The sequence below is a fragment of the Paenarthrobacter sp. NPDC092416 genome, from assembly GCF_044755025.1.
Lineage (GTDB): Bacteria > Actinomycetota > Actinomycetes > Actinomycetales > Micrococcaceae > Arthrobacter.
This window is the reverse complement of the sequence record NZ_JBIVQG010000001.1, coordinates 402,060-458,576: the sequence shown is the minus strand read 5'-3', so window position 1 is coordinate 458,576 and position 56,517 is coordinate 402,060. Positions and strand designations below refer to the sequence as shown.

The following is a 56,517-nucleotide window of genomic DNA, read 5'->3' as shown; positions in this document are numbered from 1 at the left end:
ACGGGTTGATGCGGCCGTAGGAAGCCAGCGAACCGATCAGACCAATGTTCGGGCCTTCAGGGGTTTCGATGGGGCACATACGTCCGTAGTGGGACGGGTGAACGTCTCGAACTTCCATGCCTGCACGGTCACGGGACAGACCACCCGGACCAAGGGCCGAGAGGCGGCGCTTGTGGGTCAGACCCGAAAGCGGGTTGTTCTGGTCCATGAACTGCGACAGCTGGGACGTTCCGAAGAACTCCTTGATGGCTGCCACAACAGGGCGGATGTTGATCAGTGTCTGCGGCGTGATGGCCTCGACGTCCTGCGTGGTCATGCGTTCGCGAACAACGCGCTCCATGCGGGACAGACCCGTGCGGACCTGGTTCTCGATCAGTTCGCCAACGGCGCGGATGCGACGGTTGCCGAAGTGGTCGATGTCGTCGATCTCGACACGGAGCTCGTGGTCTTCACCATCGCGCTTGCCCATGAGTGTCTTCTCGCCGGCGTGGAGCGCAACGAGGAACTTGATCATGGCAACGATGTCTTCAACGTGCAGGACCGAAGCTTCCTTGTCACCAAGGGAGCGGTCGATGCCCAGCTTGCGGTTGATCTTGTAACGGCCAACCTTGGCCAGATCGTAGCGCTTGGCGTTGAAGTACAGGTTGTCCAGCAGGGACTGGGCAGCCTCGACTGTGGGCGGCTCGCCCGGACGCAGCTTGCGGTAGATGTCCAGAAGCGCGTCTTCGCGGGTCTCGGTGGCGTCCTTCTCCAGCGTTGCGCGCATGGAGTCGTACTGGCCGAACTCTTCCAGAATCTGGCCTTCGGTCCAGCCGAGGGCCTTCAGCAGAACGGTGACCGACTGCTTGCGCTTGCGGTCAAGGCGAACGCCGACCTGGTCACGCTTGTCAATTTCCAGTTCGAACCATGCACCACGGGACGGGATGATCTTCGCAGTGAAGATGTCCTTGTCACTGGTCTTGTCAGCGGTGCGCTCAAAGTAGGCACCCGGCGAACGGACCAGCTGGGAGACAACAACACGCTCGGTGCCGTTGACGACGAACGTTCCCTTTTCGGTCATGAGGGGGAAGTCGCCCATGAACACGGTCTGCTGCTTGATTTCGCCCGTGTTGTTGTTCATGAACTCGGCCTTGACGTACAGCGGGGCCGAGTAGGTGGCGTCACGGTCTTTGCATTCGGCCATGGTGTACTTCGGGTCAGCGAACTCCGGCTCGGAGAAGCTCAGGGACATGGTGCCCTGGAAGTCTTCGATGGGGGAGATCTCTTCGAAGATGTCGGCAAGTCCGGAGGTAGTTGCGACGCTCAGGTCGCCCTCCTCGACAGCCTTCGCTACCCGCGCCTGCCAGCGTTCGTTACCGACGAGCCAGTCAAAGCTGTCAGTCTGCAGGGCGAGAAGATTCGGAACATCAAGGGGTTCGTGAATCTTTGCGAATGAGAGGCGGCGGGTGGCACCATCGGTGCTTGCCGTATTAGCGGTTTCGTTATTAGAGGTGCTCGAGGCGACCAAGAGGGATCCTTCCACAGACCTTCAGGCGTTTTCAGATCTCCCCCGTTTGCATCCCGCGGAGTGCTCCGCGGGATACTTATTCCGGTTCCGCTATATGACCCGGACCCAGCATTGCCACGACGCATTCGCGTAGTGAACGGCACGCCAATTGACGCAGCTGAGAGGTAAAGCCCACCGCTATATGAAGGCTGAAGGTTAACAGGGAAGACGCAAATATCTACGATACGGCAAAGCAGCCTTCCTGTCTACCCCACATCGCCGCTGAATGCAAGCACCGTTGCCATAGGCACCTATGCCAAGGAATGCCGGACACGGCACAATCGTTGGAAGAGATAGGCTGGCGCACGCTCCGCGATAGCCTAGGCACACCAACCCCGGATCGGAAGAGAGACCATGAGCAACTCCGCTGACAACAATGACGTTGTCATCCTTGCCGCTGCACGTACCCCACAAGGTCGCCTCAATGGGCAGCTGGCCGGCTTCACCGCCGTCGAACTTGGCGCGCATGCCATTACCTCCGCTCTCAAGGCAAGCGGCGTCAAAGCCGAGCAAGTGGACGCCGTCATCATGGGCCAGGTCCTGCAGGCCGGCGCCGGGCAGAATCCGGCCCGGCAAAGCGCGATCGCCGCCGGGGTGGGGTGGAACATTCCGGCGGTCACCATCAACAAGGTGTGCCTTTCCGGACTGACGGCCGTCATCGATGCCGCCCGCATGATCCGCAGCGGCGATGCCACCGTGGTTGTCGCCGGAGGCCAGGAATCAATGACCCGCGCCCCGCACCTCTTGCCCGGTTCCCGGCAAGGGTGGACCTATGGAGCCATCCAGGCTCTCGACGTCGCCGCGCACGACGGCCTGACCGACGCCTTCGACGGCCAGTCGATGGGTCTGTCCACCGAATCCAAGAACGTCACGCTGGGCATCGACCGCCGGTCACAGGACGAAATCGCAGCCGCGTCCCACCAGCGCGCCGCTGCCGCAGCAGAAAGCGGCGTGTTCGACGTCGAAATTGCCCCGCTCAGCGTCAAGCAACGCAAGGGCGACCCCGTAGTCCTCCGCTCAGATGAAGGAATCCGGCCGAACACGACGCTCGAAACGCTGGCCCCCCTGAAGGCCGCTTTCGCCACGGACGGAACCATCACGGCGGGGAATTCCTCTCCCCTGTCCGACGGCGCCTCCGCCCTTGTCCTGGCGAGTCGCCGCTTTGCCGAGGACAACGGGCTCGACTACCTTGCCGTCGTCGGCAAGCCCGGGCAAGTGGCGGGCCCCGACAACTCCCTGCACTCGCAGCCGTCCAACGCCATAGCCCAGGCACTCAAGCGCGCCGGGTGGACCGCGGAAGAACTGGACTTCATTGAGATCAACGAGGCTTTCGGCTCCGTGGCCGTGCAGTCCCTCAAGGACCTCAGCTATCCGCTGGAAAAGTGCAACATCCATGGCGGCGCGATTGCTCTTGGCCACCCTATTGGCGCTTCCGGGGCGAGGCTGGCTCTGCACGCAGCCCACGAGCTCAAGCGCCGCGGCACCGGCAAAGCTGCGGTGTCCCTGTGCGGCGGCGGCGGGCAGGGCGAGGCGCTCCTGCTGTACCGCGACTAGAGAACCCGCGACCTGAGGACTTGATACCAATTGACTCGACGGCAAGGGAAGGATGGCGCATGGCTAACGTGGAAATGAATGGTGCCGAACGGTTCTTGTCCGACGCTGCCGCACGCGGTCTGGACGTCGACGTCGTCGAACGTCCTGCAGCCCGGAGCCTCGAAGAGGCGGCCGGGATCCTGGGAATCAGGCCTGCGGACATCGTGAAGTCGTTGGTAGTCAAACACCGGGACGGGACGTTCCTGTTCGCGCTCATTCCGGGTGACCGGCAGATTTCCTGGCCCAAGCTCCGGGCACTTGTGGGCGTGAACAAACTGTCGCTGCCACATGCTGATGTCGCCTTGGCGGCCACCGGCTATGAGCGCGGCACCATCACTCCCCTGGGCAGCACCACGCCGTGGCCCGTCTACGCAGATGCCACTATTAGGGGGCGCCGGATCTCGATGGGTGCAGGCGCCCACGGTCGCAGCGCATTCGTCGACGCCGATGCCCTCACCTCCGCCCTGGGCGCCGTGGTGGCCGACATCAGCGAACCCGCTTAAGGCAACGCGGGGTCACTTACGGCCGGTAATTCCCCATGGGATGGGCCGTAAGTGACCCCGCGTTGCTTGTTTAAAGCAGGAAGCCCCGCCCGGCGAACCGGACGGGGCTTCCACAAGCAAGACGAGTTACTTGAGGGTAACCGTTGCGCCAGCTTCTTCGAGCTGAGCCTTTGCCTTCTCTGCGGCTTCCTTGGTGGCGCCTTCGAGAACAGCCTTCGGTGCGCTGTCAACCAGGTCCTTGGCTTCCTTGAGGCCGAGGGAGGTGATGGCGCGAACTTCCTTGATCACTGCGATCTTCTTGTCGCCAGCAGCCTCGAGGATGACGTCGAAGTCAGTCTTCTCTTCAGCAGCTTCAGCAGCACCGCCGGCAGCGGGGCCAGCAACTGCAACAGCAGCAGCCGTAACTTCGAAGGTCTCTTCGAAGAGCTTGACGAACTCGGAGAGCTCGATGATGGTCAGTTCCTTGAAAGCTTCAATGAGCTCTTCGTTGCTGAGCTTCGCCATGGTGGCGTCCTTCCATTAGTTGGTGCAGACCCGGCCTAAGCCGCTCCATGCACCGGAGTTTGATTGGGGGGAGAACTTAGTTCTCTTCGGTTGCAGCTTCAGCGGCTTCGGCCGGAGCCGCAACCTCTTCAGCAGCAGCCTCAACAGCTGCTTCTTCAGCCGGAGCTTCTTCAGCGGCCGGTGCAGATGCGCCGCCCTCTTCTTCAAGCTTGAGGCGCAGAGCGTCGATGATGCGTGCAGCAGCGGATGCGGGAGCCTTAAGGACACCAGCAACACGTGCAAGCTGCAGCTCGCGGGACTCGAGGGCTGCCAGTGCGGCAACTCCTGCTGCGTCCAATGCCTTGCCTTCGAAGTAACCGGTCTTGATAACCAGCTGCTTGTTGGTCTTGGCAAAGTCCGTCAGGCTCTTGGCAGCAGCAACAGCGTCGCCCTTGATGAAGGCGATTGCAGTGGGGCCGGCAAGCTGATCGTTGAATGCTTCAACACCAGCTTCCTTGGCTGCAATGGCGCTCAGGGTGTTCTTGACGACCGAGAACTTGGTGTCCTGGCCGAGCGCAACACGCAGTTCCTTGAGCTGTGCAACAGTGAGCCCGCGGTATTCGGTCAGGACAGCCGCGTTCGATTCCTTGAAATCGTTGGTGATCTCTGCAACTGCGGAGATCTTGCTAGGCGTTGTCATAACCCTCCTTCCGGGGAATAAAGCCGGTCTTCCGGGTCCCCGCTCATCAGAGCTAAAACTAAAAACGCCCCGCGCAGATGCACGGGGCTTGGCTCAACACAGTTCAACTGCGGAGTCTTGCTTCGTTCACCTGCGCCGGCCGCCCTATGTTCAGGGTCCTTCGTCAAGGAATGCACTTTTGTCTTAGGGGCGTCGCTGCAGTATTGAGCTGCGCTCGAAAGAGTGGATTCCCATCAACCGACGGTCTTTGGTACTTCAAGGTTACGGGAGGTTGTTCGGCAAACCAAATCGCGGCGGGTCAACCGGTCCACACTACTCCGACGACGTCACCTTCGGTCCCCTGTCCGGAAGTTCCTTTTGCCACAACCCAGTAACGCCGGCCGTGGTGAATCCCAGTTGCCTGTTCACCGTCAAAAGGTAGCGGTTCTCTGGAGCATTCCAGGTGTAGATCACGCGCGCATCCGGGAACTGCTCACTCAGGCGCTGCATATTGGCCACCTTGATCAGCAGCCCCAGTTTGTTGCCGCGGTGTTCCTGGAGAACCAAAGTGTCGTCCTGGAACACAACGTCCTGCCGCTGAGCCAAGACGCTGATGGTGGTCAGGCCCACGAGCCGGCCGCTGGCGACATGCTCGACGGCGGTCACCACCGTCCGCCGTCCCTGCGCCAAGGCTGCGTCTTCAGTTTCTCGAAGCACCTCCGCGTCGAAGACGATCCCCGTCGCCTCCACCGCTCCCGGCCTCTCTTCGTCGTCCTCGCCGCGAACAACCTCGCCCGCAGCGTTTTCCAACGTGGCAATGGCTTCCAGCCATTGGTCGGGGCATCGGTCCGTCCAATGGTGCAGCGTGTAGCGACCGCCGTTGGCATCTTCGGCTTCAAGCTGCAAGTCGGCCACGAGCCTGGAGTCAAGGGGAAGGACACACGAGCTGAACTGTTCAATGTGCTGCAGGGTGTACCCGGACCGTTGGGCGAAATCCACTTCCCTGCTGCTGACGGGAATGAAGCCGGCACCGCTTCCGGGAATCAGCTGATCGTCCGGGACCTCGGTGAGGGAGGTTGCAGGGTGGTTTGTGTCCACGAGGATCATGGTGCGGCCTTCGGCCCGGGCCAACTGTTCCGCAGCCTCCAGAAGTTGCCGTCCTACGCCCTGCCGCTGGTATTCCGGCAGGATGTCCAAGGTGAACTCGGCGAGGTCCATGTTGTCCGCCAAGGGCAGGGCAATATCCACCGTACCCACGATTGCCCCGTCCACCTTGGCCACAAGGATGATCTGACGCTCATAAGGATCGGAGAGCTCCAGCAGCTTCTCCAGAGGTGTGTACGCGAGGTCATCACTCCCCCACGTCTCCATCCGGACCCGCCGCCCTACTTCCACGGCATCCAGGAAATCGGCGGCATCCGGGCTGTCCAGATTGTCAGGCACCCATAGCTGCTCGACTTGAACAGTCCGTGTCTCGTCTACAGTCATCCCAGCCGTTTCTGCCATTCGCCCTCGAACCCCGAAGGCCGGAATCCAAGGGCGATATTTATGGCCAGCATATGCCGGTTTTCACTGGCGTTCCATGTCATGACGGACTTCGCCTCGGGCCAGAGTGCCGCCGCACGACGCAGATTGGCAATCTTCACGATCATGCCGAGTCCGTGTCCCCGGTGCTCTGGAGCCACCAACGTGTCCTCCTGGTTGACGATTCCGGGCATGGCCTCCCGGTGCGAAAGCACCGTGTAGGCAGCAAGCTCCCCCGAAGCATCGTGGCGGGCCACGGCCACGATGAACTCAATACCGCTCGCCTGCCAGGTGGACTCCTCCTGCCGCACCCGGGCATTGTCCCATCGTTCGCCTTCCCAGTTCAGGCCGGCGATGGGCACCTCGGTGCTCATCAGACTCTTCAAGTCTGCGAACGCGCCCACGAGCTTGTCGGGGCATCGATCGGTCCATTCAATAAGGCTGTATGCCGTGGCCTTCCGAAGCGCCTGCACCTCCAGCTCCACCAAGTGCGCTTCGTCAACCGGCAGCGACAGGAGGCTGCTGGTCTCCACCTGTTCCAGGGAATAGCCGTGATGCACTGCGAAGCGGGTGGAAGCGTTGTCCAGCGGCACGCCGCCCGTACCGGATTTAGCTTCGAGAACAGGAACTCCGGCCAAGACCGGCGCTATTGGTCCGCCGCAATAGCCGTCGAATGAGTTCCTGTCCCTTTCACGGGCCACCCGTTCCAAATATTCCAGGATCTGCGTCCCGAACCCTCGCCGACGGTAGTCCGCGTCCACCAGGACGTCCATGCCCGCCGTCGTGAGGTTCTCACTGAGCGGCAGCATCAGCGAACCGCTGCCCACAACCTTTCCCTCCAAGCGTGCGAGGAACACCTGCCGTTCCTCGTAGTCGTTGCCCTGCCAGAACAGCACAGCCTCGGGCAACGTGGCAGCACGGTCGAGGTTTCCCCAGACCTCAAGCTCGTAAGCGTGCCGCAGTTTGTGGAAGGCGAGGAAGTCCGGCGATCCGCCGGCGTCCGGTCTCTTCGGGACAGGGATCTGCTGGATGGTCAGTCCGCCGTTGGCGGACGCGTTCGACGTCGGTGCCACGCATCACAGCCTAGCGCCGCCACGACGACGCACAATAGACGGACAAAAAGAAGGACCGTCCGGCAAAAGCCGGACGGTCCTTCTTCAGAGCCAATGCTCCCGGAGCTTACGCCTCGGTGAGAACCTTGGTGACGTTCGGGTCAACGGTGATGCCCGGGCCGAACGTGGTAGCCAGAGTAGCCTTCTGGATGTAGCGGCCCTTGGAAGCAGACGGCTTCAGACGAAGCACCTCTTCCAGAGCAGCTGCGTAGTTCTCGGCCAGCTTCACAGCGTCGAAGGAAACCTTGCCGATGATGAAGTGCAGGTTCGAGTGCTTGTCGACGCGGAAATCGATCTTGCCACCCTTGATGTCGTTGACAGCCTTGGTGACATCCGGGGTAACCGTACCGGTCTTCGGGTTCGGCATGAGGTTACGCGGGCCGAGGACCTTACCGAGGCGGCCAACCTTGCCCATGAGGTCAGGGGTTGCCACTGCGGCGTCGAAGTCGGTCCAGCCGCCGGCGATCTTTTCGATCAGGTCATCGGAACCAACGAAGTCGGCGCCGGCAGCGATTGCTGCTTCTGCCTTGTCACCGGTTGCGAAAACGAGGACGCGGGCGGTCTTACCGGTGCCGTGCGGCAGGTTGACGGTGCCACGAACCATCTGGTCGGCCTTACGCGGGTCAACGCCCAAACGGAAAGCGACCTCAACGGTTGCGTCGAACTTGGAAGGGTTGGTGTCCTTCGCGAGGGTGATGGCCTCGAACGGGGCGTAGACCTTGTCTGCCTCGATCTTGGCTACGGCTGCCTCATATGCTTTGCTGCGCTTTGCCATGCTGCTTATTCTCCTTGTGCAGTTGTGGTCTGCGGACCGCGCTGGGCCCTGCCACAGTCGGGGATCCGGCAAGGATCCTGCGACATTTCATTGATTCAAGTGCCGGTTGCCCGGCGGGTGAAAGCTGTATTTAGCCTTCGACCGTGATGCCCATGGAACGGGCGGTGCCTGCGATGATCTTGGCAGCTGCCGCGATGTCGTTGGCGTTGAGGTCTTCCATCTTGGTGGAAGCGATCTCTTCGACCTGGGCCTGGGTCAGCTTGGCAACCTTGACGGTGTGCGGGGTAGCCGAACCCTTGGCGACGCCTGCAGCCTTCTTGATGAGCTCTGCAGCCGGCGGGGTCTTGGTGATGAAGGTGAAGGAACGGTCTTCGTAGACCGTGATTTCAACCGGGATAACGTTTCCGCGCTGGGATTCCGTAGCAGCGTTGTACGCCTTGCAGAATTCCATGATGTTGACACCGTGCTGGCCGAGCGCAGGACCGATCGGCGGGGCCGGGTTAGCGGCACCTGCCTGGATCTGCAGCTTGATGAGGCCGGTGACCTTCTTCTTGGGAGCCAATGTAGGGTCCTTCTCTCAATAGCTTCCTGGGACACAGGAGCGCGTCTCAGGTTGGTGGCCGCCATGGCGAGGCGACCGGCCGCTCCCGTCCTGCTAAGCAGGCAGAACCGGAGCGAAATCTTTGGGTTCAGTTAGATCTTGGTGACCTGGTTGAACGCGAGCGTTACCGGGGTTTCGCGCTCGAAGATCGAAACGAGAACCACCAGGGTCTGGGATTCCGGCTTGATCTCGGAGATCGTGGCCGGAAGGGTCTCGAACGGACCTTCCTTGACGATGACGGACTCGCCAACCTCGAAGTCGATATCCACGGGAGCCTGGTGCTGCTTGTTGACCGGCTTGCCCTTCTCGGCCTGCTCTTCTTCGAAGACCGGGGCAAGCATGGAGAAGACCTCGTCCAAACGCAACGGCACAGGGTTGTGGGCGTTGCCCACGAAGCCGGTGACGCCAGGCGTGTGGCGGACTGCGCCCCACGAGGCATCCGTCAGGTCCATGCGGACCAGGACGTAGCCGGGGATGCGAACGCGGTTGATCACCTTGCGCTGCGCGTTCTTGATCTCGACGACCTCTTCCATCGGGACCTGGATTTCGAAGATGTAATCTTCCATGTCCAAGGTCTGGATGCGGGTCTCAAGGTTGGCCTTCACACGGTTTTCGTACCCGGCGTAGGAGTGGATGACGTACCAGTCACCCTCCTGGCGGCGAAGCTTGGCTTTGAACTCATCAGCCGGATCGGCGGGCGCTGCAGCAGCAGCGGCGGCCAGGTCGTCGTCGGACGCTTCGGCGTCATCCTCGTCGGACTCACCAGCGTCGTCGTCGGACTCGTCATCAGACTCGTCGTCTACGTCAGATTCGAAGGCTTCCTCGGAATCGTCGGCGTCGACATCGGCAGATTCGGGCGCAGCAGAATCGACCTCGGACTCTTCCGCGGCGTGGTCCGCGTTTTCAGCGGCCCCATCCAGCTCAGTCTCAGTTACCTCGAGCTCCTGCTCAGACACTTGGTCTCCTGCTTCCTCATTGCCTAACATGCCTATTTAAATGGCTCAATTCCGCAAACCCCGCAAAATCCCTGAATTTCAAGGGATTCCGCGCAGTTTGCGGACAGATCCGCTTAGCTGTCCGTAGCGCCTGACCCGCCGAAGACCCAGCTGACACCTGTTCCGAAGGCAAGGTCCAGGAGGGTGACGATGAGCATCATGATGGCTACGAACACCAGCACCACGAGCGTGTAGTTGATCAGTTCCTTGCGGGTCGGTGCGACGACCTTCTTCAGTTCGCCGATTACCTGGCGGACAAAGAGTGCAATTCGGGCAAAAAAGCCGGAATCGGCCTTCTTGGCGGGACGGCCCTTCGAGCTGCTAGCAGCCGTTTCGGTCACCTGGTCCTCACTCACCTTGCAAACGTCGTTGACCCGACTCTGATCAGAGCCATGGTTGCTGCGCATGCCCCGGCGTTTCCGCCGGAACAGCTTGCGCAGGGCAGACAGGACTCGAACCTGCAACCTGCGGTTTTGGAGACCGCTGCGCTACCAATTGCGCCACTACCCTATGGAATGAATCCATGTTTCAGGCCGCACTTCAGCCTGTGGTGCTTTTCAACACCGGTGAACCAGTCTACGCAAGAATTTCGCGATAGTCGAACCGGCTCAATTCCGGACCTTCCAGCCCCTCACGAAACAGTGTGAGCAGCATTATCAGTCACATTGTTCAGCAGGCGCCCGGGAGCTCCGCAGAACAGCATAAGGTAGTTTACGTCGAATCCCATCATCCAGCCCACGAGCTGCCTGCGAAGAACGGTACATAGATGTCTGCCGGAACAACTGCCGCCCGCATTTCACAGCGAATCTCCGCCATTGCCGAGTCCGCCACCCTTGCCGTTGATGCCAAGGCCAAGGCACTGAAGGCCGCGGGGCGCCCCGTGATTGGTTTCGGTGCCGGCGAACCTGATTTCCCAACCCCCGACTACATCGTGAAGGCTGCGATCGAAGCCGCTGCCCAGCCGAAGTATCACCGCTACTCCCCCGCCGCCGGACTTCCCGAGCTGAAGAAGGCCATTGCGGACAAGACCTTCCGGGACTCCGGCTACAAGGTGGACCCTTCCCAGGTCCTGGTGACCAATGGCGGCAAGCAGGCCGTCTACAACACTTTCGCCACCCTGGTTGATCCGGGCGACGAGGTCATCATCCCCACACCGTTCTGGACCACTTACCCGGAGGCCATCCGTCTTGCCGGCGGCGTTCCCGTTGAGGTCTTTGCCGGTCCTGAGCAGGGCTACCTGGTGACCATCGAGCAGCTTGAAGCCGCTGTCACGGACAAGACCAAGATCCTGTTGTTCGTTTCCCCGTCCAACCCCACGGGCGCTGTGTACAGCCCCGAGCAGGTTGCAGAAATCGGCAAGTGGGCTGCGTCCAAGGGCCTCTGGGTTGTCACCGACGAAATCTATGAACACCTCACGTACGACGGCGTCGAGTTCACCTCCATCGCCACCGCCGCGCCGGAACTGGGAGACAAGGTAGTCATCCTGAACGGCGTAGCCAAGACCTATGCCATGACCGGGTGGCGCGTTGGCTGGATGATCGGCCCGGCTGACGTCATCAAGGCGGCCACCAACCTGCAGTCGCACGCAACATCGAACGTCTCCAACATCATGCAGATCGCAGCTGCCGCCGCCCTCACAGGCCCGCTGACCGCCGTCGACGAGATGAAGGTTGCTTTCGACCGCCGTCGTAAGGCGATCGTGGCAGGGTTGAACGCGATTGAAGGCGTGGAATGCCCGACGCCGACAGGCGCCTTCTATGTGTACGCGGACGTCCGCGGACTGCTGGGCAAGGAATTTGAGACTTCCAACGGTCCGGTTCGTCCGAGCACATCGGCCGAGCTCGCCACGCTGATCCTCGACGAGGTTGAAGTTGCCGTGGTTCCCGGTGAGGCCTTCGGCCCGTCCGGTTACGTGCGGCTGTCCTACGCCCTCGGCGACGACGACCTCGCTGAAGGCGTCCGCCGCATCCAGGAATTCCTGGGCAAGGCCAAGTAACCGCCGGCCCAACCTAAAACGCTCTGTCACCTTGGTTGGTGACGGAGCGTTTTTTGTTATGTGTCGGGCCATGAGGGAGCGAACCGGAAAACCCCGCGGGACATGAGGGAGCGAACCGGAAAACCCTGCGGGACATGAGAGAGCGAACCGGAAAACCCCGCGGGACATGAGGGAGCGTCAGAGGAGGCGGCGCTCCGCAGCCCACTTGGTCAGCTCGTGGCGGCTGGATAGCTGGAGCTTGCGGAGGACCGCTGACACGTGGGTCTCCACTGTCTTGATGGAGATGAAGAGCTCCTTCGCCACCTCTTTGTAGCTGTAACCGCGGGCAATGAGCCGCATGACTTCGAGTTCCCGCGCGGACAAACGGTCAAGCTCGTCGTCAGCGATGTCGGCGGGCGCTGTGCCGAACGCGTCCAGGACGAAACCGGCGAGACGGGGCGAGAACACGGCGTCGCCGTCGGCCACCCGAATGACCGCATCAGAAATCTCCGAGCCCGAAATGGTCTTGGTAACGTAGCCGCGGGCACCTGCCCGAATGACGGCCACCACGTCTTCGGCGGCATCGGACACACTCAAGGCCAAGAAGCTGGTGGTGCCCAGCAGCCCCACAGACCCGGCGATGACCTCACGGCCACCCCCGCCCATTCCACCGGGCAGGTGCACATCGAGGAGCACCACCTCCGGACGGGTTTCGGCGATCACTGCGATCGCCTGTTCCACGGTCCCGGCCTCCCCGACCACGTCCATGCGGGCGTCGAGGTCAGCCTTCAGCCCGGATCGGAAGATCGTGTGGTCATCGACGATCACCACACGGACCGTCCGCCCAGCGGAACCTCCGGGGATGCCGCTCGCCGGATTACCGGCTACCGGGATGTTGTTCATGGTCTTGCTTCTCCGTTCCGTGCTTCGCCGCCGTCGGCATTAACCGAGGGCAAGGCCAGACGGACTTCCGTACCGTCGCTGCTGCTGTTGATGACGGCCGTGCCGCCATGCCGCTTCATGCGGCCAATGATCGATTCCTTGACGCCGAGCCTGTCGTCCGGGACAGCGTCCAAGTCGAAGCCGGGCCCACGGTCCTTGATGAAGATCTCCGTGCCGCCATCAGTGCTCTCAACGTAGACGGACACTGTCCCGCCGCCATGTCTCGCGGCGTTGAGCATTGCTTCGCGGGCTGCCTGGACCAAGGCCTCGTGTCGGTCGGTCATGGGGGTATCGCCCACCGTGACCACTTCCACGGCGTGGCCGTGGGAGTCCTCCACCTCGGCAGCCACCGACTTGATCCGCTCGGCCAACAGCCCGGCTTCCTTGGCAGCATCACTGAACAACCACGTGCGCAGCTCCCGTTCCTGTGCCCTGGCCAGCCGGATGACATCCTGTTCAGAGCCGGCGCGGCGCTGAATCAAAGCCAACGTCTGCAGGACGGAGTCGTGGAGGTGAGCTGCGATCTCGGCGCGCTCAGTTTCCCGCACCCGCCCCGCACGCTCGGTTTCGAGGTCCTTCCAGAACTTCAGCCCCCAGGGCAGCAAGACCAAGGCCACCCCGCCCAGGACAGCGACGGAAGCCAGCAGCGCCAGCCACGTTTGCTCCCAGGAGCCCGAGCCGGACACCATGACCAGGACGCCCGCGGCAACGAGTGCCAGCCCTGCCGCCAGCCGGACCCACCCGCCGGCCTGGTCGGCCTTGGTCTTGTCCACCAGCCCGGCCCTGCGGGTCTCGTCCAGCTGCATCCACGCAATCGCGGCGCCACCGAGGATGGCCGCGGCGGGGATCAAGGTACCCAAGGGAACGTCCACGCCGAACTGGCGTGCAATCAAAATGGCAGCCACGAGCAAAAGACCCGCACCGAGCAGGATCTCCTTGCCGTACTGGATCCGGCGGAACGTGAACCATGGGGCCAGCGCCGCGGCTGCGACTCCAGTCCCGGTGCCAGGACCGGCATCTGTCCCGCCTCCGGCTTCAGGGCCCGTTCGCACCCCGGGCCAGGAAGCCGCAGCTCCTACGGCGCCCCCGGCCCCGCTCAAGCGGTCAGCGCCGGAGATTCCGGCAGCGCCCAAGGCTTGTTCGGCACCACTGCCCGATTCAGCACCCATCCCTGTTTCAGTGTCCGGTGCATATCGCCCGGCGGTGCCAACCATGGAAGGTGGGCCGAACACGGCGGGCGAGGAACCGGCGTCGTGCGTTGTGACGTTGGCCGGGCTGTACGGCAAACTGGCCGGGTTGTACGGCGACATTTGCGGGCTGTACGGCGACATTTGCGGGTTGCGCGCCAGAGGCGCCGCGTTGGGCGGCAGGCTCACCGCGGGAGCAATGGGCGACGCCGGTCGGCGGGCATTGCGTTTGGCGTTCTCGTCCGCGGTGGGAACCATGGTCCACAGCCAAGCGTAGAACGCCACGCCCGCTCCGCCAGCAAAACACGCCAGGAGCATGCCGACGCGGACAAGCTTCACGGGCCAGCCCAAGTGGTCGGCGAGGCCGCTGCAGACGCCGGCGATCATACGGTCGCTGCTGCGAACCAGCGGCGGGCGTTGTACAGCGGTTGTCATGTTCCAATCCAAACATGGATCAGGGTTGCCCGGACCGGAATTCAGCGTTCTTCGGGGGTCACTCAGGGATCGTTCAGGGTATCCCCCAGTAGAGGGCAGGGTGTCCCGGACGGCAGGATCGAAGTATGAACGCGAACAGCATGAACCCAGAGGATTCCGGAACCCCCGGAACCGGCACTCCCGAGGAGCCAGCAGCGGCCGGAACCGGCACTGGCACCGGCACCGGCACGGGCACCGCCGCAGGTCCGGGACCAAGCGCCGGCCCCGGCTTTGACGCCCCCGGCACGGCAACGCCTGGCCCCGCCTCCCAGCAGAACTTCTTCGACTGGATCCGCAGCCAGGGCATCCGCCGCGGCCCGGACCGCTGGATCGGAGGTGTCTGCAGCGGTATCGCCCACCGGTTCGGCATCGATCCGTTGATCGTGCGAGGCATCTTCATCGTCCTGGCGCTTTTCGCCGGCGTAGGTGTCCTCCTCTACGGCTTGGCATGGGCACTCCTGCCCGAGCCTGACGGCCGCATCCACGTCCAAGAGGCCGCCGCTGGACGCTGGTCCGGCGGAATGACAGGGGCCCTGATCACCACCATCATCGGTCTCCCGAGCTTGGGCCGCGGCTTCTGGGGTTGGGGCTGGAACGGCCTTCCCGGAGTGTTCTGGACGCTGTTCTGGATTGGCGGCGTCGTCTACCTGATCTATTTCCTGGTCCAACGCAACAAATCCAATAAAGGAAACCCGCCCATGAGTCAGCAGAACTTCGCTGCCGCAACTGCTTCCGGAACCAACACGGGCGTGCCGGTGTACGGCCAAGGACAGCCCTCCAAAGCGGGCGCGGCCTACCCTTCGGGCCCGTACACCCCGGGAGGTTACGGCTCAGGCCAGACTCCCCCATCGGGCCCCTACACACCGTCCGGTCCCCGGCCTCCGTACGGCCCGACTCCCCCACAAGGCGGACCGGCAAAGCCGGCCGGCCCCAAGCGCAAGGGTCCCGGCACCGCGATTGTGGCAGTATCCGCCGGTGCAGCCCTGTTGGCCGGTGGCACGCTCAAGGCTCTCGACGCTGGCAACGTGATCGAGCTCGGCAACGCAGCCAACGCCGTGGTGTGGGCGACCGGGGCCGCAGTGCTTGGCCTGGGCATCCTCATCGCCGGGCTGAGGGGAAGGACCTCGGGATTCCTTGGCTTCCTCGCAGTGGTGGCCTTGGTCATCGGTGGCATTTTCAACCTCATCCCCGCCAACGGCGACCGCTTCACTTTCCGTGACGTCACGTGGGCACCCACCAGCATCGAACAGGCCCGTGAAGGCATCGACATCACCGGCAGCAAAGGCGTGGTGGACCTCAGCGACGTGGTCCTTGCTCCCCCGCTGATCAGCGAAGTCCTGGTTCCGGTGGACGCCACGGCGAGCAACGTCACGGTCATCATCCCGGACGACGTGCCAGTGGAAGTCCGCGCCGACATGACCTTCGGCAACCTCAACGAACGCGGTACTGACCGCGGTGGCCGACTCCAGGACGAGCGGACCACCTACAACACCGACGAGCCAGGAGCCACCCTTGTGGTGGAGATCGACGGCACGTTCAGCAACGTGACCATCCAGGAAGGAAACTGACATGAGCACGAACGAGCCAGTCAACGCCCGCGAAGCCCAGCCAACGGAACCGTTGCAAGCGGCAAAGCCGCAGCAGACAACGCAACCACTGCCTGCACCCAAGCTCCAGCAGATTCCGCTGACGCCGCCTCTCCAGCCGAGCTACCACGTGGAGAACGCGGACGACGACGAGCCACAGCAGGCACGGATCGGAACCGTGGTGTGGGGTCTGATTGTGTTGGCCCTGGCGGCCCTGATCATCATTTCCAAGCTCGGCTGGGTGGCGCTTGATGGCACGTACGTGCTGATTGGCCTCATGATCGGAGCCGGTGCGGCCCTTGTGATCGGCGGACTCCTTGCGGCCAGCCGGGGTTCAAAGTCCTCCAAGGGTTCCGGCAACAGGTCCATAAAGTAACAGAACCCGGGCAAGTCCCCGCCTCCAAAGAAGTGACAAAGCAACCACAACAGGGAAGGCTTTAGCCATGGACAAGTTCTTCAGCATCGTCAGGGGCTTCGGCCTGAAGCGTGGACCCAAGCGCTGGCTCGCCGGCATCTGTGGCGGCATCGCCGCAAAACTCAACGTGGATGTTGCCTACGTGCGCGTAGCTTTCCTGCTCTTCTGCCTGTTGCCGGGGCCGGCGATCGTTGTCTACATCGTGGGTTGGCTGCTCTTGCCGGACCAGAACAACAAGATCGCCCTGGAATCGCTGCTGAGCCAGCGTTCACGGTAGCGTCATCAGCTGTTAGTTAAGGATCGCCCCGTCACCCGGCGGGGCGATTCTGCTGTTTTCGGACAGGTTTCCAATACCGCACGCCGTGGTTGAAAAGTAACCATTTGTGTCCCACCCCACATCCACGTCTACAATCGTTGGGAGCTCAGCGTGGCGCTCTGCACGTATTCCTCCAAGCCATGAGTGAGCAAACATGAAAATTGGCATTCTTACCAGCGGTGGCGACTGCCCCGGACTCAACGCAGTGATCCGGGGTGCAGTCCTCAAGGGCATTGCCATCCACGGCCAGGAATTTGTGGGCTTCCGTGACGGATGGCGCGGTGTGGTTGAAGGTGATGTCATTGACATCCCCCGCACCATGGTCCGCGGTATCGCCAAGCAGGGCGGGACCATCCTGGGAACTTCCCGCACCAACCCGTTCGAGAACGGCGGCGGCCCGGACGTCATCAAAGCCCACATGGAGCGCCTGGGCATCGATGCGATCATTGCGATCGGTGGAGAAGGAACGCTGGCAGCAGCCAAGCGCCTCACCGACGCCGGCCTGAAAATCGTCGGTGTCCCCAAGACCGTGGACAACGACCTCGACGCCACCGATTACACGTTCGGCTTCGACACCGCCGTCCAGATCGCAACGGAAGCGATCGACCGCCTCCGAACCACCGGTGAGTCCCACCACCGCTGCATGATCGCCGAGGTCATGGGCCGCCACGTTGGCTGGATCGCCCTGCACTCAGGCATGGCCTCCGGTGCGCACGCGATCCTCATCCCGGAGCAGAAGGTCAGCATCGAAGAGATCACCGAATGGGTCCAGGAAGCCCACGACCGTGGCCGCGCACCGCTGATCGTGGTCGCTGAAGGGTTCGTTCCGGACCACATGGAATCCCCACACTCCGAGCGCGGCCTGGACACCTTCGGCCGGCCCAGGCTCGGTGGCATCGCCGACCAGCTGGCCCCGGAAATCGAAGCACGCACGGGCATCGAAACGCGCGCCACGATCCTTGGACACATCCAGCGCGGCGGCGTACCGACGGCCTACGACCGCGTCCTGGCAACCCGCTTGGGCATGGCCGCCATCGACTCCGTGGTTGAGGGCCGGTGGGGCACCATGGTGGCCTTGAAGGGTACCGATATCTCCCACGTGGGCTTCGAGGAAGCCCTGGGCAAGCTCAAGACCGTTCCCCAGCACCGCTACGACGAAGCGTCGGTGCTGTTCGGCTAGGCTGAAGCCATGACTCTCGAGCCCACGTCCGCTGCCATCATCCAGCTGGCGTGGGCTCGCCATTTGGGGCTTGACGACCACGCTTTCGCCAACGCTGCGACGCGCGCCGCCGCGTCGTCGTCGGACCCTGAAGACCCTGCCAACCGCATCACGCGAGCCGACGAATCGGCGCGGTCCGTGGTGTTCCTGCGGCTCTTTGGGGCTTCGGCCCTGGTGGGCCCGCAATGGGCGCTGGATGCCGCCAAAGCAGTCCCCGATACCGAACTGGCCCAGCATGTGACGCTCTTGACGCTGACCCGTTCCCACGGCGGGCACGGCCTCGGCTCGTCGGCCTTGTTTTTTGCCGATGACCTCCCCCTGAGGCAGCCCTCGGACGATCTCACGGTTTCCCAGGGGAACCCCGAGGTCATCCGGCTGGAGGGGCTCTGCCCCCCGGACGACGTCAATGAAGTGGGACTGCAAGGTCTCGAGCACCGTTTCACGGTGATGCACCCGGATGATCAGAACTCCACTCCGGTGGCCTGCGGCGCCTATTCCGAGGTTGAGGGCATCCTGGCCAACATGGGGGTCCTGGTGGCTCCCCCATGGAGGCGGCGAGGGCTCGGAACACTCGCCGCGTCCATCGCAGCCCATGAAGCATTGGCCGCCGGCCTGACGCTCCAGTGGAAGGCCGACGTCAGCAACACGGGCGCCCTGGCCATGGCCCGTAGTTTGGGTTTCGCCACGGGCGGGCTGCACGCAAGCGTGCTGATCGGCTGACGCCGGCAGTTCCTACTGCCGGCCCGCCTCCTGGGACGCGTTCTCCTGCGAGGCAGTCTCCTGCGGGGCGATCTGCTGACCGTCGGCTGCCTTGGATGCACCGTCAGCTGCAGTTACCGCTTTTGCACCCCACCCTTCGACGACTTTCGGTTTGCCAAAGAACAGTGCGATGACAGCGCCCAGCAGGATCGCGCAGGCGGGCAGCAGGATGGACTGGCTCATCGCCGTCGAGAATCCGGCATGCAAAGCCTCCGGAAGAACGCCCGTCATCGAGGCCTCACCGCCGGGCGCACCCGCGGGCGCAACCGGCAGCTCAGCAGCCAACCGCGACTGGATGAGCGCAGCGATGGCCGCCGACCCCAAGACCGCGCCGATCTGCCGAGTGGTGTTGAAGACGCCGGATCCCGCGCCGGCTTGGCGGGGTGGAAGGTTGCGCGTTGTCGCGTTGGAGACCGGGCCCCAGATGAATCCATTGGCGACGCCCTGCAAGGCGCTGGGCAGCAGGAACATCCAGATCGGAGTGTCCGGACCCAACAACGAAGCAGTCCAGAAGAGCGCCCCGGAGAGGCACACCAAGCCAAAAGCGGCGAACCAGCGCGGATTAACGCGGTCGATCAACTTCCCGACAAAGGGTGCCAAGGCACCCGAGAGTACTGCCATGGGAATCATCAGCAGGGCAGACTGGGTGGGGGTCAGTCCCCGGACCACCTGGTAATAGAAGATGGTGGGCAGCGGGAAAGCGGTGATGGTGAAGCCAACGGCCATGATGGTGGAGTTGCCCAAGGAGAAGTTCCGGTCCTTGAAGAGGCCCAGCGGCAGCAGCGGTTCGCCGCCCCGGCGTTCAAGGAGCCACTGCCACGCCACGAACGCCGCCAAAACCACGATGCCGGCGATGATCAGGCCCCACACGGTGACAGGCCCGGCAACGGTCCCCCACTTGTAGGTCTGGCCTTCCTGAATTCCGAATACCAGCAGGAACATACCGACGGCGGATAACACGACGCCCAGGACGTCGAACGTGTGGCTGTGGGTGGTCAACGTGGGGACGAAACGCATCACCAGCAAGAACGCGGCGATGCCAATGGGGACATTGACAAAGAAGATCCATTCCCAGCCCAGTCCGTCAACGAGCACACCACCCAGGATTGGGCCGACGAGGATCGCCATGCCCGCGGTGGCCCCCCACAGGCCCATGGCGGCACCGCGGCGGTCTGGCGGGAAGATCCGTGTGATGACTGCCATGGTTTGGGGCGTCATCATGGCGGCGCCCAGCCCCTGCACGGCTCGGGCCGCGATCAGCATGGTGACGTCGCCCGAGAGCCCGCACCACAGCGAGGCCAAGGTGAAGACCACAAGGCCGGTCAGGTACAGGTTCTTGGGGCCAAAACGGTCACCGAGCCGGCCGGTTATCAGGAGCGGCACGGCGTAGGCCAGGAGGTAGGCGCTGGTAACCCAGATGACGGCATTGATGTCAGTGTTCAGGCCCTCCATAATCCGCGGATTCGCCACGGACACGATGGTGGTGTCGATGAGGATCATGAAGAACCCCACCACGAGTGACCAGAGGGCCGGCCACGGCTTAGTTACGTTTTCCAAGGGATTCCTTTGGCTGGTTCGAAAGTTCAGAAGGAGTTGGCTGGGGGTTGTCCCAGGGCAGTTGCCCGCTGCTCAACTCGAGAAGGAGTTCGCGGATCCACGCGATCTCCGTACGGAGCATGGCCTGCTGATATTTGACGTCGATCCAAAACTTGCGTTCGAGGCCCTTTGCGGTGACGGCCGCTTCGCCCCGGACCAGGAAATCGAGGTCCAGGTCCAGCGCCACGAGTCGTTGCTCAAGGAGGCCAGTGACTGCGTCCGCCGGGAGATGATGGGCCTCGGCAATAGCGTGCGGAAAGGTCGGATACTCGTTGACGGGCGTCGACAACATGTCGCGCAGCCGCCGATCCAAGGCTTCATGGCCGGCATCCGTGATGCGGTAGGTGGTGCGCTCGGGCCTGTTGCCTTCCCGCGCCGTTCCCAGTGCCTCCACAAGCCCGCTCACTTCCAGGCGCCCCACCGCGTGATAAAGCGTGCCCGGGCGAACTTTTATGAGGCGGTCTTCATGCCTTGCCATGAGCACTTGGTACATCTCGTAGGGGTGCATGGGCGCTTCCGCAAGCAGTGCCAGCGACGCAACGCCCAGCGGCGTCAACTCGTTTTTGCCCATACCTACTCCCTATCCGCTGCATTATTCCATCACAACTATTCCACGTGGAATAAGAGGATGCAAGAAAGCCCGGTTGGCCTCTTGAGGAAAGGGGGCAACCGGGCTCCGTGTCAGCGTCCGGCCGGGCAGCCGATGGTTATCAGCCCAGAAGAGCCAAAATTTCCGCCCTGGCGAACATGTGCGCGGCCTCCCGGGCGGTGGGCTGACCGGCGTCGGGATCTGCTCCTGCGTCCAAAAGCACGCGGGCCACGCCCGTGTAGCCCTTGAAAACTGCGCCTGCAAGGGGTGTCTGCCCACGGTCGTTGGCCGCGTTCACGTCCGCACCGTGATGCAGCACCAACTGCACGGTTTCCTCGTGCCCATGGTAGGCAGCCAGCATCAGCAGCGAATCCCCCGCAGCATTGGTGAGGGTGGCGGGAGCACCGGCATTAAGGTATCCGCGCAGCAACTCAGTGTCACCTTCGCGGGCGGCGTCGAAAAGTGCATGTGCCAGCGCCAACGTTTCGTCGTCGGCGCCGGAATCCGGGATGGAGGACTCGGGACCTGCAGGCTGGTTCAGTTGGCTCATCGGTGTGGTCCCTTCAGGAATCCGGTCTGGCGCCCGACAACCTGGCCGGCGTCGGGGGCGACGATCACTTCCTGAGCTGCGACATAAGGCTCCTCGCCGTCCATCACAGTCAGCGATTCCTCCGCAGAAACGGAGCGCTTAATGACAGCCAATGCCACGGGACCCATTTCGAAGTGCTGCGCCACCGATGTCAGCGTACCCACCTTGCGTTCCCCGGCAAATACAACACTGCCCGCTGCCGGAAGAGTGTGCTGCGATCCGTCCAGCTGCAGGAACACGAGCCGCCGCGGCGGGTGCCCCAGGTTGTGCACCCGGGCAATGGTTTCCTGGCCTTTGTAGCAGCCCTTGTTCAAGTGGACCGAGGTTCTTAGAAGGTCCAGCTCGTGCGGAATCGTCTTGTCGTCAGTGTCCGCACCCAGGCGTGGCCTCCACGCGGCAATCCGCAAGGCGTCGGCGGCCAAGGCTCCTGCCAACGGCAAGCCCTCCACAGCGGACTCGAGGTCGGCGGCAGGGACGAGGTATTCGAACCACGGCCGCTCAAGCCCCGGGTGGGACTCTTCCGGAACCAGGCTGTACGAGTAGCCACCGGCGCCCACGTGCGGCCAAGGGTCTTCCCACACGAGATACTGCGACAACTGCTCCACCGGCTTGGTAGCAGCGACCACAGCCCACTGCTCCGAGACATCCGTGATCTCGACGCGCAGCATGAACTTCATCCTATTCAGCCACTCAGCCAGCGGCGCGGCCTCCGCGGCCTCAACAATCAGCCAGGTGGTCTCGGCGTCGTCCACTACCCTCGCGTCGAATTCGATGCGTCCTTGGATGCTGAGCAGCAGCAGTTCACTTGCAACCCGCGGCTGCAGATTGGTCAGCTGCTGTGAGGACAGCGTATTGAGCCAGCTGAGGCGGTCGGGTCCGGAGACCGTGACCACTCCCCGGTGTGAGAGATCGACGACGGCGGTTCCGGCCGCGAGGGCGCGCTGCTCCCGCAGCGGCTCGCCATAATGGGCCGCGACGCCGGCGTCCAGGCCGGTGTCCTCGACTGCGCCAGGGCGCGACAACAGAGGGCTCTTGTAAGTCATATGAAGTAGAAGTCCTTGGGGCTCGAGGGTATTCCGGGCTTAGCGGTATTCCGGGTTTTCGAAATCGAATCGGGTGCCGGCTTTCCACTCCTCCGGCAGGTTTCCGTAGGCGGGAATGCCACCGGCATCCCTCATGAGCTTGGCCATGTGCAACAGATTCCATGTCATGAACGTGGTGTTCCTGTTGGTGAAATCACTTTGCGGACCACCGGAACCTTCGTCGAGGTAACTGGGTCCAGGCCCCACGGGACCGATCCAGCCCGCGTCGGCCTGCGGAGGAATGGTGAACCCAACGTGCTGGAGGCTGTAAAGGACGTTCATGGCACAGTGCTTGATGCCGTCTTCGTTGCCCGTGATGAGGCAACCGCCCACTTTGGGGTAGTACGCCCACTGACCTTTGTTGTTCAGCTGGCCGGAGTGTGCGTAGAGACGCTCGATGAGCTTTTTCGTTTCCGAAGAGTTGTCACCGAGCCAAATGGGACCGGCCACCACCACGATGTCGGCTTCCTGGACCGAAGGATAGATCTCCGGCCACTCATCCGTTTCCCACCCGTGTTCGCGCATGTCAGGGTAGACGCCGCTGGCAATCTTGTGGTCCACGGTTCGGAAGAGCTTGGTGCTGACGCCCTGCTTCTCCATGATGCCCCGGCTGATCCGGATGAGCCCCTCGGTGTTGCTCGTCTGGGGCGAGGGCTTCAGCGTGCCGTTGAAGAAGACGGCTTTGAGGCCCTCGTAGCCTCCGGGCTTGAGGTTGTCGTTCACTTTCCTGCTCCCTTGCTCGATGCTTGCGGGACGTTTCAGTGAGACCTCGGCCGAAGGGTTCAGGACACCTTGTGCAGGAACGCCGATGCGTGCGCTTCCAGTGATTTACCACTGGCGGCGACATCCCAGCGCCACAACAGGTTGCCATCCACCAGGCCAAAGATACGCGTTGCCGCAGTGTATTCCTTGGAGTGGCTGCCACGCATCACCATGTCAGTGCTGAGCTGGATCTGCGGTCCTTTGATCTGGCCGTAGTAGAGCTCGGTAATGCCGCCGGGGTGGGCAATCGACACGGAGATATCGAAGCCGCCCTCTTTGTTGCGGCGCTCTTCGACCTCGTCCGCCGTCTTGAGGACGGGAACGATGTCAGCAGGAATGAGCCCCGGGCCTCCGTCACCTTCCTGGAGCTCACGCTCCAGTGCCCAGAAGCCGGTCTCGACGGTCAACGGACGCAACTTTGCGCCGTCGTCGTCGCTGATCCAGCTTTCGGCCCGGTACTGCAGGTACGGAAGGCCGTTATGGGTGAACGAAACGTGTTGGACGAAATGCTCGGAATCCTCGTCTCCGCTGCCTAGCCGGCCGCGGCCTTCCCACTCACCGATGAGCCAGGAAAGGGGGACGAGTTCAGGCGTCAGGTCTGTTGGGATCTCAATGGGCACAACGACTACCTCTGTTGAACTGCAGGATCAGAAAGGACTTACTTCTGGCCCTTGAAAAGGCGGTAAACGACAAAACCTGCAAACCATGCCATGGCGACGCTGGCCAGGCCGAGGAGAACAAGGAAGAAAATTTCAAATGCAAGTACGGACATGATGCCATCCTAACCGTTAGTAGATGAGTAGTTTGTCTATGAAGTACGCCAGAGCACCAACGGCCCAGACAGGTGCAACACCCATCCCCAGGGCCGCCGGAAGGTTGAGTCGTCCACGCCTGAGGGTAGTCATGCGGCGGAAGCAGACCAACACGGAACCAATCACCACGCCCACCAAGGCCGCCGGAAGCACCGAGATATCGGAAAAAACCAACCCTGCCAAAGGACCCATAAGTCCGGCCACAACCACGCCCAAGGGAGCCACAATGCGGTCTGGCCAGCGGATGACGCCAACAAGGAGTGCGGCGGCGGCGCTCAGGCCGGCAACCACAACCATCTCCTTGACGCCATTGAACCTCGCACTGGCAATCCACCCTGCACCCAGGCAATTCAGCAGCACACCAGCGCAGCATCCGAGGGTCGACTCGAGGCGCTGTGCCTGCCCCGTGCCGCGGACCAGTTGGATGATGAACACTGCAATGACACCCATGGCAATGAACGCAGGCGTCCCGTCAAGGAAGCCGGGGGCGGGCATGTAGGCAGCAGTGACGGCCGATCCCGCGCCGGCCAAGGCGATCACGGAGGCAAGGGTCTTCTTGGCCGGGACGCCCAGGAAGTGCGGCCAGCCAATGCCCACGGCGGCCGAAGCAACGATGCCCACACCCACCATGGCTTCCCGGGAAACGAAGGTGCTGGCCACAATGGCTGCGAGCGCCACGAGTCCGAATACCCCGATGCTCCAAGACTTCACTGTGTGCCCGACCTCAATTCGATGCGCCCCTACGACCTCTCGACAATCCTGCCCTATACGGCGCCAATATGTCGTAAACCCGGCGTCGAGGCGTCACGAATCCCTGACCTGCGGGGCCCTGGTGGGTATACTCAGACTTCAACGGTGCACTGCATTGGCCTTACTCCCGTTACAACGGGTACAGGCAGCCAGCCAGCCGTGACCGACCGGTGAAACTCCGGTTTCGACGCCCGATGATGCGCGTACAGCCCATTGGAGGAACTATGTCGCACATCCTGCTCCTGACGAACAGCACCGGATCTTCGGTGGACATCTTGCCTGCCTTGGAGCTGCTCAACCACCGCGTGCACATCCTCCCGGCAGAACCGACGGCCCTGCTTGAAACCGATCCCACGGACATCGTCTTCCTGGATGCGCGCAAGGACCTTGTGGGTGCCCGCTCACTGACGCAGCTCTTGAAGGCAACCGGCTTGAGCGCTCCCCTCATGTTGATCCTCACGGAGGGCGGCATGGCTGCTGTGTCCTCCGCCTGGTCCGTGGACGACATCGTGCTGGACTCTGCCGGTCCGGCCGAAGTCGAGGCCCGCATCCGCCTTGCCATGGCCCGTGCTGTCCCCGGCGAAGAGGAAACCCAGACCGAGATCCGCGCTGCCGGCGTCGTCATTGACGAAGCGAGCTACACGGCGCGCGTCAGCGGCCAGCCGCTGAACCTGACGTTCAAGGAATTCGAACTCCTCAAATACCTGGCCCAGCACCCGGGCAGGGTTTTCACGCGCCAGCAGTTGCTGACCGAAGTGTGGGGCTACGACTATTACGGTGGCACCCGGACCGTGGACGTCCACATCCGACGCTTGCGCGCGAAGCTCGGCGTGGACCACGAGAACCTGATCAGCACGGTCCGCAACGTTGGCTACCGGCTCACGCTGGTACGGCTTCCGGACGACGAATTGTCCGAAGCCTGAGTCTTCGCGGATAACCGCAGATACAAGAGAGGCCAGGATCCGCAGCGGATCCTGGCCTCTCTTGTATCTATTGGTGGAGGACATACGGGTCGAACGTATCGAGGCCACCCCACTGGTGGATCCCCCCTGCGCCTGAACCTTGCGGAGTACCGCAGCGAGCCGGACGAGATATCGAGCCTACCGCCGAAGTGCAGGGACATCAAATCCTCCGATTGCGGCCAGTATTGCCAGGCAGGACTGCGCACTTGCCTGGGACGTATAGCCTTGCATCATGAGTCACGCGCACCCGGAAAACTGGCCCGTACTGCTCGTTCAAGGCGCCCTCGACGCTGAGCTCCTCAAAGATTTCAGGACACTCACCGCTGCAGCAGAGGAGTCCGACGGCAATCCTCCCCTGTCTGAGCAGACGCTCGTCATGCTGCGCGGGGCCGACGCAGGCGACCATTCCGTTCTATCGCTCGCCCTGTACGCCCCTGACGAGGACTCTGACCCCGCCACCGGAGAGGACTTGGCGGGAATCGCCGTCGTGGTTGAAGCTCCGGACCGGACCGGTGTCCTGGAGCTGGCCGTCCATCCGTCCTACCGCAACCAAGGCGTCGCGGGGCGGCTGCTGGGCGCACTGCAGGGTAAACGCGGTTTCGACGGGTTGAGCGCTTGGTCACATGGAAACCATGAGGCCGCTGCCGAATTGGCAGCGCGCTTCGGGTACGGCCCCAAGCGCGAGCTCTGGAAGATGCGCCTGATGTCCAGCACCGCGGCACTGCCCGACGCCGGGCTTCCGGACGGAGTTTCACTGCGAACGTTCGTGCCGGGCCAGGATGAGCGGGGCTGGCTGGCTGCAAACCGGGCGGCCTTCTCGCACCACCCCGAGCAGGGGTCGATGACGCTTGCGGACCTCGAGGCGCGCAAAGCTGACGAGTGGTTCGATCCCGCGGGATTCCTGCTGGCGGTCAATGATGCCGGGCAAATCCTGGGTTTCCACTGGACCAAGGTCCATCCACGGCAGGGACCACACCCCGCCATTGGCGAGGTCTATGTAGTGGGCGTTACGCCGGCCGCCCAGGGCTTGGGACTGGGCAAGGCACTGACGGTAGCCGGAATCAGGCACCTCCAGGACCAGGATCTCCACGCAGTCATGCTCTACGTGGATGCCGACAACCAGGCTGCCGTGGCCCTATACCAGAAGCTGGGTTTCGTCCGCTGGGACACTGACGTCATGTACGGTCCTTTAACCGAAAATTAACCTGGCATGGTTCCCCGGATGAAAGCCCGGGACATCTTGGATTCGGGCGCCCCATTTGCTTGTAATGTGGGAGGAAACCGTCCTGAGCTTAGGAGAAACCCATGCAGCCGGACCCTGTCGGTAACGCCGGATCCACCTCGAAGGGCGCCACACTGCCCGCGCGTTTCGGATCATCGGAAGTACCGGCCTCGCGTGCCACCCAGGACCGCATTGACATTCCCGAATTCGCGCCGAGCCTTGAACCGGAAGGCGACATCTCGCCGGACCGCTTCCTGGACCGTGAACTCAGTTGGCTGGCGTTCAACGCCCGTGTTCTGGAACTCGCTGAAGATCCGGACCTGTTCCTGCTGGAGAGGGTCAGCTTCCTGTCGATCTTTGCTTCCAACCTGGATGAGTTCTTCATGGTCCGCGTTGCCGGCCTCAAGCGGCGTATCGCCACCGGACTGGCCGTACCCTCACCCGCAGGGCTGAGCCCCATCGAGGTGCTCGAGCAGATCGGCGACGCTGCGCACAAGCTGCAGGAACGCCATGCACGGGTTTTCGCCGAGCAGATTCGCCCGGCTCTCGCCTACGAGCACATCCACATCATGCACTGGAACGAGCTGGACGAGGATGCCCGCCACCGGATCAGCATCATGTTCCAGGAAAAGGTGTTCCCGATCCTCACGCCCTTGGCCGTGGATCCCGCGCACCCGTTCCCCTACATTTCCGGCCTTTCCCTGAACCTCGCGGTGATCGTCCGCAACCCGGTCAGCGACAAGGAACTCTTTGCCCGTGTCAAGGTTCCGGACCAGCTGCCCCGCTTGGTGTCCGTGGACGGTCCGCGCGCAGGCGCCATCCCCGGCCGCGTTGCGCGCTTCATCGCGTTGGAAGAAGTCATCGCCGTCCACTTGGACAAGCTGTTCCCCGGCATGGAGGTCCTGGAGCACCACACGTTCCGCGTCACGCGCAACGAGGACCTGGAAGTCGAGGAAGACGACGCCGAGAACCTCCTGCAGGCCTTGGAGAAGGAACTCTTGCGCCGGCGCTTCGGTCCTCCCGTCCGTCTTGAGGTCACCACGGACATCAACCCGAACATCCGGGCACTGCTGGTCCGTGAACTCGGAGTGGAAGAATCCGAGGTCTATTCCGTGCCGGCTCCGTTGGACCTTCGTGGGCTTTCCGCAATCGCCGGGATCGACCGCGCCGACCTCCACTACCCCAAGCACGTGCCCCACACGTCCCGGTACCTCAACGAGTCGGAGACGTCCAAGGCCGCCAACGTCTTCGCGGCGATGCGGCGCAGGGACATCCTGCTCCACCACCCGTACGACTCATTCTCGACGTCGGTGCAGGCCTTCCTCGAGCAGGCGGCCGCGGACCCCAAGGTCCAAGCCATCAAGCAGACGCTGTACAGGACCTCCGGCGACTCCCCCATCGTGGATGCACTGATCGATGCTGCTGAGGCCGGCAAGCAGGTCCTGGCACTTGTGGAGATCAAGGCCCGCTTCGATGAACAGGCAAACATCTCCTGGGCCCGCAAGCTGGAGCAGGCAGGCGTCCACGTGGTGTACGGCATCGTTGGCCTGAAGACCCACTGCAAGTTGTCCTTGGTGGTCCGGCAGGAAGTGGATGGCCTGCGCCGCTACTGCCACATCGGCACCGGTAACTACCACCCCCGCACGGCCCGGTACTACGAAGACCTGGGCTTGCTGACCTCCAACGAGCAAGTGGGTGAGGACCTTTCCAAGCTGTTCAACCAGCTGTCCGGCTATGCCCCGAAGTCCACGTTCAAGAGGCTCCTCGTGGCACCGCGTTCGGTGCGGGCCGGCCTGATCGAGCGGATCGAAGCGGAAATCCGCAACGCCCGCGCCGGCGTTCCTGCGCGCGTGCAGATCAAGGTCAACTCCATGGTGGACGAAGCCATCATTGACGCCCTCTACCGCGCTTCCCAGTCCGGTGTGAAGGTTGACGTGGTGGTCCGCGGTATTTGCTCGCTGCGTCCGGGCGTTCCAGGCCTCAGTGAAAACATCACGGTCCGGTCCATCCTGGGGCGCTTCCTTGAGCACTCCAGGGTGTTCGCGTTCGCGAACGGCGGGGACCCCGTGGTGTACATCGGTTCGGCCGACATGATGCACCGCAACCTGGACCGCCGGGTGGAAGCCCTCGTTCAGCTCGCCAGCAAGGAAGACACCACCACGGTATTGGACCTGCTGCGACGCTACGTGGACGACGGCACGGCCAGCTGGCACCTCGACAACGAAGGCCACTGGACAAGGCACCACCTGGACGAGCATGGCCAGCCCCTGCTGGACATGCAGTCCTGGTTGCTGGCTTCCCGTTCACGCCAGCGTGCAGCGGCCCGGCGGTAGGAACGTAGTTGAAGAGCGATACACCCGTGGCGGATCAGACCGACCACCCCGGTGAGCCTGTGGCCGTCGTTGCCGCCGGAGCGCTTCCGTGGCGTGTCCATAAGGGCGCCCTGCAGGTTCTCCTGATCCACCGTCCCCGTTACGACGATTGGTCGTGGCCCAAGGGGAAGCTCGACGCCGGCGAAACGGTTCCGGAATGTGGTGTCCGTGAGGTGCGCGAGGAGATTGGCCTGCAGGCCGCGCTGGGCATCCCGCTGCCTCCCATCCACTACCACGTCAGTGCCGGATTGAAGGTTGTCCACTACTGGGCCGTGAAGGTTAACGGTGAGCAGCTCCGTCCAGATGGCAAGGAAGTCGACAGTGTCATGTGGTGCAGTCCGGACCGGGCTGCCAAGTTCCTGAGCAACCCCACGGATGTTGAGCCCCTCGAATACCTCGAGAAGGCTCACATCCGCGGCGAGCTGGACACGTGGCCCCTGGTCCTGGTGCGCCATGCCAAGGCCAAGCCCCGGTCCTCGTGGAGCAAAGCCGAAGGTGACCGGCCACTGGCCGCCACCGGACAGCGGCAAGCCGTCGCCGTCCAGCGGCTCCTGGAAGTGTGGAAGCCCCAGCGCGTTGTAACGAGCCCTTGGACCCGCTGTGTCGCCACGATTGCGCCCTACGCCAAGGCCAGCGGAGTGAAGGTGAAGCTCGTTGATGCCCTGACGGAGCACCACCACCACCGCTCGCCGAAGAAGACCGCGGCGGCGGTGGAAACGGTGTTTGACAAGCAAATGCCCGTTGCTGTGTGCACGCACCGCCCTGCGTTGCCCACGGTTCTCAAACAGTTGTCGCAGCACATGTCGGCGACCCTTCGCAGCCTGCTTCCGACTGCCGATCCGTTCTTGTCACCTGGCGAAGTCATTGTCTGCCAGGTGGCCCGGGGTTCGGAGCGGAAGATTGTGTCCGTAGAGCAAGTCAAACCTTTCGACGACTAGCGTCTGGCGACGATTGACCCCCGGGTCTTTGTATCAAATACTTAGTACATTGATTCAAAGACTTGGGGGTCTTCGTCGTGTTGCTCAACCTGCCACCGCTGCTTGTCCTGGGCCCATTTGTGGGCGTGATTGTGGTGTACCTGTTCCTGAGGCTCCAGGTGTGGTCCACGCCCGATGCCCAGTCCGTCGCGTCGCACGGACTCTGGGTGGGAATCATCGGCTGGGTAGCCAGTTCCTTGCAAGGTGCGATGACTGCCGGGATCCTTCGTGGGAGCCCCATGGGGTCCAGCGCCCCTGCCGCTCCCGATCAGATTGCCGGCGCCCTTGCCTGGCCGATCCTTGCGACACTGGCTGTCCATGCCCTGGGCCAGCTGAGTTACCCAGCACCCAAAGCGCCGCGAAGGTACGCCGAACTGGCCGTACGCAGGGTCCGGGATTTCCTGCCGCGTGCACTGACGTGGACTACGGTGGCGATTTTCACCTACGCGGCGCTGGTCATTGCGTGGACGGCGACGCTGCCTGCGCACACGCCGGTACTCCCCTCGCCACCGTCGGCACCCGTTTCGCCCAATTACACCGGTTACGGTGGCCAAGGACAGGACGGCAGGATTCCCGGACCGGAACTGGCCGCGTGGCTTGGTGGCGCTTTGCTGGTCCTGGCACTGGGAACATGGCTGGCGCTCCTCTTGATCGCCCGCCGCAGGCACCTCGAAACGCTCGACGGCGACGATAACCGCGCCCTCCGGATCATCGCCACAAACCGTTTGCTGCGGACCGTTGCCACCATCGCGGCCGGTTTGGCATCGGTTGCGGGGAACTTCGCCGCACAGCCGGCCCCGGGAGCCATGTGGCAGTCCTCCTGGGTCAACTATCTCGGTATCGTCAACATGGCCGTGTTGATCGCCATGTGGTGGTGGCGCGTCCCAGGGCTCCCTTCCCTGGTCGCGGCAAGGCAGACCACCAGCGCCAACACCTTACGGACTGATCCGGGTGCACACCCTGCAGCCAAGTTAGCCGCATCAATTGGTCCCGCACTGGGAATCATCGGCGGCCTTACGCTCCTGGCCGGACCGGGATTGGCCCTCATGCCCGGCGATATTCCGAGCTCCGTCAGGCCCCCTGGCATCCTGGCCGTCATGGCATCGCTGATCCTTCTGGCGATTTCCTGCGGAGAGTTGCTGATCGCCCGCAACTACGGCGCCGCCGACGCTCCAGTCCGGTGGCCCCGCCAACCCGTATCCAGGGGACTCCTGACCGTCGCGATTGTCAGCGCCCTGATCTGCGCACTTTCCGTAGCCTTCACCGCGGCGGGCCAAGAACTGCTTCCGGGTCCTCCCGCTTGGCCCGCCAGCCTGGCCATGACGGCCGCCGTTGCAATTGTGGGCTCCAGTGCCATCCTCACAGTGCGTTTTCGACGCGGCGTACCGGAAGCCGAAGGTGACGCAGGACTGGACGCCGCCCTTCGAGCCATCAGTATGTATCGAATCGTCCGCACACTCGCTGCCTACTGCCTGGGGCAGGCGGCTGTCCTGCTGCTGACCAACACCGAAGCCTGGGGCGCACTCTTTCCGGCCTTCGACCGGATTGCCCCCAGCCCCGCCACCTTGATCGGCGCTGCCTTGACGGCAGCCGCAGTCCTTATCGCAGTCACCCCCGTCCGCAATCTTTTCCGCTGGATTCCCCGCGGCCACCAGGCCAGGCAAGGGCAACAGGTCCCGTGACGGCAAGGATAGCGATCGATCTCTCCGACCCGGTACCGCCGTATGAACAGATCCGCAGGCAGCTCAGCTCGCTGATCGTCGTCGGGGTTCTTGAACCCGGAAGCCGTCTGCCAACGGTGCGCAGCCTGGCCGCGGATCTCGGGATCGCGGCTGGAACGGTAGCGCGCGCGTACAAGGAATTGGAGCAGTCGGGGGTCATCGAATCACGACGCCGGAACGGGACCATCGTCGTCGGGCCACCACAGACGCCGAACGGCGCTGGTGATGCAAGCGCACAGCAACCGGGCCCCATCGAGGTGATTGCCGCCGTCGACGGCCTGATCCTGACAGCGCGGGCGGCTGGATTGGGTGATGAGACACTCATGGATCTGCTACGGGGTCGATTGGCTGAACGAAGTAAGCTGGAAGGGTGAGCATCCCCACCCCATATGAAGACCTTCTGCGCGACGTCATGGCCAACGGCACGCACAAATCGGACCGCACCGGCACTGGAACGCGAAGCGTATTCGGCCGCCAGTTGCGCTTCGATCTTGCAGAGAGCTTCCCTCTCATCACCACCAAGCGGGTTCACTTCAAGTCTGTAGCGGTTGAGCTCCTGTGGTTCCTCCGCGGCGATTCGAACGTGAAGTGGATGCAGGATCAGGGCGTCTCCATTTGGGATGAATGGGCAGATGCCGATGGCGAACTCGGCCCTGTCTATGGTGTCCAGTGGCGCAGCTGGCCCACGCCCGACGGCGGACACATCGACCAGATCTCCGAACTCATGACCAACCTGGCTGCCAATCCGGATTCCCGGCGCCACATTGTGTCGGCGTGGAATGTGTCGGAGCTCAAAGATATGGCCCTGCCGCCTTGCCACGCGTTTTTCCAGTTCTACGTGGCCGACGGCAAACTCTCCTGCCAGCTGTACCAGCGCTCGGCCGACACTTTCCTGGGCGTGCCCTTCAACATCGCTTCTTACGCCTTGCTGACGCGCATGGTCGCGCAGCAGCTTGGCCTCGAACCTGGCGAGTTCGTCTGGACGGGCGGCGACGTCCACGTCTATGACAACCACGTGGAGCAGGTCGCCGAACAGCTCAGCCGCGAGCCCTACGAGTACCCGCAGCTGAAAATCCTGCGAAAGCCGGACTCGATCTTCGACTACACGCTGGATGACTTCGAGGTTGTGGACTACCGCCACCACCCCACCATCAAGGCCCCGATCGCCGTATGAGCGATCCGAGCAATGCCGCCAACTCCGCGGAGGAATCACCGGCACAGCTTCCCGGCGTGATCTTCACCCAGGAAACCGCTGCTGCCATGACCGGCATCGGCATGATCTGGGCCCAAACCCCCTCGGGTGTGATCGGCAAGGATGGCAGCATGCCATGGCACCTTCCCGAGGACCTGAAACACTTCAGCAAGCTCACCACGGGCCACCCCGTCATCATGGGCCGCAAGACGTGGGAATCCTTTCCGGACAAGTACCGTCCGTTGCCCGGCCGCACCAACATTGTGGTGACCCGCAACGCGGAGTGGGCGTCAACGCCCGAGGCCGCGGGCGCCGTCGTGGTTTCCTCGCTTGACGAAGCCCTGCTCGAGTCGCAGTTCGCGCCCGGCGGCCAGAAAGTCTGGATTATCGGCGGCGGCGAGATCTTCCGTCAGTCAATGGAGGTTGCCAACCTCGCCGTGGTGACCATCATCGATGCCGATCCCGAAGGCGATACCTTCGCCCCGGAGCTCGGCAAAGACTGGACCTTTGAGGCAGTGGCGCCCGCCCAGGGCTGGTTCACCGCCAAGAACGGCACAAACTACCGGTTCACCACATGGCGCCGGCCGGAAAGCTAGGAAAGTTCCACCATGCTTAAGAAACCCGAAACCCTCTTTGTGCTCGGCTACATGCTGTTGCCGCTCTTCGCGCTGCTCTCGGCCGTTGTAGGGCTCACCATGATCCTGGGTGGCAACAAGATCGTGGGCATCATTGTTCTGGTGGTCGTCACACAGATATTCACCTTTGGTGCCTTCTTCGCCCTGCGCAAGCGCAAGGCCGCGCTGGCGCAGGAGCCCGACGCCGGCCGCTAGGCCCGCGTCGGCTTGACGGCCGCTGCACCATGGCCGCGTCGTGCAAGGTGATCGTGACGTAACCGACAGCGGCAGTTCGCTCCGAAAGTTTAGACTGGGTGAATGACTACAGCAGCTAATCCGTCCGTTGGACTGGTCGGTTGGCGTGGCATGGTCGGTTCCGTCCTGATGCACCGCATGCAGGAAGAGAACGACTTCGCCAACATCAACCCGGTATTTTTCTCCACCTCGAACGCAGGAGGTGCCGCCCCGTCCTTCGCTGATGGGGCCGGCAAGCTCGAGGACGCGTTCGATATTGAGACGCTGGCCAAGCTGCCGATTATTGTCACCGCCCAGGGCGGGGATTACACCAAGCAGGTCCACGGCGAACTCCGCAGCCGTGGCTGGGACGGCCTGTGGATCGACGCTGCCTCAACGCTGCGCATGAACGATGACTCGATCATCGTGCTGGATCCGATCAACCGCGACGTCATCGACGCCGGCCTGTCCGGCGGGGTCAAGGACTTCATCGGCGGCAACTGTACGGTTTCCTGCATGCTCATGGGCCTTGGCGGGCTCTTCAAGAACAACTTGGTGGAGTGGGGCACGTCCATGACGTACCAGGCTGCCTCCGGCGGCGGCGCCCGCCACATGCGCGAGCTCCTCAACCAGTTCGGCACCCTCAACAACGAGGTCAGCAGCGAACTGGAAGATCCTGCGTCTGCCATCCTCGAAATCGACCACAAGGTCCTCGCAGCACAGCGTACCGGCGTTGACGCCACTCAGTTCGGCGTACCGCTGGCCGGTTCGCTGATTCCCTGGATCGATGCCGACCTCGGCAACGGCCAGTCCAAAGAAGAGTGGAAGGCCGGGGTTGAGACCAACAAGATCCTCGGTACCGGCAAGGGCACCGAAGGCAAGGACCACATCGCCATGGATGGCCTGTGTGTCCGCATCGGCGCCATGCGTTCGCACTCCCAGGCCCTCACGCTCAAGCTCCGCGAAGACCTGTCTGTCACGGAGATCGAGAACCTGCTGGCCAAGGACAACGAGTGGGCCAAGGTCATTCCCAACACCAAGGAAGCGTCCATGGCGGACCTGACCCCCGTGGCAGCCTCCGGCACGCTGGACATTCCCGTTGGCCGTATCCGCAAGCTCGAAATGGGCCCGGAATACATCAGCGCCTTCACCGTGGGCGACCAGCTCCTGTGGGGTGCAGCCGAGCCGCTGCGCCGCATGCTGAATATCGTGACGGGCAAGCTCTAAGAACCAGTTCGTCGCTAACCCGCTGTTCCGTTGCTCCCCAGCAGCGGGCAGCGGGTTTTCTGCGTTCCGCCTGCGTGCCGACTCATCAGTTGCCAAACCGCTGTTTAGTTGCCGGCCAACGACGCAGAAGCGGGGAGGGAACGAGCTTGCGGCACACCGAGCTCCACCGCAGCCCTCAACCCGCCATGAACTTCAGATACGCCCGTCCCTGTGCCTGGAAGGAACGCTGAGTCGCGGGTCCGAGCTCCCCGGTAAAGGGTTCCGGAACCACACCCAAAGCTTTGCCATTGCCCGTCCTGGCCCAGGTGCCCACGACTTCCCCGCCTGCCACCATGATGCGCTTGAACACCCCGTTCTTGCCGGGCACCACCAATTCGGCGTGCTCCGGTGCCAAGACGAGGCTCCGGTCCTGGTAGCCGAGCAGGTATTCATCGAAGCCCGGGAGTGCCAGCATTGAGCGGGAGCCGGGCACGCCGTCGTCGAGCATTGCTGCTGTCTCGGGCGAGAGCCAATAGCTGGTACCCCCGAAGTCCAATTCCACCAACCGGTCCTGTACTGAGGCCAGAGCCTTGCGCGCCTCCGTCAAGGGCACTTGGCTCCACCAGGCGAAGTCCTTCACCGTGGCCGGGCCGTGGCTCCGGACATAACGGAACAGGAGCTCGGCAATGCCTTCCTCGCGGCCCAGGTCCCGGGAGTTCTCGATCCAGGCGTCGAACGGAACAAACAGCTGTTGTGCACCGGGTTTGCCGCCTGAATCTGCCATGGGCCCCTGGACCAGCCAAGCCCGCTGGCACAGGCTTCCGATGAGATGGATGCCCCGCTGGGCCTTGGTGACTTGCCCGGCTTCCTCGAAGGCCTGAAACAGTTGCTCCCGCGTAGCTCCCGGCCTGGCGTCGACGGCGTTGAGTGCCTCCACTGTTTTGAGGGCGATGTCCCGGCACTGGCTGATGTCCTCCGGCGTGATATCAAGCTCGCGGTGCCGTCCCGCAACCATGTTCATGAGCCGCCCGCTGGTGATGTCCAGGATCCAGCGGAGGTCTTCCGGGGCCAGGAGGTGCAAGGTTCCGCGCATGGGCCACGAGCGGACTACGGTCCCGGCATCGAGGGCTCCCCGCACATCCGACGCAGCGCTCCCGGGAACGCGCTGCCCCACGGCCCAGAGGGCCGAGCCAAGGTCCTGCGCCTGCATGGCCGTCATCCACCGGACGGCATCGGGCACGGAGGCAAAGCCTTGACCCAGGAGTCCCTGGCTGGCCAGCCGGAGCCGTCCCATGACCTTTGGAGTGACAGCGCTTGTGAGGCGGACTCGGGTTGCAGGCATGCTTCATCCTAAGAGTGCCCGGACAGCTCAGGGAACCTTGCAACGCCTCACAGCCGTCTTCCAGCCGGACTTTCTATGCTGGGGGCATGCTCTTCGGTGATCTTGCTCCGCTCATGCGGCCCTTGAGCCGGTGGTTGGCAACCGCCGGCTGGTGCTTCACTGCGGCCGGGCTGGGCGCAGGGCTGATGGTGGCCGTCGGAACCGGGGTAAGCCTCTCCCCCTCCATGCAGACCATCCAGACTGCAGGTTTGGTGGCAACAGCGATAGCTGCGTTGCTCATCGGGACCGCCACGGTGAGCCAACCAGTGGCCGAGCAGGACGACGATTCCCCCGAACCATGGTTCTATCCAGCAGCGGCAGCCCATGTGCGCAGTTTCCTGCTGGGGGCAATCGTGATGATGATGGGCTTGGTAGGTTTCGCAGCCGCCGGACTCTTCATGCCCAGCGGACCATCACCACAGAGCGTGGCGTTCAGCCAGATATTCCTGCTGGGCGCTGTCAGTTGTGGACTCACGTTCCTGCTGCTCAATAGAGTGCTGCCCGCTGGAGAGCGCAGGACCCGCTAGGTCCTGGGACCAAGCTCCTGCCGCCAGTTGCTAGAGCGCTACCCCGATCAGCAATGGTTCCGGGTGCAGTTCAATACCAAAGCGTTCGACGACGCCGGACCTCACCTCGCGCGCTACCGCCACCATGTCCGCAGCAGAAGCCGTGCCCCGGTTGGTGATGGCCAGCGTGTGCTTGGTGGACAACGAAGCCCTGCCACCGGAGACGCTGGACTCTTCCAACCCGAAGCCCTTGCCGAACCCGGCCTGGTCGATCAGCCAGGCCGCCGAAAGCTTGACGAGGCCATCAGCACCCGCCGGGTAGCGTGGAGCGTTGTCCGGGAGCTCCGCAGCCCTGTCCACGGGCACGATGGGGTTGGTGAAGAAGGAACCCGTGGAATACGTGTCCCGATCTGCGGCGTCCAGGACCATGCCCTTGGAGGCACGGAGGCGCAGCACTTCACGCCGGACATCATTGGCGTAGGCGCGCTTGCCCGGCTCCACACCCAGCACGCGCGCAAGCTCGGCGTACCGGATGGGGGCGCTCATGCGGCCCAGCGGCAATTGGAACTCCACCGTCAGGACCACGTACCGGGGCGAACCCTCCACTGTGGTTTGCTTCAGAATGGAATCGCGATAGCCGAACTTGAGCTCGGAATTCGTGAAGGTCTGGACTGCGTTGCGCTGACGGTCCCAGGTCCGGACAGCGGCGATGGTCTGCGAAACGTCCGCGCCGTACGCCCCTACATTCTGCACGGGTGTGGCACCCGTGGCGCCGGGGATCCCGGACAGCGCTTCAAGGCCGGACCAGGCGTGCAGCACAGAGTGCTCCACCAAGGCATCCCAGTTGTGGCCGGCTTGGACCACAACGGACACGCCACCACAGCTGTCTTCAGAGTCCACAGTGAAGCCTTGGGACGCGATCCTCAGGACTGTGCCAGGGTAGCCTTCGTCTGAGATCAGCAGGTTGGAGCCGCCTCCGATGATCAGGAGTTTCTCCCCCGCAGCGTCAGCCGATCGCACGGCGTCGATGATCTCAGCCTCGGTGCGGGCCTCCACAAAGTTCCCTGCGGGGCCGCCGACGGCAGCTGTGGTCAGTTCGGAAAGCAGCGTCTGGGTCACCAATCAAGCCTAACGGGGATTGGTTGTCTCCGCGGACGCGGTGGACCGCTTGCGTGACACCGGGGCCAGGAAGAAGCTGATGACCAGCAGCGCAAGCGGAGCCAGCAGTGAGTGCAGGATGCCGAAGTGTTCCGCCAGCAAGCCCAGCAGCGGTGGCCCGCAGAGGAAGGCCCCGTAGCCAATCGTGGAGACCACCGAAACACGGGCCGCAGCATGGACAGGATCATCAGCGGCGGCGGACATGCCAACTGGGAACCCCAGCGATGCGCCCAAGCCCCACACTGCCAACGCGACGAACGCGAGCCAGGGAACCGGCGAAAAGACAAAGAGCGCAAGACCAACGACGGCGGTGGCCGAGCACCAGCGCATCACCGCCACCCGCCCGAAGCGGTCCAGGACCACAGTCCCGGCAAACCGGCCGATGGTCATGAACGTCACGAAAAGGCCGTAACCGACTGCGCCGGCGGCATCGGACTGGCCATAGCCGTCGGACAACGCCAACGCCACCCAGTCCCCCGCGGCACCTTCGGCCAGTGCCAGCCCCAGGACCAGGAGACCGATCAGCAGGGTCCGCCGGTCACGCCATGCGAGGGCCACCAGCCGTTTGTTGTCGAGCGGCGCTGCGTTTTTGCCCGGCTCAGGCTGCTGCTCCGGAGTGATGATGGGCAGCGGCCCGGTGGAGGGGTCTTCAAAAGTGTCCGGCTGGTCCGGGTGATAGGTGCGTCCGGCGAGGGCAAACTGGTCGGCGCGGAACCAGAAACCGGCAGTCACCACGGAGCCCGAGACCACGAGGCCGGCCAGCAGGAAGTGCCAGAACACCGGCAGGTGCACTGCTGCGGCCCAGGCACCGAAACCCGCTGCAGCTACGGTGCCCAAGCTGAAGGCGCCGTGAAGTCGGGGCATGATGTGCCGTTCCAGCGCACGTTCGAGTGCCGCGCCTTCAACGTTCGACGCCGTATTCCAGCTGGCGGTGCCGAGTCCCACGATCACCAGCCCGGTAGCCACCACCAGCGGGTTGGCGGCAATCGAGGCTCCAAAGCCCACGGTAGCCAGGCCCAGCCCCACCATAATGCTGCCGATCCGGGTGGTGAGCTTGGAACCTAGCCGCAGGACGATGAGGCCCGACGCCGAAATCGAAATGAACGACGCTACGGTCATGCACATCAGCAGGAGTCCGATACCACCCGGCGTAAGGTCCAGCCCGTCGCGGATGGCAGGCAGGCGGGACACCCAGGTGGCGAAGGCGATGCCGCTGGCCGCATAGGAGGCAACGACAGCGGCGCGCCACCGCGACATGTCTGTCGAACTGGCGCGCCGCTGGGAAGTGTTCAGTTGGTTCAAGAGACCTTCACAACTGCTTGGGACTTCATGAGGACCTTCTGCCCGGCTGCCATGACGGTGAGGTCAATGCGCGCGGTGCCTGCCTCGGCGTCGAGCGCTCCCACCACACCGGTGACGTCAATGACAGCCCCAGCTTCGGCAGTACCGGTGGTATCGGTGACAAGCACAGGCTTGGTGAATCGGGTCTGGTAGTCGACGACGGCGGCTGGGTCGCCCGCCCAGTCACTCACCAGCTGGACTGCCGCTCCCATGGTGAACATGCCGTGCGCGATCACACCCGGCAGTTCCACGGACGTGGCAAAAGCTTCGTTCCAATGGATCGGGTTGAAGTCCCCGGAGGCTCCGGCGTACTTGACCAGATCCTGGCGGGTGACCTCGATGCTGCGGGTGCCGATCTCCTGGCCCACCGTCAGTTCGTCAAATATGGGGCTCATGGCTACTGTCCCTCTCCGCGGACCAGGATGGACGAGGTGGTGGTGGCGACCTTCTCGCCGGACACGGTGGTGATCTCCGAGCGGGTGGTGATCATGGCTCCCCCACCCATGGCGCGGACGCCGTCCACGTGCAGTTCTGCCACGAGCTGGTCGCCCGCAACGATCGGCCGGTGGTGCGTGAAGCGCTGGTCGGCGTGGACCACGCGGGAGAAGTCGATGCCGGACTCGGGGTCCTCCACCAGCTGCGCGTCGGCGCGCTGGGCAACGATGATGGCGAAGGTGGGGGGCGCTACGAGGTCGCTGTGGCCCAAGGCTTTTGCAGCCTCCACATCGAAGTGGGCGGGGTTGCCAGCCTTCACGGCTTTGGCGAACTCGCGGATCTTTTCACGGCCGACGTCGTAGACCTCTGCGGCAGGGTAGCTTCGGCCCTGCAGGTCCGGATTGATACTCATGGTCCAACCCTATCCGGTGGTCCAACCCTCGCGGCTGGTCCAGCCCCATCGGCCCACGATGCGGGCTGGTGTGTGCCGTTATTTCTTGTAGTTCTTTCGGATCTGTTGGCCGCGCACCACCAGGCCGCCCACATGGAGCAGCAGCCCCGCACCGATCACGGGCAGCGATGCCATAGCAAGGCCTTGGTTGCCGGAGGTGTTCCCCACAATGGAGAGGATCAGTCCGATGGCGATCAGGCCCATGGCGCTGAAAACCAGCGCTTTGTAGGCAGTGGATGCGGTGGCCCAGAATTCGTTCAGCACCGTCCAAGTCTACCGGGGTGCGTTGCGAGGCCCGGTCTGCGCTTTCAATCCCAGGAATAGGACGCAGAGCGGGCCCCGCAACGGCCTAGAAGAGAGAATCCTGCAGGGCTGGGATGTCCGTGGTGTGCTCGCCGAACTCGATCTTCCGGCCCTTGAGCCCGCCAAGGTCCGCCACAAAACTGCCTTCGACGTCGTTTCCCGCAGCATCGGACAGCGTTGCCAGGGCGATGGGACCGGAAAGCGAGCGGACGCGCAGGCCGTGCCCGCCGCCGTCGAACGCTGCAGGGTACGGGTGGCGCATACCGGCGCCAGGGAACGATCCCGTGCACAGCGGGTCCGCCAGTGCGGGCCTCTCCCACTCCTCCTCCACAACGGCGAAGCCGGTCATGGCAAGGCCACCGAGCAACTCCCGCACGTTCGTGGCCTCACGGCGGTTGATGGCAGAAAGTTCGACGACGGGACGCGGGTCCACAAGGGCCGCCGCCTTGGCTGCGGACCGGATTTGCTGGACGAGCCCGAGTTCGCGGGTCACCAGATCTTCCAGCACGCGCACAACGCGGCCGTCCTCGGCATGGGCAACATACGATGCGTGCACGGCACCTTGCTCGGCCAAGCGGTTCCACTTGCGTTGCGCCGATGCCGTACCGATCTTGCTGGCACCGTTGGCAAAGGTGGCCACATAGAGCCAGTGCGGCTGCATGAGGTAGGCGCGCAGTCCCGGCGGAACGGAGCCGCCGCGGTGGAAGTCATGCATGAGCCGGGAGTCATCCCTGGCAAAGCAGGCGCCGCATTGCTTCCCGCGTTCGGCCGGCGAACCGCTCCGGCACGGAACATGGGTGCGGTCGCCAGGACCATGGACCTTGGTGTGGCCGAGGCACCACATTCCGGGCACGACGCGCAGGCCCAGGGAAGAACCCCGGGCCAACGCAACATCAGTGAACTCCGCATCCGGCGACAGGAGCCGCAACGCTGGGGAGGAAGAGTCCCAAACCACACCGTGGACGAGCATGGTTACAGGGAGGGCTGGACTCCGAAGGCAACTGCGAGCTTCATGATCTTCTCAGCGCGGCCCAAACGGGGAAGGTCGGAGCCGTCGCGGATAACCCGGCCGTTGGCTTCGAAGTCGTTCATGAAGTCGGTGGCCCAGGCGACGTCCGAAGGCGTGGGGCTGATAACTTCATTGATCACGGTGGTCTGGTCAATGGCCAGGCACAGCTTGCCCGTCATGCCCATGGTGACCGTGATACCGGTCTGTTCGCGCAGGATCGGGTGGTTGGTGCCGACGGTCGGGCCGTCAATCGGGCCCGGCAGGTTACCCACGCGGCTGGCCACAACGAGCTTGGCACGGGGGTAAGCCATGGCTTCCGGCGTGGCTGCCATACCGGTATCGCGGCGGAAGTCGCCCGAGCCGAAGGCCAAGCGGAATGCACCCTGGGCGCGTGCGATGTGGTTGGCTTCCTCGATGCCGAGGGCGGATTCCACCAAAGCAATCACGGGAGTCTTGCCGTCCATGCGGTGGAAGGACTCGGTGACCTGGTCAGCGGACTCGGTCTTGGCCAGCATCACGCCGAGCAGCCCCGGAGTGCCGCGCAGGCCGGCGAGATCGTCGGCCCAGAAAGGGCTGGTGGCGTCGTTGATGCGCACCCATGCCTGGCCACCGGCGGCCAGCCAGTCCACCACGTGGCCGCGGGCGGTGTCCTTCTGGGACGGGTCCACGGCATCTTCGATGTCCAGGATGATGGCGTCTGCCCGTGAACCCGCGGATTCGTCAAAGAGCTCCGTTTTCATGGCATTCACAAGGAGCCAGGAACGGGCAATGTCGGCGGGAATGTTGCGGGTAGGCCGAATGGATTCGGCGGCGATGCTAGACGTCATGTATCTACCGTATCCGTCCTGCGGCCCATGCGGCGAAGAAATCCGCCCGGTTGTGAGGATCAATACGAACTAAAACGGATATGACCGGCCGCAGAGCATTCAGCGGGCCAGGATGTCCAACAACTTCCTGAAATCACTGCATCCTTTGTTCGGTGACCCGCAGGGCACAGTCTCTGTACCCATGGCGGTGTCAAGCCGCTCGATGGAGAACGCGGATAAGGTCCAGCCCAAAGGCGGATCGATGGCCGGCTCGCTGTTTGGAGCCACCTCGACAACCCTGGTCTCGCCGAGTTCGCCTGCCAAAGCTGCCGTTGCACCTGAACACTGCGTTGACGCCAAGGCACAGACGCCAGCACCTTCTTGGAGTCTTTGCTTCCATGCGGCTGCATCGGACTGGGCATCCTTGGCCTTTACACCGGCCAACGGGACCACGATTTCCGCAGCTGGCTTCGGAATGGCCGGTGCGACGTCGGAGCCTGGCGAGTTCCGGATATAGACGAAGATGGGAACAACGAACGAGGCTTTGGCCTTCTCTGCGTCCGTTACCGGTTGGTGGTCCGGAGCTGGCGCCGGTAAAGGCAGCGCGGCTTCCACGTTTCGGTTGTGTTCGGCGACGAGTGCTCCAAGTTCCCACCAAAGATCCGAGACTGTGCCTAAGCCCGAAACCTCGGCATAGCCGCCGTCGATTGCTTGCAGGGATGGAGCCGCTGCCACGTTGTCGGGGCATCCGGCGGGCTGTCCGGACTCACTATCACCCGGGTAGAACACCCTGCCGGCCGGGGAAATAATGGGGAACCGCGCCGAAAGTCCTACGGCAGTTGACCAGTTGAATTGTGTGTTGCAGAAATGGCCGCTCTTTAGAAGATCGATCGTGACTGGCTGGCCTTCCGGTTCGCCACACCCCGGCTTCCGGGGATCCGCTGTGGCCGTCACGAGGTCCAGCTGACTGACAACCAGCCGGCATCCCGAACCAGTAGCAGTTGAATTGAGGATCAACGCACCCGCAGGTCCCCTCTCCGAGACATCGAATGCGCCACCGAGCTTGTCTGCCTGCCCTTCCCAGATGGTCTCCATGAGTCCCGCACGGTCGTGCCACTTCCACCCATCGCCCTGGTCCGTGGGCATCATCACTCCGGCCCCCTCTGCCACGAGGTCGCCCACTATGGCCCCCGCGACTCCGGCAGCCAAGGCATCCGGCGCAGCCACCTCATCCACGGCACGAACAATCTCAGGGCTTGAATCGTAGAGATTGACCAACGTCAGGCCCAGGGAGCCACCACTGACCCCGCTCGATGCGAAGCTTGCCACGCCGCCGCATCTGATACCGGCGTTGGTATCGGCATCCACAATTTGAGCGAATACCCTCGCCGTCCAGCTGGCGGCCCTGATCCCTCCACCCTCCGAGGCAACCAGCAGCATGGGCCGCACCGTCTTCCCCGTGACGCCGGACGCCCGTTCGCAAGGCGTGCTCTCTTCCAGCCAGGCTGCGAACCGCTTCTGGATGTCCTCGCGCACGGAGCCCGGCTTTTCCTGAGTTACCTGGTGCAGGGCATGGACCTGCGCATTTCCACCGTTGAGCTGCCCAATGGCAATCACTGCGACCAGTAACGTCAACAGTGGATTCGCGGTGAATCCCATGAGCTGGAAGATCTCCAACGGCCGTTGATCCTGGACAAGGACCACGAGGTAACCGATCACCAGGGCCCATGCTCCAACCCCGCCCACAGCGGTGGCGGAAACGCCGATGGTTTTCGTCACGGGGCCGGGAATCATCGCCAGGAATGCAAGGAACAGCACCGCCAGAACGAAGAAGAGCAGTAGCAGCTTCCGGAAGAAGGCAGGGGAACCAACACTTGGCTTCAGGAGGTCTGCCATCCTTCGACGGCCACTGCCCGAAATTGCCCGATCAGTGATGCGACGAACCAGCCATGCTTTGACGGGATAGACAGCCACAGCCAGCAGTGACCCGAAGATCAGGAAGAACACCGCCCATCCGATCGGCGTGGCGCCGGGCTGGATGAAGTGCTTCGCAACTGGTCCGGTAAACGATCTGACGCTCGCTAGCCCGGAAACGGCAAGCAACGCGACCGCCAAGTTGTCGCCTCCGCACCATGCATCCAATGCACGCGTTCGGTCTTCATCGACCCTGGGCAGCGGAATTGAGTCGCCCTTTCGCGTCAGGTTATGGCGGATTCGCAACGAAATGAGGACCAGGACCAGCGGCGGACCAATAAAAAGAACCAACTGAAACCAGGAAAGTTGCCCGTTTGGCGCTACCCACAGGCTTCCCATGAGTATCGCCAGCGGCCCAATCATCCACCACCAGCGGCTCGGCATGTTCTCAGGAACCTTTCCCAGCACCCACAATTTCCACGCCAGATCAGAACGCCTGCGCCCCAGGACAAACAGCCCCAGAGTCACCAGCACCACAGCGAAGACTGTGCTCCACCAACTGGCACTGAGCAGCCCCTCCACGGCCCAGAGGCGCTGGGAATCGGGCATTTGGTCGTTGACCCCGGGGATGGGCAGGAGCGCCAAGACCGCAATCACGGCGATGACTGCTGCCGAGAACCGCTGGAAATGTAACGTCCGCACAATCCTCCACGCCGCTTGGCCTATCCGACTCCGCACGGCGGGAAACGCGAGACAACAGATCAGGAAGAAGACAAACGTCAGCCATTTGATGGTGGCAACGACCGCCAGGCTGGTTGCCACCCATCCAGTTTCGTGGTCCCAGACGGCAGCTGCTCCCAAGAACAACAGGGCAGCCTCGATCAGCTCAGCCAAGCCAAGCACGCCGGCGACGAGGCCGATCTTCCAGTATGGCCGTACCAGTCTCCAGAGCAGCCAGACATAGCTTGCGGCAAAGCCAAGGTCCAGGACCACGTGCCACCGGATCAGCGTTGCCAACCGTGGACCGTCTTCCACGTCCAGGCCACTCCAGAGCTCCCAGCTGTCCCGTCTGTCGAACGCCGCGACTCCCACGACGTCCGCAATGTTCCTACGCTCTCCAGAGACAATGAATCCGCCGATGAGCCGGTCCACTTCCGCCATAGCCAGCCAGAAGGCCACTACAACAACTAACCACGTGGCGATCTTCCAGCGTTCGATCCGCTCCTGCGCTTCCGCCTGCACCACCACTTGCACTCGCATTGGCACTTGTACTGGCACCGGCGTTGGGACTGGAGAAGCCATGGCACTGTTCCTGACTCACGACGGGACATCGAGCAGCACATCAGCCCTTGGACCCCTTGGAACTGTTTCAATAGCGCCCTACGGCTTGGTGCTCATGGTGGCATAGCAGGTTCTCGCCCGGAAGCCCCGGAGCACCGCGGATTTCCCCGCGCGCAGCGGACTCCGGAAGCACGCGTCGGCATGTTCCCTCCCGTGTGTCCACAGGTTGCCCCGGATTGCGTTCCATTTCTTGCCGTTTCCTGCCATTTCCCACGGTTTCCAACAATGAACTCCGCACTTCCCACACGCCGTCGGGATGGGCTTTCATCGTTCCCAAGCCGTTGCACAAGCCGGCTACCCAACACATCACACCCCATCGAAAGTAGCTCCCATGAAACTGCACCTGCCCCTGCTGAGCGTCGCGGCCGCCGTCGTCCTTGCGCTGACGGTGTCCGGCTGCGGCGGTGCAGCCGAAGCCGGACAAGCCAATCAGTCCGGCAACGAGGTCAAGGAACTCCGCTACCAGGGCTCAGCCAACAACGTGACCTTTCCTGAACTGGCCGCAGACCTGGGCTACCTGGGCGACGTGAAGCTGAACTGGGTGGGCAACACCACCAGCGGCCCGCAGGACATCCAGTCCGCAGCCACCAACCAGACCGACTTTGGCGGAGCGTTCTCCGGCGCAGTGGTGAAACTCATCGAAGCCGGGGCACCGGTCAAGGCAGTGACCAACTACTACGGCTCGGACGAGAAGACCTTCAGCGGCTACTACGTGAAGGCGGACAGCACCATCAAGCAACCACGTGACCTGATCGGCAAGAAGATCGCCGTCAACACCTTGGGTGCCCACCACGAAGCCGTCATCAACACCTACCTGACCAAGAACGGATTAAGCCAGGACGAGATCAAGCAGGTCCAGTTGGTCCCGCTGGCCCCCAACGACACCGAGGAAGCGATCCGTCGCGGCCAGGTGGACGCGGGAACGCTCGGCGGCGTGCTGCAGGACCGGGCCGTCGAAGCCGGCGGACTGCGTTCGTTGTTCAGCGACGTTGAGCTGTTCGGAAGCTTCGCGGGTGGCCAGATCGTGCTCCGCAACGACTTCATCGAAAAGAACCCCACCACCACGCGCACCTTCACCACCGGCGTTGCCAAAGCCATCAAGTGGGCAGCTGAAACACCCAAGGATGAAGTGATCGCCCGCTTCACCAAGATCATCGAAAGCCGCGGACGCAACGAAAGCACGGCCAACCTGAAGTTCTGGAAGAGCCCTGGCGTTCCGGACTCCGGCGTGATCAAGGACCAGGACTTCACGCGCTGGGAGGCCTGGCTTAACGCGGCCGGGATCGTGAAGGACAAGCTCAATCCGTCCAAGTACTACACCAACGAGTTCAACGACCTCGCTTCCAAGAAGGGATAACGATGACCGCGAAAACCAGCCTCCGCAACGTGACCAAACAATTCACCGTCAGGGCCACCAAGTCCGCTGCTGCCACAACCCTCACGGCCATCGATTCCCTGAGCCTGGACGTCCGCGAGGGCGAGTTCCTCACTTTGGTGGGGCCCAGCGGTTCCGGGAAAACCACGCTGTTGGACCTGCTTGCCGGACTCTCAACCCCGACATCAGGCGAGGTTCTGGTGGATGGCAAGCCCGTCACAGGACCCGGCAAGGACAGGGCGGTGGTGTTCCAGCAGTACGCGCTCTTTCCCTGGCGGACTGCCTCGGCCAACGTATCCATCGGGCTTGAGGGCCCCGGGCCGGACGGCAAGAAGCTCAACCGGCGCGAAAGGGCAGCGAAAGCCAAGGAGTACCTGGCGCTCGTGGGTCTGGCCGGATTCGAGGACCGGTATCCCCATGAACTCTCCGGCGGCATGAAGCAGCGCGTAGCAATTGCCCGCAGCCTCGCTTACGAACCTGACGTGTTGCTCATGGATGAACCTTTCGCGGCTTTGGATGCCCAGACCCGTGAGCAGCTGCAGGACGAACTGCTGCGGATCTGGAAAGCCACGGGGAAGACCATCGTGTTCATCACCCACGGCATCGACGAGGCCGTCTATCTCGGAGGGCGCGTTGCCGTGTTGAGCGCCCGACCGGGCCGGCTCAAGGAAATCGTGGACATCACTATCCCGGACCGCGACGGCGACGAGGACATCCGCTCCAATCCCGCGTTCGTCGAACACCGCCATCAGGTGTGGACCCTGCTGCACGACGAAGTCCGCCGTGCCCAGGACGCCGGGCACCGCAAGATCCTGCCCGACGGCAGCGCACCGGACGAACCGGCAACCATCACCACTGAAAGGAGCGCCGCCTGATGACCACAACGCTCACACCAACAGAAGCCCCGCCGCAGGCGATCGCCGCAGTTGACCCGAGTTCCGCCGTCGCGCCTTCCGTCCCGCAGGACGCACCAGTGAAACGTTCGACGCCGATCCTGGCCGCAGTGCGGCGGGTTGCCGCGACGGTTAGTTCCGGCGTCTGGAAATCCGCAGCGATCCTGGCGTTCCTGGCGTTGTGGGAGTTGGGACCGATTTACCTGGCCAGCCCGTCGACGCGCGTGTTCCTGCCGCCACTGCACGAAGTGCTGCTGGCGTGGAGCAAGCTTTTCGAAGCGGGAACCATCCAGGGCCATATCGCGGCCAGCCTCACCCGGTCTGTTGCCGGCTTCGGCGCGGCGCTGGTGGCCGGCGTTTCGCTGGGCCTGTTGATCGCTTGGTACGGCCGGCTGAACGCCGTCCTCAACCCCCTGCTGGAACTGTTCCGTAACACCGCTGCGCTGGCCCTCCTGCCGGTGTTCACGTTGCTGCTGGGCATCGGCGAGGAATCCAAGATCAGCATCGTGGCCTATGCCGCGTTCTTCCCAGTGCTCCTCAATACGATCGCCGGGGTGAAGACGGTGGACCCGCTGCTGATCCGGGCCGCGAGGTCGCTGGGCCTGAACAGCTTCCAGCTCTTCCAAAAGGTGATCCTACCTTCGGCTGTGCCCACCATCTTCACCGGCATCCGGATGGCCGGAACGGCGTCGATCCTGGTGCTGATCGCCGCCGAAATGGTGGGAGCCAAGGCAGGACTCGGCTACTTGATTGTCAACGCGCAGAGCAGCTTCCTGATCCCGGACATGTATGCGGGCATCCTGACGGTCTCGCTGCTGGGGCTCGGTGTGAACTTCCTGCTGGTGGCCCTTGAACGGCACTTCTCGCGCTGGCGCACCGCCGTCGGAGCAGACGCCTCCTGACCCCCTCCAAACCATCCTCGCGGCAACCGCCGCAACCATCACAACAAGTAAGGAAACGAAAACATGACCGTCATTACCGAAACCAAGCTCGAGTTCGCCAAGCTGGGTTCCCGCATCGGAGCCGAAATCCGCGGATTCGACATCAGCGGCGACCTCAGCCAGGACACCGTTACCCAGATCCGTGCCGCCCTCAATGAACACAAGGCCCTGGTGTTCCGCGAGGCCAACATCCTCAGTGACGAAGCCCAGGTGAAGTTCGCCGGCCACTTCGGCCCCCTGACCAAAGCCCACCCCACCGTTGCCTCGGTGGAAGGCGAAGAGAACGTCCTGCCCGTGGACAGCGAAAACGGGTCGGCCAACAACTGGCACACCGACGTCACGTTCGTGGTCAACCCGCCGCAAGCATCCACGCTGCGCAGCATCGACCTTCCGGCCTACGGCGGCGAAACGCTCATTGCCTCCTCTGCCGGCGCCTACCAGGACCTCCCGGAAGAGCTCCGCAACTTCGCGGATACGCTCTGGGCCATCCACACGAACGACTACGACTACTCGGTGCCAAAGAACCTGGAACACTCAAATGCCGAGGAGCGTCGCAAGGAGTTCACGCGTTTGAAGTTCGAAACTGCCCACCCGGTGGTTCGTGTCCACCCGTTGACCGGCGAGCGCGGATTGTTCATTGGGGGCTTCGCGCAGCGGCTTCGGATTGTGGGTTTGTCCAACACCGAATCGAAGGACATCATCCGGCTCCTGCAGGCCTACGTGACCCGCCCGGAGAACGTGGTCCGGGTGAACTGGGAACCGAACCAGGTGGTCTTGTTCGACAACCGCATCACCCAGCACTACGCTCCGGACAACTACGACGGCCAGCCGCGCAAGCTCAACCGCGTGACCATTGCCGGCGACATCCCGGTGGGCATCGACGGCAAACCCAGCCAGTCCATCCAGGGTGATTCGAGCACTTACTCCGCGGTGGCCCCTGTCGTTCCCGCATAGGAGCACTGATGTGTTGCTGTTGTAACCCAAGTAAGTCGCAGTTGTGCGCGTTTTGAGGCTTCATAACGCGCACAACTGCGACTCAGTTGGGTAAACGGGCGTTAGGGGATGTTGTTTCCCCGGGCCGCCACCCACAGGCCATACCACTCTGCCCGGGTCATTGCCGCGGCCACGGAAGGAGCATCCTCGCACGCAGCGATCCGCCCCGTGTTGGTGGTACCGATAACCGGAGAAATCCGGGCCGGGTGCCTCATGAGCCAGCCCAGCAGCACGGCTTCAGGTGTTGTTCCCTTCTCCCCTGCCAGGCGCTGAAGCATGTCGGACGTCACGGCTTCCGCGGCAGTCAGGCCAGCCGAAGGAGCACCTGTGTATCGCCCCTGGGCCATGGAACCGTACGCCTGGAGTTCGATCCCCTTCGCCATGCCGTGCTCCACAGTCCCGTGCGGAAAGCTGATGCCCAGGCCCTCGGTGTGGTTCACCAGGACCGTGCTCTCCAGCCAGTCCCGGCGCAACAGGCTCATTTCCAACTGGTTGGCCACGATCGGCGTTTCCAACCTGTCCTGCAGGTACTCGATCTGCGCACCGGACATATTGGACACACCCAGTTGCCGCACTTTGCCTTCAGCCATCAGCTGCCCGACGGCGTAGCCCACCTCGCGCGGGTCCATGAGCGGATCCGGCCGGTGAAGAAGGAGTATGTCCACGTAATCCGTCTGCAGCCTCTTCAGGCTCTCATTGACGCGTTCCACGATGGCTTCGCGGCTGAGGTCGTAGTGCGTGTCCAGCCCGCGTTCCCCCAACCTGATGCCGCATTTGGTCTGAAGCAGGATCTTTTCGCGCAAACCCTGCGAACGGGCGAGGACCTCCCCGAAAACGGCTTCGGATTTGCCGCTGCGGTAGATATCCGCATGGTCAAAAAGCTCGACGCCGATTCGCCGCGCTACCTCGATGGCTGCCGCGGCCTGCTCGATCTCAGCAGCACCGTAGCTTTCGCCGTCCCACGAGCCGCCAAGGCCCATGCAGCCGTAGATGAGGCGTCCCCGCCCGTTCACATGTGTCATTGACTTAGTAAATCAGTCGTGGACGCTTACGCGCCGCGGACGATCCACGCGGTGGTGTTTGCCGGCAGCTTGCCGTCTTCCAAAGGACCGCTGCTCACGACGACGGACCCCTCGGGAAGTGCCACGGCTTCGGTGCCGAAGTTGGTCACCGTAGCCCAGCCACCCGGGCGGTTGAAGTGCAGCACGTCCGGGTTGCCGGTCTTGACCCATTCGAGCTCCTCAGCGGCCTGCAGTTCGCGCCGAAGCTTCAGTGCCTTGCGGTACAGCTCCAATGTGGAGCCCGCCACGCCGTCCTGCGCAGAGACCGCGTACCCCTGGAACCAGTCCGGCTGCGGAAGGTGAGCCGGACCGTCGCCGAAGCCGAAGGAGGATCCCTCTGCAGTCCACGGCAAGGGCACACGGCAACCATCGCGACCAATCTCCACGCCCTTGTTGCGGAAGAACGACGGATCCTGACGCTCGTCATCGGAAATCTCCGTGACCTCGCGCAACCCAAGTTCCTCACCTTGGTACAGGTAAGCCGAACCGGGCAGAGCAAGCAGGAGCAGCGAAGCGGCCCGGGCGCGGCGCAAGCCCAATTCGATGTCCAGCTCCTCAGCCGGAGCCCCGGCCAGAAGCCATCCCTTGCCGTCCTGGCCCTTGGGTTCCTTGGACGTGACGTCCTGGGCGGCGTTGGTTCCCTGGGCCACGGAACCGCCCTTGGGCAGCCCGTAGCGCGTGGCGTGTCGAACAACATCGTGGTTGGAGAACACCCATGTGGAGGACGCTCCCGTTTCCTTCGCCGCGATGAGGTTGTCCGTGATGATCTTCTTGAAGGCTTTCGCTTCAAAATCGGCCTGCAGGAGGTCGAAGTTGAATGCCTGGCCAAGTCCTTCCGGGCTCGCGTACCGTGCACGGCGGGTCTCGTGGACCCATGCTTCGGCAACCGCGGTGCGCGGCGGGTTGTACTCATTGAAGAGCTTGCGCCACTCGGCGTAGACCTCGTGGACTTCGTCGCGGTCCCAGAACGGGTGTGAACCGTCCACGAAGCCGTCGGTCCCGTGAGCGCGGGCTTCGAGCTCTGCCTTCATCGGCAGCGGCTCGGAAAGATCCTTTGCCATGCCGTGCGCGACGTCGATGCGGAATCCGTCCACGCCGCGGTCCGACCAGAAGCGCAGGGTCTTCAGGAAGTCTTCGCGGACCTCCGGGTTGTCCCAGTTAAAGTCCGGCTGTTCCTTGGCAAAGATGTGCATGTACCACTGGCCGGGGGTGCCGTCAGGCTCGGTGATGCGGTCCCAGATGGGTCCGCCGAAGACGGAGTCCCAGTCGGACGGCGGCAGCTCGCCATTCTTGCCCCTGCCGTCGCGGAAGATGTAGCGCTCGCGTGCAGCCGAGCCCTTGGGCGACGCCAGTGCTTCCTTGAACCACTCATGGCGGTCGGAAGAGTGGTTTGGCACGATGTCGGCGACGAGCTTGATGCCCGCAGCGTGCAAAGCCGCCGCCATCTCGTCGAAGTCCTCCAGCGTTCCCAGCTTGGGGTCCACGTTGCGGTAGTCATCGACGTCGTAGCCGCCGTCAGCGAGTGCTGAAGGGTAGAACGGGCTCAGCCATACGGCGTCGATCCCGAGTTCCTTCAGGTAAGGAACCTTGGCCGTAATCCCCTTGATGTCGCCGATGCCGTCTCCGTTGGAGTCGGCGAAGCTGCGCGGGTAGATCTGGTAGACAGCTGCCTGCCGCCACCAGTTCGGATCGGCCATGCGCTCTGCGTCTGTGCGGTGTGCGTGCGTGGCGGAGGTGCTCACGAAACTCCTTTGATTTAGATTCTAAATTTATGTCCCGAACCAGTATGAAACGCCGGACGCGGAAGGTCAACAAGTGGTTAGCCCTTGACGGCACCCTGGGTGACGCCGGCCATGACCCACCGCTGTGTAAACAGGTATGCAACGATCGCGGGCGCCATCGCCATCAGGTAGGACGCGAAGGACACGTGGTAGTTGTTGCTGAACTGGGTCTGGAACAGGTTTTGCCGTACCGGAAGTGTCTGCAGCGCCGGATCGGAAATAATCAGCGAGGGCATCATGAAGTCGTTCCACGCATAGAGGAAGGCGAAGATTCCCACGGTGGCACTCATCGGCGCCAGCAGGGGGAAGATCAGCTTCCAGAAGGTCTGCCACGTTGTAGCTCCGTCTATCCTGGCGCTCTCTTCCAGTTCCATTGGGATCGAACGGAGAAACGCGGTGAAGAGCAGCACGCTGAAGCTCAGCTGGAACATGGTGGCCAGCAGGATTACGCCGAGCGGGTTGTCCAGGCCGAGGCGACCGGTGAGCTGGATTTGTGGCAGCGCCACCACCGGGAATGGAATGAACATGGCACCAAGAAGGTAGAAGAACGAGTACCTGAAAAGCCGGCGTTCCCAGTTGCGCACAATCGCATACGAGGCGAACGCAGCCAGAACGATGGTTGCCAGGACAGTCCCCGCGGTCACGAGCAATGACATCGCGGCACCCACAGGGAAGTTGGTCAAAGTCCAGGCCTGGATGAAACCGTCGAGGCTGAACGGCGCGGGGAACGAGAAGGCGTTGCCATCCACAGCCTGGCCCTGGGTCTTGAACGCCATGGAGATCGTGACATAGAGGGGAAGAAGCACAGTAACCGTGCACAAGACGAGGATGGTGGTGGCCGACCAGTTCACTCGTTCCACCTTCAGAGCGGACCGGCGCCGGCCGGTTCCGGCTTTGACGGCCTGGGTGTCGGAGGAGTCCTCGATGGCGAGTGTGGCTTGATTGGTCATCAGAGTGCATTCCGTCCGCGAGTCAGCGAAAGCTGTACGAGAGAGATAACGATGGCGACCACGAAGAAGATCGTCGCGTTGGCCATCTGGTAGGCGTAGTCGCCGCCATTGAAGCCGGCAATGACCGTCATTGCGATGCTTCTGGTTGAGGTTCCCGGACCGCCGTTGGTCAGGCCGACGATGATGTCATACGCGTTCAGGAATCCCTTGAACCCGAGAATGATGTTGATCACCACGTAGCCGGACACCAGCGGGAGCGTGATCTTGAGCAGTTGCTGGAACTTGCTCGCGCCGTCGATTTCCGCGGCTTCGTAAACATCTCCAGGCACCGCGACAAGGCCAGCAATGTAGATAAGCAGCGCACCGGGCACTGCCTGCCAGGCCGTGACGAGGACGATGGCAACCCACGCAAGGTCGGGATTCGCCAGCAGGCTGCTTTCCAGCCACGGGATCCCTGCAGCAGCACCGAGAGCTGGCAGGGAGTTCGAAAACAGGAAGTTGAAGACGTAGGCGATGATGATGCCGGAAACCACCATGGGAATGACAAAGATGGTTCGCAGTGCCGACTTCATGCGAATGCGAGACGTTAGTCCGACGGCCAGGAGGAACGCGACAACGTTAACGGCAATCACCGCGACGATGGAGAACCCAAAAGTAAACAGGTAGCTCTGCAGGATGGCGGGATCGCTGAAGATCGCGATGTAGTTGGTCAGGCCGGTGAACTCCCAGTCACCGATTCCAATGGAGTCCGTGAAACTAAAGAAAATGCCGATGATGCCCGGAATCGTGATGGCCAGGGTGAACAGGACAAGGCTGGGCACCAGGAAAAGGTAGAAAATCGGTTCGACCCGGCGCCTGCTGCTGCGTTGCTTTTTGGGGACCTCAACGGACGTTGTTGGGGTGGTGATGATGGACATGGTTTTGACTCCCTGGTTCTGCACTACTGGCGGAACGCCAGGCGCGCCCAATCTGCGTCGAGTGTGCTGAGGGTGGATGCAGGGGTTGCGCCGAACACGAGTGCCTGCGTGTAGTTCATGATCGGAATGGTGCGCGGTACCAGCACGGACGGGCCCTGGTAAACCTTGCCTTGGTCGTAGTACTCCACCATCCCTTCGATCCTGGGGTCAGGAACACCTGCAGAATCCTTGGTTGGCGTGAAGCCCAATTGCGACTTGTTATAGGCATCGATCACTTCAGGCCGGTACAGGTACTCAAGGAAGTCATGTGCAGCCTCCTTGTGCTTGGATGTCTCCGGGATCCAGGCCGCGAGGTCGACATTGACGCGGACCCGCAGGTTCTCGGGGTCCTCGGTCATGGGCAGCGGAAAGGTTCCAAGCGACAGGCCAGGGGCCGTCTTGGAGATTTCACTGAATGCCCACGGGCCTTGGAGGTACATGGCCGCCGCCCCTTGTGAGAACGCGAGGTTGCCGTCCCCGTAAGCCCGGCTTGCAGCGTCCTTGTTGACGTAGTTCTTTGCGAGCTTCAGCATCTTGGCGACGGGCTGCTCGAAGTCCTTCTGGAAGGACACCGGGGAATCCGGACCGACGTCCACCCCTGCCGCCGAAAGCTTCTTGAAGAAGTCGATAGTGTCCAGCTGGCCGCCTGCAGAGTAGTCAAACCACCCCTGGGCGATGGTCCAGTCGTCCTTCCACGTGGCATAGAAGGGCGTCACTCCAGCGGCTTTCAGCTTTTCGCACGCTGCGAGCAACTCGCTCCAGGTGGTCGGCACGGTGATGTTGTGCTTGGCGAAGATCTCCTTGTTGTAGATCACCGAGGACGCCATGACCGAGTACGGCAGGGCGCTGGTCCGGCCAGGGTAGGAACCGTACTGGTCCATCAGTGGCTGGAGGTCCTCACGTATACGGGATGCCGCGTCCGTACCGGACAGGTCGCTCAACGCTCCACGCTGCACGAACCGGGAAGTTTCCATGTTGTAGTTGGCCAGTGCAATGTCCGGCGGATTGCCGCGAACGAAACTCGCGGATACGACGTCGACGCCCGACGTGTCCAGGACAACCTGGGTGTCGTCCTGCGAGGCGTTGTAGTCGGCCACGAGCTTGGTCATGAACCCGATTGCTTCCCTCTTGCTGAAGGTGAAACGGATCGTCTCCTTGCCCGACTCCCCGGTGCAGCCTGAGAGAAGGCCGGCAAGCAGTGCCAGTCCCAGACCCATGGCCGCGAAGCGTTTCCCGCGTGTCATTTTCAGAGACACCGTAACCCTTTCGTCTTGCGGACCTCAGTGGCCGCATTTCCATCGCGCGGCGGTCAGTGTGCAACGCCGCCCGAAGTTTAGATAGGAGATAAATTTATGACCTAGCGCTAATGATCATGAGTGATGCGCGCCACATGGTCAAGCTTTGGGGGAAATGCGTCGTCATCTAAATTTATGCTCTAAATTTAGAGAGACTGTTCTATCGTTCCGATGGACTGCTGGAGAAGTAGGAGCACAGAATGCTGACCGGGACTGCGCCGTCAACCCAACTGGTACGCCGGGTGAATGCCGGCGCGATGCTT

At 62.9% G+C, this 56,517-nt stretch carries 56 protein-coding genes and 1 tRNA gene (2 of these 57 running past the window's edge); 24 read left to right on the top strand and 33 right to left on the bottom strand.

Annotation, left to right across the window (positions count from 1 at the left end):
- Positions 1-1,507, bottom strand: partial view of a DNA-directed RNA polymerase subunit beta gene (gene rpoB / locus ACIQC5_RS01995; RefSeq protein WP_400278053.1) — the beginning only. 2,000 nt of this gene lie to the left of the window's left edge; only the first 1,507 of its 3,507 coding nucleotides appear in the window; it begins with the start codon at positions 1,505-1,507; the stop codon falls past the left edge of the window.
- Between the two features lie 393 nt (positions 1,508-1,900).
- On the opposite strand from rpoB, the gene ACIQC5_RS01990 reads away from it, so the two are divergent.
- On the top strand, positions 1,901-3,100 hold the full coding sequence (locus ACIQC5_RS01990; protein ID WP_400278051.1) for an acetyl-CoA C-acetyltransferase: 1,200 nt from the start codon (positions 1,901-1,903) through the stop codon (positions 3,098-3,100).
- 59 nt (positions 3,101-3,159) lie between these two features.
- On the top strand, positions 3,160-3,642 hold the full coding sequence (locus tag ACIQC5_RS01985) for an aminoacyl-tRNA deacylase (protein WP_400278050.1): 483 nt from the start codon (positions 3,160-3,162) through the stop codon (positions 3,640-3,642).
- Between the two features lie 126 nt (positions 3,643-3,768).
- Here the strand turns inward: ACIQC5_RS01985 and rplL are convergent, their stop codons facing one another.
- The 9 genes from rplL to ACIQC5_RS01940 form a co-directional block, all read right to left on the bottom strand.
- Entirely contained in the window at positions 3,769-4,146 is a 378-nt protein-coding gene (gene rplL, locus ACIQC5_RS01980) for a 50S ribosomal protein L7/L12 (RefSeq protein WP_223933995.1), read from the bottom strand.
- A 76-nt stretch (positions 4,147-4,222) separates the two neighbouring features.
- On the bottom strand, positions 4,223-4,825 hold the full coding sequence (rplJ, locus tag ACIQC5_RS01975) for a 50S ribosomal protein L10 (RefSeq protein WP_400278048.1): 603 nt from the start codon (positions 4,823-4,825) through the stop codon (positions 4,223-4,225).
- Between the two features lie 312 nt (positions 4,826-5,137).
- Complete coding sequence (locus tag ACIQC5_RS01970) at positions 5,138-6,310, bottom strand: GNAT family N-acetyltransferase (protein ID WP_400278047.1); 1,173 nt, start codon at positions 6,308-6,310, stop codon at positions 5,138-5,140.
- On the bottom strand, positions 6,289-7,401 hold the full coding sequence (locus ACIQC5_RS01965) for a GNAT family N-acetyltransferase (protein ID WP_400278045.1): 1,113 nt from the start codon (positions 7,399-7,401) through the stop codon (positions 6,289-6,291). The genes ACIQC5_RS01970 and ACIQC5_RS01965 overlap by 22 nt, the downstream gene beginning before the upstream one ends.
- Positions 7,402-7,507: 106 nt before the next feature.
- Positions 7,508-8,215, bottom strand: a complete 708-nt coding sequence (gene rplA / locus ACIQC5_RS01960; RefSeq protein ID WP_400278044.1) for a 50S ribosomal protein L1 — start codon at positions 8,213-8,215, stop codon at positions 7,508-7,510.
- Positions 8,216-8,345: 130 nt separating this feature from the next.
- Entirely contained in the window at positions 8,346-8,777 is a 432-nt protein-coding gene (gene rplK / locus ACIQC5_RS01955; RefSeq protein WP_166183617.1) for a 50S ribosomal protein L11, read from the bottom strand.
- Positions 8,778-8,908: 131 nt separating this feature from the next.
- A complete protein-coding gene (nusG, locus tag ACIQC5_RS01950; RefSeq protein ID WP_400278042.1) occupies positions 8,909-9,772 on the bottom strand; it encodes a transcription termination/antitermination protein NusG in 864 nt (287 codons plus the stop codon).
- A 113-nt stretch (positions 9,773-9,885) separates the two neighbouring features.
- Entirely contained in the window at positions 9,886-10,167 is a 282-nt protein-coding gene (secE, locus tag ACIQC5_RS01945; protein ID WP_400278040.1) for a preprotein translocase subunit SecE, read from the bottom strand.
- A gap of 81 nt (positions 10,168-10,248) precedes the next feature.
- Positions 10,249-10,321, bottom strand: a tRNA-Trp gene (locus ACIQC5_RS01940).
- Between the two features lie 256 nt (positions 10,322-10,577).
- Here ACIQC5_RS01940 and ACIQC5_RS01935 point away from each other — a divergent pair.
- On the top strand, positions 10,578-11,807 hold the full coding sequence (locus ACIQC5_RS01935; RefSeq protein ID WP_400278038.1) for a pyridoxal phosphate-dependent aminotransferase: 1,230 nt from the start codon (positions 10,578-10,580) through the stop codon (positions 11,805-11,807).
- A 177-nt stretch (positions 11,808-11,984) separates the two neighbouring features.
- Here ACIQC5_RS01935 and ACIQC5_RS01930 read toward each other — a convergent pair whose 3' ends face one another.
- Complete coding sequence (locus tag ACIQC5_RS01930) at positions 11,985-12,689, bottom strand: LuxR C-terminal-related transcriptional regulator (RefSeq protein WP_400278037.1); 705 nt, start codon at positions 12,687-12,689, stop codon at positions 11,985-11,987.
- Positions 12,686-14,350: a PspC domain-containing protein gene (locus ACIQC5_RS01925; RefSeq protein WP_400278036.1), complete on the bottom strand. Its 1,665-nt coding sequence runs from the start codon at positions 14,348-14,350 to the stop codon at positions 12,686-12,688. Before ACIQC5_RS01925 ends, ACIQC5_RS01930 begins: the two co-directional genes overlap by 4 nt.
- Positions 14,351-14,475: 125 nt before the next feature.
- Here ACIQC5_RS01925 and ACIQC5_RS01920 point away from each other — a divergent pair, with 125 nt between their 5' ends.
- The 5 genes from ACIQC5_RS01920 to ACIQC5_RS01900 all read left to right on the top strand — a co-directional run bounded on the left by ACIQC5_RS01920 (position 14,476) and on the right by ACIQC5_RS01900 (position 18,645).
- Positions 14,476-15,957, top strand: coding sequence for a PspC domain-containing protein (locus ACIQC5_RS01920; protein ID WP_400278034.1), 1,482 nt, complete (start codon positions 14,476-14,478; stop codon positions 15,955-15,957).
- A gap of 1 nt (position 15,958) precedes the next feature.
- A complete protein-coding gene (locus ACIQC5_RS01915) occupies positions 15,959-16,351 on the top strand; it encodes a hypothetical protein (RefSeq protein WP_400278033.1) in 393 nt (130 codons plus the stop codon).
- A 67-nt stretch (positions 16,352-16,418) separates the two neighbouring features.
- Positions 16,419-16,667: a PspC domain-containing protein gene (locus ACIQC5_RS01910; RefSeq protein WP_400278031.1), complete on the top strand. Its 249-nt coding sequence runs from the start codon at positions 16,419-16,421 to the stop codon at positions 16,665-16,667.
- A gap of 193 nt (positions 16,668-16,860) precedes the next feature.
- The gene (locus tag ACIQC5_RS01905; RefSeq protein WP_400278029.1) at positions 16,861-17,886 is read left to right on the top strand and encodes a 6-phosphofructokinase; all 1,026 of its coding nucleotides are present in this window, start codon (positions 16,861-16,863) and stop codon (positions 17,884-17,886) included.
- A 9-nt stretch (positions 17,887-17,895) separates the two neighbouring features.
- Positions 17,896-18,645 (top strand): GNAT family N-acetyltransferase, encoded by a 750-nt coding sequence (locus tag ACIQC5_RS01900; RefSeq protein ID WP_400278028.1) that lies wholly within the window; start codon positions 17,896-17,898, stop codon positions 18,643-18,645.
- Positions 18,646-18,657: 12 nt separating this feature from the next.
- Here ACIQC5_RS01900 and ACIQC5_RS01895 read toward each other — a convergent pair whose 3' ends face one another.
- From ACIQC5_RS01895 to ACIQC5_RS01865, 7 genes are all read right to left on the bottom strand, one after another.
- Positions 18,658-20,241 (bottom strand): DHA2 family efflux MFS transporter permease subunit, encoded by a 1,584-nt coding sequence (locus ACIQC5_RS01895; RefSeq protein ID WP_400278027.1) that lies wholly within the window; start codon positions 20,239-20,241, stop codon positions 18,658-18,660.
- The gene (locus tag ACIQC5_RS01890; protein WP_400278025.1) at positions 20,225-20,851 is read right to left on the bottom strand and encodes a PadR family transcriptional regulator; all 627 of its coding nucleotides are present in this window, start codon (positions 20,849-20,851) and stop codon (positions 20,225-20,227) included. Before ACIQC5_RS01890 ends, ACIQC5_RS01895 begins: the two co-directional genes overlap by 17 nt.
- Before the next feature lie 139 nt (positions 20,852-20,990).
- Positions 20,991-21,419 (bottom strand): ankyrin repeat domain-containing protein, encoded by a 429-nt coding sequence (locus tag ACIQC5_RS01885; protein WP_400278024.1) that lies wholly within the window; start codon positions 21,417-21,419, stop codon positions 20,991-20,993.
- A complete protein-coding gene (locus ACIQC5_RS01880) occupies positions 21,416-22,501 on the bottom strand; it encodes a YgfZ/GcvT domain-containing protein (protein WP_400278023.1) in 1,086 nt (361 codons plus the stop codon). The genes ACIQC5_RS01885 and ACIQC5_RS01880 overlap by 4 nt, the downstream gene beginning before the upstream one ends.
- Positions 22,502-22,540: 39 nt before the next feature.
- Entirely contained in the window at positions 22,541-23,263 is a 723-nt protein-coding gene (locus ACIQC5_RS01875) for a flavodoxin family protein (RefSeq protein WP_400278022.1), read from the bottom strand.
- A 59-nt stretch (positions 23,264-23,322) separates the two neighbouring features.
- Positions 23,323-23,922 carry an FABP family protein gene (locus ACIQC5_RS01870; protein WP_400278020.1) on the bottom strand — a complete coding sequence of 200 codons (600 nt, stop codon included), beginning with the start codon at positions 23,920-23,922 and terminating at the stop codon, positions 23,323-23,325.
- Between the two features lie 168 nt (positions 23,923-24,090).
- Positions 24,091-24,825 carry a permease gene (locus ACIQC5_RS01865; protein ID WP_400278018.1) on the bottom strand — a complete coding sequence of 245 codons (735 nt, stop codon included), beginning with the start codon at positions 24,823-24,825 and terminating at the stop codon, positions 24,091-24,093.
- A 263-nt stretch (positions 24,826-25,088) separates the two neighbouring features.
- On the opposite strand from ACIQC5_RS01865, the gene ACIQC5_RS01860 reads away from it, so the two are divergent.
- The 10 genes from ACIQC5_RS01860 (at position 25,089) to asd (ending at position 35,385) form a co-directional block, all read left to right on the top strand.
- Positions 25,089-25,787, top strand: a complete 699-nt coding sequence (locus ACIQC5_RS01860; protein ID WP_216925061.1) for a response regulator transcription factor — start codon at positions 25,089-25,091, stop codon at positions 25,785-25,787.
- Positions 25,788-26,058: 271 nt separating this feature from the next.
- On the top strand, positions 26,059-27,030 hold the full coding sequence (gene mshD, locus ACIQC5_RS01855) for a mycothiol synthase (protein ID WP_400278016.1): 972 nt from the start codon (positions 26,059-26,061) through the stop codon (positions 27,028-27,030).
- A 101-nt stretch (positions 27,031-27,131) separates the two neighbouring features.
- On the top strand, positions 27,132-29,381 hold the full coding sequence (locus ACIQC5_RS01850) for an RNA degradosome polyphosphate kinase (protein WP_400278014.1): 2,250 nt from the start codon (positions 27,132-27,134) through the stop codon (positions 29,379-29,381).
- An 8-nt stretch (positions 29,382-29,389) separates the two neighbouring features.
- The gene (locus tag ACIQC5_RS01845; protein ID WP_400278012.1) at positions 29,390-30,358 is read left to right on the top strand and encodes an NUDIX domain-containing protein; all 969 of its coding nucleotides are present in this window, start codon (positions 29,390-29,392) and stop codon (positions 30,356-30,358) included.
- A 77-nt stretch (positions 30,359-30,435) separates the two neighbouring features.
- The gene (locus ACIQC5_RS01840) at positions 30,436-32,079 is read left to right on the top strand and encodes a hypothetical protein (RefSeq protein WP_400278011.1); all 1,644 of its coding nucleotides are present in this window, start codon (positions 30,436-30,438) and stop codon (positions 32,077-32,079) included.
- Positions 32,076-32,492 carry a GntR family transcriptional regulator gene (locus ACIQC5_RS01835; protein WP_400278010.1) on the top strand — a complete coding sequence of 139 codons (417 nt, stop codon included), beginning with the start codon at positions 32,076-32,078 and terminating at the stop codon, positions 32,490-32,492. Before ACIQC5_RS01840 ends, ACIQC5_RS01835 begins: the two co-directional genes overlap by 4 nt.
- A complete protein-coding gene (locus ACIQC5_RS01830; RefSeq protein WP_400278008.1) occupies positions 32,489-33,292 on the top strand; it encodes a thymidylate synthase in 804 nt (267 codons plus the stop codon). The genes ACIQC5_RS01835 and ACIQC5_RS01830 overlap by 4 nt, the downstream gene beginning before the upstream one ends.
- Positions 33,293-33,378: 86 nt before the next feature.
- Positions 33,379-33,906 carry a dihydrofolate reductase gene (locus ACIQC5_RS01825; RefSeq protein ID WP_400278678.1) on the top strand — a complete coding sequence of 176 codons (528 nt, stop codon included), beginning with the start codon at positions 33,379-33,381 and terminating at the stop codon, positions 33,904-33,906.
- Positions 33,907-33,918: 12 nt separating this feature from the next.
- Positions 33,919-34,140: an NF038396 family protein gene (locus tag ACIQC5_RS01820; RefSeq protein WP_400278007.1), complete on the top strand. Its 222-nt coding sequence runs from the start codon at positions 33,919-33,921 to the stop codon at positions 34,138-34,140.
- Positions 34,141-34,242: 102 nt separating this feature from the next.
- Positions 34,243-35,385, top strand: a complete 1,143-nt coding sequence (gene asd / locus ACIQC5_RS01815; protein WP_400278005.1) for an aspartate-semialdehyde dehydrogenase — start codon at positions 34,243-34,245, stop codon at positions 35,383-35,385.
- Positions 35,386-35,560: 175 nt separating this feature from the next.
- Here asd and ACIQC5_RS01810 read toward each other — a convergent pair whose 3' ends face one another.
- Positions 35,561-36,706, bottom strand: coding sequence for a winged helix DNA-binding domain-containing protein (locus tag ACIQC5_RS01810; protein WP_400278004.1), 1,146 nt, complete (start codon positions 36,704-36,706; stop codon positions 35,561-35,563).
- Between the two features lie 86 nt (positions 36,707-36,792).
- On the opposite strand from ACIQC5_RS01810, the gene ACIQC5_RS01805 reads away from it, so the two are divergent.
- Complete coding sequence (locus ACIQC5_RS01805; RefSeq protein ID WP_400278003.1) at positions 36,793-37,272, top strand: hypothetical protein; 480 nt, start codon at positions 36,793-36,795, stop codon at positions 37,270-37,272.
- A 30-nt stretch (positions 37,273-37,302) separates the two neighbouring features.
- Here ACIQC5_RS01805 and ACIQC5_RS01800 read toward each other — a convergent pair whose 3' ends face one another.
- From ACIQC5_RS01800 to ACIQC5_RS01765, 8 genes are all read right to left on the bottom strand, one after another.
- Positions 37,303-38,370 carry a UDP-N-acetylmuramate dehydrogenase gene (locus ACIQC5_RS01800; protein WP_400278002.1) on the bottom strand — a complete coding sequence of 356 codons (1,068 nt, stop codon included), beginning with the start codon at positions 38,368-38,370 and terminating at the stop codon, positions 37,303-37,305.
- Positions 38,371-38,379: 9 nt separating this feature from the next.
- The gene (locus ACIQC5_RS01795; protein ID WP_400278677.1) at positions 38,380-39,666 is read right to left on the bottom strand and encodes an MFS transporter; all 1,287 of its coding nucleotides are present in this window, start codon (positions 39,664-39,666) and stop codon (positions 38,380-38,382) included.
- Between the two features lie 41 nt (positions 39,667-39,707).
- Entirely contained in the window at positions 39,708-40,145 is a 438-nt protein-coding gene (locus ACIQC5_RS01790) for a MaoC family dehydratase (RefSeq protein ID WP_400278001.1), read from the bottom strand.
- Positions 40,146-40,147: 2 nt separating this feature from the next.
- A complete protein-coding gene (locus tag ACIQC5_RS01785) occupies positions 40,148-40,597 on the bottom strand; it encodes a MaoC family dehydratase N-terminal domain-containing protein (RefSeq protein WP_400278000.1) in 450 nt (149 codons plus the stop codon).
- 78 nt (positions 40,598-40,675) lie between these two features.
- Positions 40,676-40,900, bottom strand: coding sequence for a DUF3188 domain-containing protein (locus tag ACIQC5_RS01780; RefSeq protein WP_400277998.1), 225 nt, complete (start codon positions 40,898-40,900; stop codon positions 40,676-40,678).
- Between the two features lie 85 nt (positions 40,901-40,985).
- On the bottom strand, positions 40,986-41,909 hold the full coding sequence (locus ACIQC5_RS01775) for a DUF2797 domain-containing protein (protein WP_400277997.1): 924 nt from the start codon (positions 41,907-41,909) through the stop codon (positions 40,986-40,988).
- A 2-nt stretch (positions 41,910-41,911) separates the two neighbouring features.
- Complete coding sequence (locus ACIQC5_RS01770; RefSeq protein ID WP_400277995.1) at positions 41,912-42,775, bottom strand: HpcH/HpaI aldolase/citrate lyase family protein; 864 nt, start codon at positions 42,773-42,775, stop codon at positions 41,912-41,914.
- 99 nt (positions 42,776-42,874) lie between these two features.
- Entirely contained in the window at positions 42,875-45,970 is a 3,096-nt protein-coding gene (locus ACIQC5_RS01765; RefSeq protein WP_400277993.1) for a hypothetical protein, read from the bottom strand.
- A 370-nt stretch (positions 45,971-46,340) separates the two neighbouring features.
- On the opposite strand from ACIQC5_RS01765, the gene ACIQC5_RS01760 reads away from it, so the two are divergent.
- The 4 genes from ACIQC5_RS01760 to ACIQC5_RS01745 all read left to right on the top strand — a co-directional run bounded on the left by ACIQC5_RS01760 (position 46,341) and on the right by ACIQC5_RS01745 (position 50,172).
- Positions 46,341-47,366, top strand: coding sequence for an ABC transporter substrate-binding protein (locus ACIQC5_RS01760; RefSeq protein ID WP_400277991.1), 1,026 nt, complete (start codon positions 46,341-46,343; stop codon positions 47,364-47,366).
- 2 nt (positions 47,367-47,368) lie between these two features.
- Entirely contained in the window at positions 47,369-48,259 is an 891-nt protein-coding gene (locus tag ACIQC5_RS01755) for an ABC transporter ATP-binding protein (RefSeq protein WP_400277989.1), read from the top strand.
- Positions 48,259-49,179: an ABC transporter permease gene (locus ACIQC5_RS01750; RefSeq protein WP_400277988.1), complete on the top strand. Its 921-nt coding sequence runs from the start codon at positions 48,259-48,261 to the stop codon at positions 49,177-49,179. Before ACIQC5_RS01755 ends, ACIQC5_RS01750 begins: the two co-directional genes overlap by 1 nt.
- Positions 49,180-49,242: 63 nt before the next feature.
- On the top strand, positions 49,243-50,172 hold the full coding sequence (locus tag ACIQC5_RS01745; RefSeq protein ID WP_400277987.1) for a TauD/TfdA dioxygenase family protein: 930 nt from the start codon (positions 49,243-49,245) through the stop codon (positions 50,170-50,172).
- 101 nt (positions 50,173-50,273) lie between these two features.
- On the opposite strand, the gene ACIQC5_RS01740 is transcribed toward ACIQC5_RS01745, so the two are convergent.
- The 5 genes from ACIQC5_RS01740 to ACIQC5_RS01720 all read right to left on the bottom strand — a co-directional run bounded on the left by ACIQC5_RS01740 (position 50,274) and on the right by ACIQC5_RS01720 (position 56,203).
- The gene (locus ACIQC5_RS01740) at positions 50,274-51,233 is read right to left on the bottom strand and encodes an aldo/keto reductase family oxidoreductase (protein ID WP_400277985.1); all 960 of its coding nucleotides are present in this window, start codon (positions 51,231-51,233) and stop codon (positions 50,274-50,276) included.
- Positions 51,234-51,259: 26 nt separating this feature from the next.
- On the bottom strand, positions 51,260-53,014 hold the full coding sequence (locus ACIQC5_RS01735; RefSeq protein ID WP_400277984.1) for a glycoside hydrolase family 13 protein: 1,755 nt from the start codon (positions 53,012-53,014) through the stop codon (positions 51,260-51,262).
- A gap of 77 nt (positions 53,015-53,091) precedes the next feature.
- Positions 53,092-54,003: a carbohydrate ABC transporter permease gene (locus ACIQC5_RS01730; protein WP_400277982.1), complete on the bottom strand. Its 912-nt coding sequence runs from the start codon at positions 54,001-54,003 to the stop codon at positions 53,092-53,094.
- On the bottom strand, positions 54,003-54,920 hold the full coding sequence (locus ACIQC5_RS01725) for a carbohydrate ABC transporter permease (RefSeq protein WP_400277981.1): 918 nt from the start codon (positions 54,918-54,920) through the stop codon (positions 54,003-54,005). The genes ACIQC5_RS01730 and ACIQC5_RS01725 overlap by 1 nt, the downstream gene beginning before the upstream one ends.
- A gap of 23 nt (positions 54,921-54,943) precedes the next feature.
- Positions 54,944-56,203: an ABC transporter substrate-binding protein gene (locus ACIQC5_RS01720; RefSeq protein WP_400277979.1), complete on the bottom strand. Its 1,260-nt coding sequence runs from the start codon at positions 56,201-56,203 to the stop codon at positions 54,944-54,946.
- A gap of 251 nt (positions 56,204-56,454) precedes the next feature.
- On the opposite strand from ACIQC5_RS01720, the gene ACIQC5_RS01715 reads away from it, so the two are divergent.
- Positions 56,455-56,517, top strand: the 5' portion of a protein-coding gene (locus tag ACIQC5_RS01715) for an ROK family protein (RefSeq protein WP_400277977.1). 1,161 nt of this gene lie beyond the right edge of the window; the window shows 63 of its 1,224 coding nt (coding positions 1-63); its start codon is at positions 56,455-56,457; its stop codon lies beyond the right edge, outside the window.

Excerpts from the sequence above, each read along its gene's own strand:
- ACIQC5_RS01990 (WP_400278051.1), top strand. The coding sequence starts at position 1,901 with ATGAGCAACTCCGCTGACAACAATGACGTTGTCATCCTTGCCGCTGCA.
- ACIQC5_RS01730 (WP_400277982.1), bottom strand. The coding sequence starts at position 54,003 with ATGACCAATCAAGCCACACTCGCCATCGAGGACTCCTCCGACACCCAG.
- ACIQC5_RS01785 (WP_400278000.1), bottom strand. The coding sequence starts at position 40,597 with ATGAGTATCAATCCGGACCTGCAGGGCCGAAGCTACCCTGCCGCAGAG.
- ACIQC5_RS01970 (WP_400278047.1), bottom strand. The coding sequence starts at position 6,310 with ATGGCAGAAACGGCTGGGATGACTGTAGACGAGACACGGACTGTTCAA.
- rplL (WP_223933995.1), bottom strand. The coding sequence starts at position 4,146 with ATGGCGAAGCTCAGCAACGAAGAGCTCATTGAAGCTTTCAAGGAACTG.
- ACIQC5_RS01725 (WP_400277981.1), bottom strand. The coding sequence starts at position 54,920 with ATGTCCATCATCACCACCCCAACAACGTCCGTTGAGGTCCCCAAAAAG.
- ACIQC5_RS01745 (WP_400277987.1), top strand. The coding sequence starts at position 49,243 with ATGACCGTCATTACCGAAACCAAGCTCGAGTTCGCCAAGCTGGGTTCC.
- ACIQC5_RS01935 (WP_400278038.1), top strand. The coding sequence starts at position 10,578 with ATGTCTGCCGGAACAACTGCCGCCCGCATTTCACAGCGAATCTCCGCC.
- ACIQC5_RS01825 (WP_400278678.1), top strand. The coding sequence starts at position 33,379 with ATGACCGGCATCGGCATGATCTGGGCCCAAACCCCCTCGGGTGTGATC.
- ACIQC5_RS01930 (WP_400278037.1), bottom strand. The coding sequence starts at position 12,689 with ATGAACAACATCCCGGTAGCCGGTAATCCGGCGAGCGGCATCCCCGGA.
- ACIQC5_RS01860 (WP_216925061.1), top strand. The coding sequence starts at position 25,089 with ATGTCGCACATCCTGCTCCTGACGAACAGCACCGGATCTTCGGTGGAC.
- ACIQC5_RS01910 (WP_400278031.1), top strand. The coding sequence starts at position 16,419 with ATGGACAAGTTCTTCAGCATCGTCAGGGGCTTCGGCCTGAAGCGTGGA.
- ACIQC5_RS01850 (WP_400278014.1), top strand. The coding sequence starts at position 27,132 with ATGCAGCCGGACCCTGTCGGTAACGCCGGATCCACCTCGAAGGGCGCC.
- ACIQC5_RS01795 (WP_400278677.1), bottom strand. The coding sequence starts at position 39,666 with ATGTCGCGGTGGCGCGCCGCTGTCGTTGCCTCCTATGCGGCCAGCGGC.
- asd (WP_400278005.1), top strand. The coding sequence starts at position 34,243 with ATGACTACAGCAGCTAATCCGTCCGTTGGACTGGTCGGTTGGCGTGGC.
- ACIQC5_RS01900 (WP_400278028.1), top strand. The coding sequence starts at position 17,896 with ATGACTCTCGAGCCCACGTCCGCTGCCATCATCCAGCTGGCGTGGGCT.
- ACIQC5_RS01885 (WP_400278024.1), bottom strand. The coding sequence starts at position 21,419 with ATGAGCCAACTGAACCAGCCTGCAGGTCCCGAGTCCTCCATCCCGGAT.
- ACIQC5_RS01755 (WP_400277989.1), top strand. The coding sequence starts at position 47,369 with ATGACCGCGAAAACCAGCCTCCGCAACGTGACCAAACAATTCACCGTC.
- ACIQC5_RS01790 (WP_400278001.1), bottom strand. The coding sequence starts at position 40,145 with ATGAGCCCCATATTTGACGAACTGACGGTGGGCCAGGAGATCGGCACC.
- ACIQC5_RS01810 (WP_400278004.1), bottom strand. The coding sequence starts at position 36,706 with ATGCCTGCAACCCGAGTCCGCCTCACAAGCGCTGTCACTCCAAAGGTC.
- rplA (WP_400278044.1), bottom strand. The coding sequence starts at position 8,215 with ATGGCAAAGCGCAGCAAAGCATATGAGGCAGCCGTAGCCAAGATCGAG.
- ACIQC5_RS01760 (WP_400277991.1), top strand. The coding sequence starts at position 46,341 with ATGAAACTGCACCTGCCCCTGCTGAGCGTCGCGGCCGCCGTCGTCCTT.
- ACIQC5_RS01765 (WP_400277993.1), bottom strand. The coding sequence starts at position 45,970 with ATGGCTTCTCCAGTCCCAACGCCGGTGCCAGTACAAGTGCCAATGCGA.
- ACIQC5_RS01805 (WP_400278003.1), top strand. The coding sequence starts at position 36,793 with ATGCTCTTCGGTGATCTTGCTCCGCTCATGCGGCCCTTGAGCCGGTGG.
- ACIQC5_RS01750 (WP_400277988.1), top strand. The coding sequence starts at position 48,259 with ATGACCACAACGCTCACACCAACAGAAGCCCCGCCGCAGGCGATCGCC.
- ACIQC5_RS01775 (WP_400277997.1), bottom strand. The coding sequence starts at position 41,909 with ATGCTCGTCCACGGTGTGGTTTGGGACTCTTCCTCCCCAGCGTTGCGG.
- rplJ (WP_400278048.1), bottom strand. The coding sequence starts at position 4,825 with ATGACAACGCCTAGCAAGATCTCCGCAGTTGCAGAGATCACCAACGAT.
- ACIQC5_RS01740 (WP_400277985.1), bottom strand. The coding sequence starts at position 51,233 with ATGACACATGTGAACGGGCGGGGACGCCTCATCTACGGCTGCATGGGC.
- ACIQC5_RS01915 (WP_400278033.1), top strand. The coding sequence starts at position 15,959 with ATGAGCACGAACGAGCCAGTCAACGCCCGCGAAGCCCAGCCAACGGAA.
- ACIQC5_RS01720 (WP_400277979.1), bottom strand. The coding sequence starts at position 56,203 with ATGACACGCGGGAAACGCTTCGCGGCCATGGGTCTGGGACTGGCACTG.
- ACIQC5_RS01920 (WP_400278034.1), top strand. The coding sequence starts at position 14,476 with ATGAACGCGAACAGCATGAACCCAGAGGATTCCGGAACCCCCGGAACC.
- ACIQC5_RS01925 (WP_400278036.1), bottom strand. The coding sequence starts at position 14,350 with ATGACAACCGCTGTACAACGCCCGCCGCTGGTTCGCAGCAGCGACCGT.
- ACIQC5_RS01770 (WP_400277995.1), bottom strand. The coding sequence starts at position 42,775 with ATGACGTCTAGCATCGCCGCCGAATCCATTCGGCCTACCCGCAACATT.
- ACIQC5_RS01820 (WP_400278007.1), top strand. The coding sequence starts at position 33,919 with ATGCTTAAGAAACCCGAAACCCTCTTTGTGCTCGGCTACATGCTGTTG.
- ACIQC5_RS01890 (WP_400278025.1), bottom strand. The coding sequence starts at position 20,851 with ATGGGCAAAAACGAGTTGACGCCGCTGGGCGTTGCGTCGCTGGCACTG.
- mshD (WP_400278016.1), top strand. The coding sequence starts at position 26,059 with ATGAGTCACGCGCACCCGGAAAACTGGCCCGTACTGCTCGTTCAAGGC.
- ACIQC5_RS01880 (WP_400278023.1), bottom strand. The coding sequence starts at position 22,501 with ATGACTTACAAGAGCCCTCTGTTGTCGCGCCCTGGCGCAGTCGAGGAC.
- ACIQC5_RS01905 (WP_400278029.1), top strand. The coding sequence starts at position 16,861 with ATGAAAATTGGCATTCTTACCAGCGGTGGCGACTGCCCCGGACTCAAC.
- ACIQC5_RS01985 (WP_400278050.1), top strand. The coding sequence starts at position 3,160 with ATGGCTAACGTGGAAATGAATGGTGCCGAACGGTTCTTGTCCGACGCT.